This window comes from Pseudoalteromonas sp. KG3 (assembly GCF_030436385.1).
Lineage (GTDB): Bacteria > Pseudomonadota > Gammaproteobacteria > Enterobacterales > Alteromonadaceae > Pseudoalteromonas > Pseudoalteromonas prydzensis.
On sequence record NZ_CP098525.1, the window covers coordinates 115,343 to 173,013 of the forward strand.

The 57,671-nt window shown below is 39.3% G+C and carries 42 protein-coding genes and 6 pseudogenes (2 of these 48 running past the window's edge); 16 read left to right on the forward strand and 32 right to left on the reverse strand.

What is annotated here, in order from left to right; all coding sequences use genetic code 11:
* Positions 1–673, reverse strand: the beginning of a protein-coding gene (locus tag NDQ71_RS24025) for a TonB-dependent receptor (protein ID WP_301563118.1). 1,430 nt of this gene lie to the left of the window's left edge; 673 of the gene's 2,103 nt are visible here — the first part of the coding sequence; it begins with the start codon at positions 671–673; its stop codon lies beyond the left edge, outside the window.
* Positions 674–777: 104 nt separating this feature from the next.
* Positions 778–975 (reverse strand): annotated as a pseudogene (locus tag NDQ71_RS24030) (hypothetical protein); the annotation flags it as partial.
* Between the two features lie 467 nt (positions 976–1,442).
* On the opposite strand from NDQ71_RS24030, the pseudogene NDQ71_RS24035 reads away from it, so the two are divergent.
* Positions 1,443–1,682 (forward strand): annotated as a pseudogene (locus NDQ71_RS24035) (IS110 family transposase); the annotation flags it as partial.
* A gap of 21 nt (positions 1,683–1,703) precedes the next feature.
* On the opposite strand, the gene NDQ71_RS24040 reads toward NDQ71_RS24035, so the two are convergent.
* From NDQ71_RS24040 to NDQ71_RS24050, 3 genes are all read right to left on the reverse strand, one after another.
* Positions 1,704–3,247, reverse strand: a protein-coding gene (locus NDQ71_RS24040; RefSeq protein ID WP_225736794.1) for an IS3 family transposase whose coding sequence is annotated in 2 segments (ribosomal slippage) — positions 1,704–2,794 and positions 2,794–3,247 — 1,545 coding nt in all. Because the reading frame shifts where the segments join, the coding sequence is not laid out codon by codon here.
* Positions 3,248–3,700: 453 nt separating this feature from the next.
* Positions 3,701–4,192 (reverse strand): hypothetical protein, encoded by a 492-nt coding sequence (locus NDQ71_RS24045; RefSeq protein ID WP_010555478.1) that lies wholly within the window; start codon positions 4,190–4,192, stop codon positions 3,701–3,703.
* Between the two features lie 8 nt (positions 4,193–4,200).
* The gene (locus tag NDQ71_RS24050; protein WP_203985588.1) at positions 4,201–5,196 is read right to left on the reverse strand and encodes a tyrosine-type recombinase/integrase; all 996 of its coding nucleotides are present in this window, start codon (positions 5,194–5,196) and stop codon (positions 4,201–4,203) included.
* 557 nt (positions 5,197–5,753) lie between these two features.
* On the opposite strand from NDQ71_RS24050, the pseudogene NDQ71_RS24055 reads away from it, so the two are divergent.
* Positions 5,754–5,930: pseudogene (locus NDQ71_RS24055) on the forward strand (IS110 family transposase); the annotation flags it as partial.
* Here NDQ71_RS24055 and NDQ71_RS24060 read toward each other — a convergent pair.
* Positions 5,861–6,433, reverse strand: coding sequence for a transposase (locus tag NDQ71_RS24060; protein ID WP_367318026.1), 573 nt, complete (start codon positions 6,431–6,433; stop codon positions 5,861–5,863). The pseudogene NDQ71_RS24055 and the gene NDQ71_RS24060 overlap by 70 nt on opposite strands.
* 205 nt (positions 6,434–6,638) lie before the next feature.
* Between NDQ71_RS24060 and NDQ71_RS24065 the strand changes: the two are divergent.
* A pseudogene (locus NDQ71_RS24065) lies at positions 6,639–6,881 on the forward strand (Asd/ArgC dimerization domain-containing protein); the annotation flags it as partial.
* 64 nt (positions 6,882–6,945) lie between these two features.
* On the opposite strand, the gene fhuF reads toward NDQ71_RS24065, so the two are convergent.
* The 5 genes and pseudogenes from fhuF to NDQ71_RS24090 form a co-directional block, all read right to left on the reverse strand.
* Entirely contained in the window at positions 6,946–7,731 is a 786-nt protein-coding gene (gene fhuF / locus NDQ71_RS24070) for a siderophore-iron reductase FhuF (RefSeq protein ID WP_192532723.1), read from the reverse strand.
* Between the two features lie 123 nt (positions 7,732–7,854).
* On the reverse strand, positions 7,855–8,742 hold the full coding sequence (locus tag NDQ71_RS24075) for a TonB-dependent siderophore receptor (protein WP_301563165.1): 888 nt from the start codon (positions 8,740–8,742) through the stop codon (positions 7,855–7,857).
* A 63-nt stretch (positions 8,743–8,805) separates the two neighbouring features.
* Positions 8,806–9,965 (reverse strand): IS3 family transposase gene (locus NDQ71_RS24080; protein WP_086962489.1). Its coding sequence is split into 2 segments (ribosomal slippage): positions 8,806–9,692 and positions 9,692–9,965, totalling 1,161 coding nucleotides; the frame shifts between segments, so codons are not numbered across the junction.
* Positions 9,966–10,042: 77 nt separating this feature from the next.
* Positions 10,043–11,260: pseudogene (locus tag NDQ71_RS24085) on the reverse strand (TonB-dependent siderophore receptor); the annotation flags it as partial.
* A 45-nt stretch (positions 11,261–11,305) separates the two neighbouring features.
* The gene (locus tag NDQ71_RS24090) at positions 11,306–13,237 is read right to left on the reverse strand and encodes a pyridoxal-dependent decarboxylase (protein ID WP_301563120.1); all 1,932 of its coding nucleotides are present in this window, start codon (positions 13,235–13,237) and stop codon (positions 11,306–11,308) included.
* Positions 13,238–13,522: 285 nt separating this feature from the next.
* Here NDQ71_RS24090 and NDQ71_RS24095 point away from each other — a divergent pair, with 285 nt between their 5' ends.
* The 4 genes from NDQ71_RS24095 (at position 13,523) to NDQ71_RS24110 (ending at position 17,051) form a co-directional block, all read left to right on the forward strand.
* Entirely contained in the window at positions 13,523–13,684 is a 162-nt protein-coding gene (locus tag NDQ71_RS24095) for a transposase (protein ID WP_301563166.1), read from the forward strand.
* Positions 13,685–13,849: 165 nt separating this feature from the next.
* Positions 13,850–15,394, forward strand: a complete 1,545-nt coding sequence (istA, locus tag NDQ71_RS24100) for an IS21 family transposase (protein ID WP_086961189.1) — start codon at positions 13,850–13,852, stop codon at positions 15,392–15,394.
* A gap of 28 nt (positions 15,395–15,422) precedes the next feature.
* Positions 15,423–16,187 (forward strand): IS21-like element ISShfr5 family helper ATPase IstB, encoded by a 765-nt coding sequence (istB, locus tag NDQ71_RS24105; RefSeq protein ID WP_008111090.1) that lies wholly within the window; start codon positions 15,423–15,425, stop codon positions 16,185–16,187.
* Positions 16,188–16,388: 201 nt separating this feature from the next.
* The gene (locus NDQ71_RS24110) at positions 16,389–17,051 is read left to right on the forward strand and encodes a hypothetical protein (protein ID WP_192532323.1); all 663 of its coding nucleotides are present in this window, start codon (positions 16,389–16,391) and stop codon (positions 17,049–17,051) included.
* 245 nt (positions 17,052–17,296) lie between these two features.
* On the opposite strand, the gene NDQ71_RS24115 is transcribed toward NDQ71_RS24110, so the two are convergent.
* The 6 genes from NDQ71_RS24115 to NDQ71_RS24140 form a co-directional block, all read right to left on the reverse strand.
* The gene (locus NDQ71_RS24115) at positions 17,297–20,182 is read right to left on the reverse strand and encodes a type I restriction endonuclease subunit R (protein ID WP_301563121.1); all 2,886 of its coding nucleotides are present in this window, start codon (positions 20,180–20,182) and stop codon (positions 17,297–17,299) included.
* A gap of 53 nt (positions 20,183–20,235) precedes the next feature.
* Positions 20,236–22,221, reverse strand: coding sequence for an RNA-binding domain-containing protein (locus NDQ71_RS24120; protein ID WP_301563122.1), 1,986 nt, complete (start codon positions 22,219–22,221; stop codon positions 20,236–20,238).
* Between the two features lie 6 nt (positions 22,222–22,227).
* On the reverse strand, positions 22,228–23,442 hold the full coding sequence (locus NDQ71_RS24125; protein WP_301563123.1) for a restriction endonuclease subunit S: 1,215 nt from the start codon (positions 23,440–23,442) through the stop codon (positions 22,228–22,230).
* A complete protein-coding gene (locus tag NDQ71_RS24130) occupies positions 23,439–25,010 on the reverse strand; it encodes a type I restriction-modification system subunit M (protein ID WP_301563124.1) in 1,572 nt (523 codons plus the stop codon). The genes NDQ71_RS24125 and NDQ71_RS24130 overlap by 4 nt, the downstream gene beginning before the upstream one ends.
* 60 nt (positions 25,011–25,070) lie before the next feature.
* Entirely contained in the window at positions 25,071–25,994 is a 924-nt protein-coding gene (locus tag NDQ71_RS24135) for a restriction endonuclease (protein ID WP_301563125.1), read from the reverse strand.
* A 914-nt stretch (positions 25,995–26,908) separates the two neighbouring features.
* Entirely contained in the window at positions 26,909–28,135 is a 1,227-nt protein-coding gene (locus tag NDQ71_RS24140; RefSeq protein ID WP_301563126.1) for a transposase, read from the reverse strand.
* 609 nt (positions 28,136–28,744) lie between these two features.
* Between NDQ71_RS24140 and NDQ71_RS24145 the strand changes: the two are divergent.
* Positions 28,745–29,106: pseudogene (locus tag NDQ71_RS24145) on the forward strand (transposase); the annotation flags it as partial.
* Positions 29,107–29,236: 130 nt separating this feature from the next.
* Here the strand turns inward: NDQ71_RS24145 and NDQ71_RS24150 are convergent.
* From NDQ71_RS24150 to NDQ71_RS24165, 4 genes are all read right to left on the reverse strand, one after another.
* Positions 29,237–31,669: a hypothetical protein gene (locus NDQ71_RS24150; protein ID WP_301563127.1), complete on the reverse strand. Its 2,433-nt coding sequence runs from the start codon at positions 31,667–31,669 to the stop codon at positions 29,237–29,239.
* Positions 31,670–31,702: 33 nt separating this feature from the next.
* Positions 31,703–34,399 carry a TonB-dependent receptor gene (locus NDQ71_RS24155; protein ID WP_193039113.1) on the reverse strand — a complete coding sequence of 899 codons (2,697 nt, stop codon included), beginning with the start codon at positions 34,397–34,399 and terminating at the stop codon, positions 31,703–31,705.
* A 125-nt stretch (positions 34,400–34,524) separates the two neighbouring features.
* Positions 34,525–35,514, reverse strand: coding sequence for a FecR domain-containing protein (locus NDQ71_RS24160; RefSeq protein ID WP_192532256.1), 990 nt, complete (start codon positions 35,512–35,514; stop codon positions 34,525–34,527).
* A 9-nt stretch (positions 35,515–35,523) separates the two neighbouring features.
* Positions 35,524–36,042 carry a sigma-70 family RNA polymerase sigma factor gene (locus NDQ71_RS24165; RefSeq protein WP_086995602.1) on the reverse strand — a complete coding sequence of 173 codons (519 nt, stop codon included), beginning with the start codon at positions 36,040–36,042 and terminating at the stop codon, positions 35,524–35,526.
* 247 nt (positions 36,043–36,289) lie between these two features.
* On the opposite strand from NDQ71_RS24165, the gene exbB reads away from it, so the two are divergent.
* The 5 genes from exbB to NDQ71_RS24190 all read left to right on the forward strand — a co-directional run bounded on the left by exbB (position 36,290) and on the right by NDQ71_RS24190 (position 39,644).
* Positions 36,290–37,243, forward strand: coding sequence for a tonB-system energizer ExbB (gene exbB, locus NDQ71_RS24170; RefSeq protein WP_086995605.1), 954 nt, complete (start codon positions 36,290–36,292; stop codon positions 37,241–37,243).
* Positions 37,244–37,246: 3 nt separating this feature from the next.
* Positions 37,247–37,681: a biopolymer transporter ExbD gene (locus NDQ71_RS24175; protein ID WP_086995608.1), complete on the forward strand. Its 435-nt coding sequence runs from the start codon at positions 37,247–37,249 to the stop codon at positions 37,679–37,681.
* Positions 37,682–37,683: 2 nt separating this feature from the next.
* On the forward strand, positions 37,684–38,517 hold the full coding sequence (locus tag NDQ71_RS24180) for an energy transducer TonB (RefSeq protein WP_086995610.1): 834 nt from the start codon (positions 37,684–37,686) through the stop codon (positions 38,515–38,517).
* Positions 38,518–38,587: 70 nt separating this feature from the next.
* Positions 38,588–39,190: a biliverdin-producing heme oxygenase gene (locus NDQ71_RS24185; protein WP_193039111.1), complete on the forward strand. Its 603-nt coding sequence runs from the start codon at positions 38,588–38,590 to the stop codon at positions 39,188–39,190.
* A gap of 49 nt (positions 39,191–39,239) precedes the next feature.
* A complete protein-coding gene (locus NDQ71_RS24190) occupies positions 39,240–39,644 on the forward strand; it encodes a YbaN family protein (RefSeq protein ID WP_086995616.1) in 405 nt (134 codons plus the stop codon).
* 198 nt (positions 39,645–39,842) lie between these two features.
* Here NDQ71_RS24190 and NDQ71_RS24195 read toward each other — a convergent pair whose 3' ends face one another.
* From NDQ71_RS24195 to tnpA, 6 genes are all read right to left on the reverse strand, one after another.
* Complete coding sequence (locus NDQ71_RS24195; RefSeq protein WP_086995625.1) at positions 39,843–40,793, reverse strand: FecR domain-containing protein; 951 nt, start codon at positions 40,791–40,793, stop codon at positions 39,843–39,845.
* A 2-nt stretch (positions 40,794–40,795) separates the two neighbouring features.
* Positions 40,796–41,314, reverse strand: a complete 519-nt coding sequence (locus tag NDQ71_RS24200) for a sigma-70 family RNA polymerase sigma factor (protein ID WP_086995628.1) — start codon at positions 41,312–41,314, stop codon at positions 40,796–40,798.
* 192 nt (positions 41,315–41,506) lie between these two features.
* Positions 41,507–42,946, reverse strand: a complete 1,440-nt coding sequence (locus tag NDQ71_RS24205; protein WP_301563128.1) for a surface lipoprotein assembly modifier — start codon at positions 42,944–42,946, stop codon at positions 41,507–41,509.
* A gap of 118 nt (positions 42,947–43,064) precedes the next feature.
* The gene (locus NDQ71_RS24210) at positions 43,065–43,775 is read right to left on the reverse strand and encodes a Slam-dependent surface lipoprotein (RefSeq protein ID WP_193039110.1); all 711 of its coding nucleotides are present in this window, start codon (positions 43,773–43,775) and stop codon (positions 43,065–43,067) included.
* 158 nt (positions 43,776–43,933) lie between these two features.
* The gene (locus NDQ71_RS24215) at positions 43,934–46,939 is read right to left on the reverse strand and encodes a TonB-dependent receptor (RefSeq protein ID WP_301563129.1); all 3,006 of its coding nucleotides are present in this window, start codon (positions 46,937–46,939) and stop codon (positions 43,934–43,936) included.
* A 180-nt stretch (positions 46,940–47,119) separates the two neighbouring features.
* The gene (tnpA, locus tag NDQ71_RS24220; RefSeq protein ID WP_193051319.1) at positions 47,120–47,515 is read right to left on the reverse strand and encodes an IS200/IS605 family transposase; all 396 of its coding nucleotides are present in this window, start codon (positions 47,513–47,515) and stop codon (positions 47,120–47,122) included.
* Between the two features lie 38 nt (positions 47,516–47,553).
* On the opposite strand from tnpA, the gene NDQ71_RS24225 reads away from it, so the two are divergent.
* Positions 47,554–48,780 carry a transposase gene (locus NDQ71_RS24225; protein ID WP_301563130.1) on the forward strand — a complete coding sequence of 409 codons (1,227 nt, stop codon included), beginning with the start codon at positions 47,554–47,556 and terminating at the stop codon, positions 48,778–48,780.
* A gap of 904 nt (positions 48,781–49,684) precedes the next feature.
* On the opposite strand, the gene NDQ71_RS24230 is transcribed toward NDQ71_RS24225, so the two are convergent.
* Entirely contained in the window at positions 49,685–50,758 is a 1,074-nt protein-coding gene (locus NDQ71_RS24230) for a replication initiation protein (protein ID WP_179808317.1), read from the reverse strand.
* 351 nt (positions 50,759–51,109) lie between these two features.
* Between NDQ71_RS24230 and NDQ71_RS24235 the strand changes: the two genes are divergently transcribed.
* Entirely contained in the window at positions 51,110–52,315 is a 1,206-nt protein-coding gene (locus NDQ71_RS24235; RefSeq protein WP_086998901.1) for a ParA family protein, read from the forward strand.
* Between the two features lie 4 nt (positions 52,316–52,319).
* Positions 52,320–53,414, forward strand: coding sequence for a ParB family protein (locus NDQ71_RS24240; RefSeq protein ID WP_192532259.1), 1,095 nt, complete (start codon positions 52,320–52,322; stop codon positions 53,412–53,414).
* 358 nt (positions 53,415–53,772) lie between these two features.
* Here the strand turns inward: NDQ71_RS24240 and NDQ71_RS24245 are convergent, their stop codons facing one another.
* The 4 genes from NDQ71_RS24245 to NDQ71_RS24260 form a co-directional block, all read right to left on the reverse strand.
* Positions 53,773–55,227 carry a hypothetical protein gene (locus NDQ71_RS24245; RefSeq protein WP_192532260.1) on the reverse strand — a complete coding sequence of 485 codons (1,455 nt, stop codon included), beginning with the start codon at positions 55,225–55,227 and terminating at the stop codon, positions 53,773–53,775.
* Between the two features lie 107 nt (positions 55,228–55,334).
* A complete protein-coding gene (locus NDQ71_RS24250; RefSeq protein WP_192532261.1) occupies positions 55,335–55,739 on the reverse strand; it encodes a DUF1801 domain-containing protein in 405 nt (134 codons plus the stop codon).
* A gap of 219 nt (positions 55,740–55,958) precedes the next feature.
* A complete protein-coding gene (locus tag NDQ71_RS24255) occupies positions 55,959–56,798 on the reverse strand; it encodes an alpha/beta hydrolase (RefSeq protein ID WP_024605656.1) in 840 nt (279 codons plus the stop codon).
* 253 nt (positions 56,799–57,051) lie between these two features.
* A protein-coding gene (locus tag NDQ71_RS24260) for a hypothetical protein (RefSeq protein ID WP_192532263.1) crosses the window boundary here: on the reverse strand, positions 57,052–57,671 show its 3' portion. 94 nt of this gene lie beyond the right edge of the window; 620 of the gene's 714 nt are visible here — the last part of the coding sequence; its start codon lies beyond the right edge, outside the window; it ends in the stop codon at positions 57,052–57,054.

Sequence of the window (57,671 nt, forward strand, 5' to 3'; positions counted from 1 at the left end):
AGCTTATCGCGATATTATTTTGTTTTTTGTCATCAACCGATTTACCTAAATGAGTGTTTTTGACAAAGCCATCGCGTTCTAGATGATTCACTGCGACTTTCGCACTAAGTTGATCTTCAATGAGTGCACTCGATGCCAAAACCTGAGCGCTCTTTTCATTATAATTGGCAACGCCAAGCTTCACGCGAGCGGTGGGGTCATTATCTGGTTTTTTAGTCGTAATAACGATAATACCGTCTCGGGCATTACTACCATATATGTTCCCTTGAGGCCCTCTTAGGAACTCTATTGACTCCACATCGACCAGTGACAAATTCAGACCATATAAGCTAGTTTGTGGCACTCCATCAACGTAAATAGGTACATTGGCTTGCTCTAAATTTCGTGGTAATCCGCGTACTTGAACATTGTTGTAGTCCCCGGCGATATCAGACATCGACATGTTAGGAATCGACTTCATAGCATCGGCAACCGTCCGATATCGCTGCGTCTCCATATCTTCCGACGTCAGAAAATCCATACTCTGTGGAATATCTTTAATATCTTTATCTACTCGGGCTGCCTGCACAATCATCGTCTCCATCGTCTCATCAACATTTTCGATTGCAATAGCAGGTAAAGTACCCAAGAGCCCAGCAATTGCGGCGGCTCCTACTACTGTGAAGTTATTCATTAGATAAATCTCTATCGCTTAGTTCATAAAAATTAGCGATATATTAAATGAATATTATTCTCAATAGAATATCAAGAACATCACTGGACGGAGCAATTCAATCACTACAAGCAGAGCAGGAGCATACTTTGATGGAATCTTCCTCCAAAGAAGGTTCTTGCCCGATAATTATCGTTCCACCCTGCTTTTTTCAACTTAACCCTCAGACTTGGCGCACCACAGTTACATTGCTTGAGCATGTTCACCTCAAATCGTCTGAGCAACGCTATTTTATCCACTGCACCATCTAGAGTTATTTAGTTAAAAACAGCACCTAAGGCTTTAAAGAATGGGGACCTTACCAAGTAACCGCACATTAACTTGGGCGTATTTTTGTCACTTCGTGCTTTGATATAAACTGGGAAACCATTAGGGCGTGTATATGGTCTCCTCCATCATTACAAGAATAACTATCTGTTTTTGAAAGGAAATGGTTGCGTTCGTATATCCGGCTTCTGTTTGAAGTCATAGACTTCGAGCCTCGATGAACTTCGCACATATCGTCCTTATCGTTGACACGGATTCTACATCCACACGCCCTATCAGGTTTTCGATATGTAGGCTTTACCTTTCTGTCATCCCGAGTGATTAAGATCACCCTTCGTTATATTGTCCGAACCGCTGCTTTATTCAGGCTCGTAGGTTCATCTGGTGATACAGATGGTAATTAGATGGTACGCCCCACACCCAACCACCTAGACTTAGCTCTGTCTACTAAAGGGGTTTCATCATGGCTACCACAACAACTATCGGTATTGATCTAGGCAAATACTCATTTCATGCAATTGGACATGATTCATCTGGCAAAGAAACATTTCGTAAGAAGTTAAGTAGAACAAAACTACTCCAAATGTTATCTGTGCATGAACCAGTGAACGTAGCAATGGAGTCTTGTGGCGGTTCTCATTGGTTAGCAAGGAAGTGTAAATCTTATGGTCATACAGTTAAGTTGATTCCGGTGTTTGTCAAACTAGTTGTCGCGATCACTACGTTATGCACTCTCAGCCTTGACACTATTTTGTTCAGGGTTTAAGTACACTTCTTTTGGTAAATCCCAATTACGGATATTACCGCTCCAGCGCTCAGGGTGAGCATCTTTAGCACCTTGATAAACTTCTTTTCTATTAGCCAATATGTCACCCGCTAATCCTGAATGCCTTTGATGTGGGCTGACGTATTTGATGCCACTATGTTTGTGGTTAAAATTATACCAGTGGCTAAATTTCAACACCCAACTACGCGCCTCATCAATTGTTGAAAACCCTTTATACGGATAGTCAGGGCGATATTTACACGTTTTAAATATCGACTCAGCATAAGCATTATCATTGCTCACCCTAGGACGATTAAAAGACGACACGACACCTAAACTATAAAGTGTTTCAAGCATTGATGAGCCTTTCATTGGGCTTCCATTATCCGAATGCAGTACCAGAGGATTATCTTTAACTCCTTCTTTTAAATGAGCTTTCTTAATTAATATTGATGCATTTTCTGCTGATTCGTCATCATGAATTTCCCATCCAACAATCTTTCGACTAAATATATCGAGTATCAAATATAAATAAAAATGCAGCCCTTTAGCGGGGCCTGGTAACCAAGTAATATCCCAACACCACACTTGGTTTGGCCCTGTAGCACAGTGTGTCGTCGGTACTTTTCTCTCTTTTATCTGACTACGTCCGCGAGCGTTTTGCTGTTTTTCTTCATGAAGAACACGATAATATGTTGATTCAGAAGCAAGATAAATACCCTCATCTGCTAATGTAGGGACGATTTGGCTTGGTGGTAAGCTCTTAAAATCATCGCTATTAACGATGGCTAATATGTTATCTCTCTCTGCTTTTGATAGCTTATTTTTTGGCTCAGGGCGCTGAGATATTGGTCTACCATCTGTTTTTATGTTCCCGTCAACAGTCCAACGTTGATACGTCCGGACACTGATCCCAAGTTCACGGCAAGCTTTAAACTTTGGCGCACCAGAACTCACAGCTTCATTAACTAGTTTAACTGCTTGAATGCGAGCTGAGTCGAGGATCATTCGTCCTCGGCTTCCCCCCAGATCGCATTTGCTTTTTTTCTTAACACCAATAGTGCTGCGGTTTCAGCGAGTGCCTTATCTTTTCGACGTAGCTCCTTTTCTAATTGATTGATCTGTTTTTTATCTTTCTTTGTTTCGGTGGAGAAGGCTTTTTCTTGCTCTTTAACGTTAGCGTTTGCATCTATACACGCATTTCGCCAAGCCGATACTTGTTCCACATAAAGACCTTTGCCTCGGCAATATTCCGCTAACTCAGCTTGATTTAAAGAGGCTGTTTCCAACACGACTGAGAATTTATTTGCTGATGACCACTGCTCAGCATTCTTTCCATCACCTGGCACTAAATGCCCCTTATCAATTGCTTGTTTTCGCCAATTATACAAGGTTGATTCACCAATCCCCATCTCGATTGATAATTGGGCTATTGCTATATTATTTGGAGGCATCATCTTCTGAAGAGCCGACTCTTTGCTTTGCGCTGAATAATGTTTCATTGTTACTCCACGCCCTCTGTTTAATGGTTGAATATTAAGCGCGACAACTAGTCTGACAGAGAGGGATTTATACGCCCCATAAACAACGCCACATTTTCTAAACACTCACCTTCGATCTTACAAGCGTCAACTATTGATGTGCGGGGAAATTTTTCCAATGTAGCTGGGTGCGTTAAATATTGTTCAAACGTTTCGATTGAATGTTGGTTTTGGTATTTACCGATTGATTTTACAATTATAATTGGCAATAGTATTGTAAGTAGGAATACTGTCAGTGACGCTATCCCTATATACTTCCAACTTATTTTTATAGTCATTTTTGACTTATCTCCCTAATTATTATGCGGCCATTCCCGCCATAAAACCTAATGTGATTATCCATCATTTCTAAGGATAATAGGAGGTGTCTATTAGCTCATTTAGGGCAAATGTAGTGAATCACTCTAAAAAGCTTTACTGGCTTCTTCTTATCAACTCATTTTGACGTAATATTGCTAAGGTATCAGACGGTGTAACTTTCCATGCGTCCGACAATCTGCGTAAAGTAAAAACCCCTAATTCAAGTCTATCATCGGGTGATAAAAAGTGATGTAAGTGTCGGCCAGCGACTGAAATAGTGACAGCAGCCCCCTGTGCACCATTATTATAAACTGCCATCCCTTTGTTTTTATTCTCGCCATGAAATGAAGCTTTTACTTCGCTTTTCAAGCCAAATAACACGCCGCACAACCCGGTTAACTCGCTTTTAGTCAACTGAATTATCGTTTTACTTGCCCAGTCTGGTGATTCACCAGGGGAGTTAATAGTAGTCATTTCAATACTTAACGTCTGCAAGCCAAGCCGACTAGATGTGTACTGAACGTTCATAGCTGTGCGCTTTAATGGTTCTGGGTGCCTATCTGCATAAAATGTAAGTGCTTCACCAAAATTGTTCTGTTGTGACATTCTTCCCCCTAAATATCTAAGCGTTTACTCGCTGCTCTTAGGCGTTCATCACCCCTAAAGTCATATTTTTGCGTTGTTGCTAAGCTTGCATGGCCCATTGCATCTTTAACTGTAATTAGATCTTCGCCGTTCTCTAGCATTGACGAAGCGAATGTCCTTCTTAGGTCATGCGGGGCACACTTTTCTATACCGGCCTCGACAGATCTACTGTTTAAAATATGGTAAATTGCCTGGCTAGTCATGCGCTCTGAGGTAACATCATCGTATCTACGAACACGACTAAATAGTGGCCCTGGAATATCACTTCGCACTTCCTCAATCCAGCTTTCAAGCCTTTGAAATGCGCCATCTGGCAAGTACGCCATGCGCTCTTTATTACCTTTACCTAGCACTTTTAGCGAGCGGTTATGCCGGTTGTAATGAGCAAAATCAAGGGATACAACTTCAGCTCTTCGTAATCCGCACCCGACTAAAACAGATAAAATAGCGCTATCTCTAACCCCAATAGCAGACTTATCACTTTCACATGTGAAAAATAATTTCTTCACTTCAGCAGGGGCCAGGGCTCTACCTTTGGGTATCCTTGACCCTCTAACCGATTTAACTAACTTGATATGTTGGTAAGTATCGGTGCTAATAAGCTTAAGTGTCCACGCCTCTACGGCTACACCTTTTATTGCCGCCAAGTAATTATTTATAGTGGCCGGTGCTTTTCCCGCATCAGTGAGCATGGTCAAAACTGCCTGTACATGGTGCCGCTCAAGCATACCCCAAGGACAGGTTCTTAAATCATGATAGCCCATCATTTTAGCTATGTTGTTTAAAAACGACCTCATGGCTAGCCGGCTACTTTCAGCCCTTAAGCCCATTAAGTATGAAACAGCAGGGTTTTTTTCAATACCATTTACACCAGTGCCAGCAGCCTCCGCACTTAATACTTCAAAAGTACGCTCTGCAGGGAGAAATGTGACTTCGGTATTTTCATCTTTGTTTTGTTCGTGCATTTTTTGATGCCTCAAAGTAACTTTGTGCTTTTGCTCCATACTTAGTTTAAGTTTGTGTGTTTAGAACAACCCTACATAATGAAGTACGGACATATTATCTGTGTTTATTTTGCTCAGTATCACTACCTAAATTACAGCTTCTAATTTTAAATTCTGATGGTGTTGACTCGATATTTATTATATCACAGGCTCTACTTTCTAAAAGATACATTTTAATAAGTAGAGGTAAAGCTGAATTCGCATAAACATAGTAAAGAGTAGGCTTTTTAGTTTGGTAGATCAGATAGCTTAAAGTTGGAATTTAGAAGAAGAATGACAGCTTTGAGCGATATATAGTCATTCACACCTAAGAACTACACTTTAAAGTGGTTTATGGTATGTGCTTACTGGCTACGAATAATGAGCGAAAATCATTTGATGATCACCGCTTTTCTTTCGAGCCAGTAAGTGCTCCACGGCTCACTAACGAATACTCAGGGCACGCACATAAACTGCTGGCTATATTTCTTTCGAAGAGCGTGGAATACATACCAATCCTTTATAAATAGGAGTGGATGATGATGTCGATAGATCAATTTGCTGCACATGTTGGCTTAGATTGGGCAGATAAAAAACATGATGTTTGTATTCAATTTAAAAATGGCGAGCGTCGTTTTGAGGTAATTCAACATACACCAGAATCATTAGATACTTGGCTCAATACGTTGCACAAACAGGTAAATGGGAGAATCGCTACCACAACAATAACCCACATGTAATTGCTGCTATTATCGGCCTTAATCACCTTTAAGGGCGTTTCGTCGGCATGGAGCACCGCTTGACTAAGCAATGCTGCTTTTAGCTCGTTAACTAATGGCATCAGCAATTCACTACACCGTATTATCCAATCTGACATGGTTTTACGGCTCAGCTCAATACCATACTCATTGAATATTTTTTCTTGCCTATATAGCGGCAACCCATATTGATATTTGGCGCTGATGATTTGACTCAGCAAACTACTGGTGGCAATGCCTTTAGGAATGGGTGTTGTTGGAACAGGTACAACTTTTATAGAATTTTCTGTGCCAGTTTGCTCACACCTTTTACAGGCATATTTCGGTCGAACTGTCTCTATCACTTTGATGTACGCAGGAACAAACTCAAGTTTTTCACTACGAGCTTCACCAATTTTATGCAGCTTACCTTGGCAACAATCACACACTTGTTCATCAATGGACACATCAATTGTCACCACTTTTCGAGGTAATTCTTTTGGCAGTGGCTTGCGCGTCGGTTTGTTTTTAATTGTGACCTTACTGTGACTATCAGCCGCAGCTAATAACGTTTTATCGGCCTCATCAATGATTTCTTCCGCTTCATTGAAGGTTTCCCTCGCACCCGGGAGTTGCTCGGAGCTTTTACTATGCCATCAGGGCAATCGAAAGAGGAATGGAAAGCGCAAGTTGAAGCAAATCTTAGCGTCGCATAACGAATGGGTTAAAGTCGTACCCAATGAACGTGATATCACCGCGACAGACTTAACACCCGTTAAAGTTACAGGCACATTGAATATCCCAATTGGTCGAATTCGTAAATTATCTATGGGCCCTGAGTACATCAGTGCGTTTACCGTGGGTGACCAATTACTATGGGGTGCTGCAGAGCCACTTCGTCGTATGCTACGCATTATTGTTGAAGGCTAAATGAGATTATATTTGAGCAAAAAACTTTGCTCAAATATTCTATAAAGGCTCTTTTACAGAGCCTTTACATCATTGTTTTACAGACCTTGTGTTTATTTTTGTTCAATGGGCAAATATTACACATTGGTGTATTAGGTAATTTATGCCGTAAACAACACATAATACGTGGGTACTCACTATTTTTAAGTCTAATTTTGCGACATAAAGGGTGTGGCAAAGTAGCGTCTTTAGCGAGTAATAATGTGTCTTTACTAAATAACTGGGTTAGTAAATTAAATTTAAATTCTTGAGCTAACGGCATCTCTGACAAATACCAATAAAAACAGTACGCAACATGACTATAAAATAACTTTTCTGACACCGGCGACAGGGTACTTAGTTGTTTTACAATAGGGTTTATCAGCTTAACAAGTAACCGCTCTAGCAATGTGATGGGTAACTCAGTCGGTCTTTGAATTTGCTCTTCTCTAATTACTAAATAGAAACATTCTACTCGCCCCGTTTGATGATAAGTCCAATGCCAGTTTTTAAGGTTCATTGCAGCATGCAATACACTCGCTTGGCTTTTTAATGCGTATTCTAATAGTGGCGGAAGCAAAAAGCCGAAAAACCATTGGCCCCACATAGAATGTAATGCGCTAAAGTCGATTGATTCTTGTTGCTGTTGTTGATAGCTCTTAGAAAAAGTAACGAGTGCTTCTGTATAATGCGGTTTATTTAACCGTTGTGATAATGGTTGGCAGTTTTTGGGGAGAGGTTGATGTGGCTCAATAATTTTAAAATGCTGACTATAAAATGGAGCCTGTCGCTCCAGTAAAGAGTTTAGCTCAGTGGTATCGTGAAACGCCATGTATGTTTGTACTTTCATTATGCTGGGGTGGAAGTTTCTTCACAAAATTGCGTCTTTAATGTGTATTTTATGCCGCCTCACACAGAGGCGGCATAATAGCAATTCGCAATAATGTCGAGTTACTTAGAAACTATATTGAGCAGTGATGCTAAAGTTTCGTGGTGCGCCATATTGAAACTGGTTATAAGAGCCTAATTGGCTGTAATAACGTTTATCGAATGCGTTGTCTAAATTAGCGCGCAATGTTAGTTGATCGTTTACATTGTATCTTGCCATTAATCGAACAAGCCCATAACTTTGCTGGCTAACCTCCACTGAGCTTCTATCTGGCTTAGTAACATCTCTGTGGATCTCACTTTGCCAATTAACACCAGCACCCAGTTGTAAGCCATTTACCCAGTTATCTAATTCATAGGTAGTGAAGAGCTTTACTTGATGTTTTGGGCTGGTGGTTGTTATTTTTTCACCATCAGGGTCTTTTGTTTCAAATTGACTATAACCAAAATAGACGTTCCATTGTTCATTGATTGAACCATTGGCTTCAAATTCGAATCCTTGTGTTTTAGTGCCATCAATACCGCGGTATATAGGAACCGTTGTTCCTGGTAAGGTTTCTCCCGTTGCTTCACCAACGTTATCTTGACGGATCTCAAACACCGAGAGTGAGGTGTCTAACGCTTCTTCAAATAAGCTGGCTTTAATACCTGCTTCATAGTTTTTTCCTTTAACTGGGTCGAGGTAACTGCCATCAGCTTGCACTCTACTTTGTGGTGTAAAAATATCTGTGTAGTTGGCGTACAGTGATACATTTTGCCCAATAGCATAGGTGGCGCCGACATAGCTGGTAAATTCATTATCAACTTCGTAATCATGAATGGTGCCAAAATTATCTTGGTCAGTTTCCCAATTATCAATACGCCCACCTATTACCATAGAAAGTGAGTCGGTTAACTCAATATCAGAGGCAAGGTATATTGCTTGTTGTTTTGTTTCTCCCCATGAGCCATACAGAACTTCATCGCTCCATGTAGGGGTCGGATATGTATGTAATGGTCAACAAATTCTGTAGAGATTCTAAGCGGCATTTTTTAATTCATTATATTTCTGATGTGGCGTCATATAATTAAGCGTAGAATGCCTACGTTTGTAATTGTAAAACTGAATATAATTGTCCACCTCACTTATAACTGAATGATGATTTATAAATGACAGGCGATTCAGTCGCTCTGTTTTTAAACTTCTAAAAAATCGCTCCATTACTGCATTATCCCAACAATTACCTCGACGACTCATACTTTGCGTTATAGTTAGTTGTGATAACCGAGCTCTAAACGAGGCCGCAGAATACTGACACCCCTGATCGGAATGAAACATCAGTTGATTAAGAACCGGCTGTTGACGCTTAATAGCATTATTCAATGCTGCTATAGCCAATTCAGCATTTGGGCTTGTTGATAAGGCATACCCTACAACTTCCCTCGTTGATAAGTCTAACACACAGGCCAAGTAGCTCCACCCTTGATGGTTCCTGATATAGGTAATATCACCGACCCAATGCGTGTTATGTGAATCAGGGTTAAACTCTCGTTTTAAGAGGTTCTGTGCGTACTTATGTTCATCACCTGAGTTAGGGTAGTAATGTTTTTTCTTCGGCCTGATGGCTTTTATATTCAACTTTTTCATCAGTGCCGCTGTTTTATATATTCCAATCGTATGATTTAACGCATTCAGTTCAACGTTCACTCTGCGTCTACCATACGTATAACCAGAATCGTCAGCGATAGATTTAATTAACTCCAGCAGTGCCTGCTCTGACTTATTTGGCGCGACGGGCGCATAGTAATAACTACTTGTACTGACTTCTAAAGCACGACACAACTCAGATACCGTATAGCTTGGGGTCGCTTTCTTCAACGCTTTAATTACTTTAAATTTTGATTGTCGCGAATGAAGAAAGCGGTGGCTTTTTTTAATATATCATTATCCCTTAAAGCTCGCTGTAGCTGCTTCTCTAGCAATTGAATACGTTGCTGTTCTGGTGTGAGTGCTTGTACATTTCCCGGGCTCTTACCATCTAGCTCAGATAGATATTGTTGCTTCCAACGTGATACTGCTGACTTTCCTGCGCCAGACATCTCTTCAATTTGCTTATTGGTATAACCTTCTTCTACCATTAATTTGGCATATTCAAGTTTTTGTTGTGCACTGAGTGTTACTTTTGATTTTCTGGTCATAGTGATACCTTTTGGGTTTAGCTCATTTTACGCTATAAACCTGTCCAGTTTCATTAGACCATTACAGTAAAACCTTTATCTCTAAAGTCACCTAAAGGTAGAGCCTCATCTAAAGAGCCATAATATGGATTGGCAAACTCTTGCTTCTGTTGATTTGCGCCAATTAGAATTTGTTGTGAGCGGTCAAAGAGGGTAAAGTGACCCGTTAATTTTAAGTCGAATGTATGTTGGGTTCGATTACCGTCAATAAATGCCAATGAGCCAGGTATCATACCTTCGTTGGTTATTGGATCTGGGTTACCTGTAGCCCATAACATATCAAATTCTAAATCGTTATCGCCATAGATGTAGCTTGCTTTGAGTTGCCAGTCATCACTAAAATTATGTTCAATCGTAGCAAAGCTATTCAACGCTTTGGTTTTGGATGACGCCCAACGTGGGGCTGTTGATATATGATGGCTGTAGTTAGTTCTATTGCCTTGGTTGTCGAATAACGGTAATCCGCCTGACATTGTGCCTTCAGGTTTAGTGTCTTGGTAGTCAGCACCTAACGTCAGTAATGTATTACGACCTATATCTGCTTCGATAATACCGTATAGGGTTTGTCGTTGCTGCTCGTAACGATGCTGATAGCTTTCACGATCTTGATACGCTACGACGACTCGACCTCGTACGCTTGCGTCTTGATTTAAGCCTCCCGATAAATCAACAATACCGCGTAACTGTTGCCATGAACCTGTACTTAGGCTTACGCTTGCTTGAAACTCTTCTGTCGGACGCTTACGAACTAAATTAATCGCAGCCGACGGGCTACCCGACCCCAGCATCAAACCTGTTGCACCGCGAACAACTTCTATGCGCTGATAAATTGCGCTATCCATCAAGTTGTCACCATAGTTAAAGCGAGTATCGTAGGTTGTTGCCACTCCGTCATATAAAATACTGCTTACGCCAATACCACGGGCGCTGATTGAATAGCGGTCGTTGTCAGAAGGTCGGGTATTAATCCCTGTTACGCTGCTCATCACTTCAATAACTGAGTTTAGTTGTTGATCTTTCATCGCTTGCTCAGTTACGACTGTGGTTGATTGTGGTGTTTCTAGAAATGACAATTCTAAACCCGTTGCTGTACTCATTTGCTCAACTTTATAGCCTCGGGCATTGCTTTGTTCACCAACGACTGTGAGTACTTCCATATCGCTATGCTTTTTTTGCTCGGCCTGTAAAGATTGGCTAAATATCGCTAAACAAGAAAGTGCGACAGGCGTGAGTTTAAAGTAGTTAGTCTTTTTCATTTTTATTCGTAGTCCTATTACGTATATAAATAGTGAGGCCTATGCTTAGGCCATTGTTATGTCATGTTGAAAGTCATGACTAGTTGCAAAATCATGCAGTGGGTTTTTGATATCCCCAGCAAAACGGAGATTTTTCTCTCTATCTTCAAGGTCAATCATCTGCTGATTATTATTCAATTGAATGCGGTTTAAGCAGGTACGCGTAAAGCGAGCCTTAAATAAGTTGTAACGTGTATATTTTTCGGAAAATTGCGGGTTTTCATGCTGATACTGATAAACTTTATCAGCGACTAATTGCCAAAAACCATGTTCAGTTAAACAATTTTGTGCATCAAGCTGAGGTGCGATAAAGCGGAAAATACAGTCGAAAATATCCAGTAGTATATAGTTTAATTTCATGTCCTCTTCTAGGCACACCGCTAAGTTAGCAACATGACCAGGTAAAGGTGAATTGCCGTTTAGTATCGCGACTTCCTCACCGATATCTTTCATTAAAATGGTAACTGGTTGGTGTTCTTCTAAAACGAGGATCAGGTTTTCACCATGGGGCATAAACACTAAATCATACGCAAAGAACGCATGTAATAGAGGTTGTAAATAAAGATCCATTAATTTGCTTACCCACTCATTTGCAGTGAGTTGAGAGGTATTAATTAGTTCAACTAGTAAGCTATTTTGTTGGCTGTCTTGATGTAGTAAGGCAGCTAATGTCAGAAGTTGTTGGTTTTCTTTAACCAACCGTTGGTATACTTGCTGTGTTTTTTCAAGCAAGGTATCGAACATGGCACCAATCGCATCAGGCCCTTCTGTTCTTAAGCTTAACCAGAGCTTTAAAGCATCGAATCGGCGTGTGGTTTGTAAGCTTTTGTTTATTAGATCGGGTACGCCTGCTTGTGCTTGTGCCTTTGGATTGAGGTAATCGGCGTGGTAAGTTAGAAAGCTCAATAGCCGTTTGTCTTTAACCAATAGGGCAGAACAGCATACTGGCTGGAAAAATGTTTTGTGAAAATCAATACTTACAGAGTCAGCTAATTCAATGCCTGACAACCGTTCGTTATGATGTTGTGATACTAACAAAGCGCCGCCATAAGCAGCATCTACATGTAAATAGCAGTTATGCTTTTTACATAAATGAGCAATGCTTGCTATAGGGTCGATTGCGCCAAAATCTGTTGTACCAGCCGTGGCGATTACAGCAATAGGTAATAAATCTGCTCTTTGGAGTTCACTTAAAGTGTTTTCGAGGCTGTGGGTATCAATACAGCGATTTACATCAGACGCAACACTAATGACAGCATCATGACCAAGGCCCAATAGTGCGGCTGCTTTTTGAATACTAAAATGACTATATTCAGAGCAAAGAATTCGATAACGGTGTGCATTGCTGCTTAAGCCAGAGGTAATATTTGTATGGCTTTGTGGTTCTAACTTGCCTGCCAACTCACGTGCAAGTAATAATGCCATTAAATTTGACTGGGTTCCTCCAGTTGTAAACACGCCGTCTGCGCCCACATCGTAACCGATTCTTTGGCATGTCCAATCAATTACTTTTTGTTCTATAAGTGTTGCACCTGCGCTTTGATCCCATGTTTCAACAGCAGTGTTTATCGATGTGCTAAACAGCTCTGCCAATAAGGAGGTAAGCATCACAGGACAATTTAAGTGGGCAAGATAATCAGGATGATGAAAGTATATTGCGTGCTTCAAATAAAGCTGATCTAGCTCTTCAAGAACTTGATTTATATCATTCAAAGGTGTGTTTAGATCAATGGCTGCAAATTCTTTTTGTAACTGTGTAGGATGTACTCCACTGGTAGGAGAATTAACTTTTTTAATGCGCTCGCTTAGAGTGTTTATACCCAATTGCATTAATTGTGAGTAATCCTGCATTGGCGAAACACCAAAAAGTGGGGCATTGGTTTGTTTAGTTTTAGAATCATTAATCCATTGATATTGCGGGGGTTTAAAATTATCCATATGTATATCCTTTAACATTGATTTAGTAACCAAGAGACAAGAAGAGCTTTTCTCTTGTCTCCAATTAATTAAAATCCGCAACACCCTGTACCTATAATTTGGAAAGTATCACACAGCTAACCTTAATGCAAATAATTATTATTCAATGGAATGTTTTTTATTTAATAGAGCGTATCGAAAATATCGGGGCTTGCCCTGTGCTGGATAGTGTAGACTGGTCTTATTTCAGTCTGTACTATCGAACACATGGAACTTCAAAGAAATACGCATCACGTTTTTAGGATCATGTACCACTTAGTGTGGATCCCTAAATATCGACATAAAGTGTTCTCAGAGCCTTATAGGGCAGAGATGAAAGCAATTATTCAAAGATTGGTTACGACTATGACATTGATGCATATTCTCATGCATCGCGATCACCTAATACTATCTAAGCCGATCACCTAATACCATCCATCAAGATCACTCAATACCATCGATGCCGATCACTTTTCGGTCAAAATGGTATTGAGTGATCGGCTTGAATGGTATCGTTCAATTTGTACACGTTTTTGTCTAGCCAGTAGGTGTTTTTAACCGTTATTCTTTTCATTTTTGATGATGAGAATGACCATGCCAACGGCACCTATTTCAATGCGTAAACTTAAAGAGATTTTAAGACTAAAATACAGCTGTAAACTCAGTCATCGTCAGATAGCAACAAGCTTATCTGTTTCACCCTCAATCGTGTCTAAATATGCCTGTAAATCAGCAGAGTTAGATATTACTTACTGGCCGCTTGATGAGAAGTGGGATGATCACGCTCTGCAACAAGCGTTCTTCAAAACAAAGCCTCGATTAAAGGGCTTTACCATTCCTGACTGGTCGTTAGTTCAGCAAGAGCTTCGGCCTAAAACCATGACGTTGTTGCTGCTTTGGGAAGAATACAAAGAGCGGCACGCGGAAGGTTTTTACAGTTACACTCACTTCTGCCGTCAGTACAAGGCATGGCTTAAATGCCAAAAACCCTCCATGCGACAAAATCATAAAGCAGGTGAAAAACTGTTTGTGGATTACTGTGGCCCAACCATGAGTATTGTTGATACAAGTACAGGCGAATGTCGTACTGCACAAGTGTTCGTTGCGGTCATGGGTGCATCAAATTATACCTATGCCGAAGCGACTTACAGCCAGAAACTCGAAGATTGGGTGATGAGTCACGCCCGTTGTTTTGAGTTTCTTGGCGGTGTTCCTGAGCTAATAATTCCTGACAACCTTAAAAGTGCCGTCACCAAACCGTGTCGATATGAGCCTGACTTAAATCCAACCTACCAACAACTAGCGACACATTACGATACGGTCATTGTGCCCGCTAGACCCTATAAACCAAAGGATAAGGCTAAGGCTGAAGTGGGTGTGCAAATTGTTGAACGTTGGATAATGGCGCGCCTTCGCAATGAAACCTTCTTTAGCTTGCGTCAATTGAACCTGAAAATACAAGCATTACTGGTCGATTTAAATCAACGTAAAATGAAAAAGCATCCTGGCTCACGGCTCAGTCAGTTTGATGCTATCGACAGACCTGCACTCAAACCACTGCCTACACAGCCTTACAGCTATACCTTAGTAAAACAGGTGAGCGTGCATATTGATTATCATGTGGAAATTGAAAAGCACTACTACTCAGTGCCACATACCTTAATTAAACAAAAGCTTGAAGCCCATGCCTCCGGGAAGTTGGTGACACTCTACCATCAAGGCATACGAGTCGCTGTTCACCCCAGATCATACCGAGAAGGTGCGCACACCACGCTTGATCTGCATATGCCTATCGCTCATCAAAAGCAGCAACAATGGACACCACAGCGGTTCGAACGCTGGGCGAGTAAATTTGGCACATCAACTGAGCAGTTTGTTATGCAATTGATGCAAGCTAAAAAACATCCAGAGCAAAGCTACCGTGCTTGTATGGGGTTATTAAGCCTAGGTAAAAAGTTTAGTGATCAACGTCTTGAAGCCGCCTGTCATCGCGCATTAACCACAGGTGTTACTCGCGTTAAACAAGTAAAGACTATCTTAGAAAAAGGCTTGGATAAACAACCCTTGCCACAAGCTCAAGGTGATTTACTACAAGATATTGATCATAAAAATATCCGTGGCAACCACTATTACCATTAATAAAAATTAACAAACCATAGGAAGACTTATGCAAAATATCAATCAACAAGTTAATAATCAGTTAAGTAATTTAAAGCTAAGCGGCATACGTGATGCGCTATTGCAGCAATACGAGCAACCCAATTTATACGTTGAACAAAGCTTCGAAGAGCGGCTAAGTTTATTGCTTGAACATGAAATAACGCAGCGTGATCAGCGTAAAATAGATCGCCTAACGCGACAAGCAAAGTTCAGAGTTGGCGGCACACTTGCCCAACTCAACTATGGCGCAGCACGACAACTCGATAAAGCTCAGATCCGTTCATTAGCACAAGGTGAATGGCTTCGTCTTCACCAAAACATCTTGATCACAGGAGCAACAGGTTGTGGCAAAACTTACCTCGCTTGCGCGCTTGGTCAAAACCACTGCCAACAAGGGAGTAGCGTTTATTATTTTAGGCTCAAAGAGCTATTAGAAAAGATGTTTCTAGCGCAAGCCGATGGTAGTTATCGAAAACTGATCAACAAGCTTAGCTCTGCCAATTTACTGATCTTAGATGATTGGGGATTAGAGCCATTAACGGCTCAACAACGGAGTGATTTACTGGAATTAATTGATGCAAGATATGATACAAAATCGACCTTAATAGCGAGTCAATTACCGATAGAAAATTGGTATGAAATGATCGGAGAATCGACACACGCGGATGCGATTCTAGATAGGCTTGTGCACGGGGCGATAAAGTTGGAATTAAAAGGCGAGTCGATGCGAAAAAAACTAAATTTCTTGACTGATGCCGATCACTCAAGTTAGATTTTACAGAGGTCTACTGACAGACAAAAAAGTGATCGGCTTGAATGGTATTGAGCGATCGGCATCATGGTATTACGCAGCAATAACTTATAGTATTTGCTATTAATGTAAATCCACAAAATAAGGATGTTTTCGCACTAAAATATGGAAAGTGTCCTCCGATAAAGCTGTTATGGGGTTTAATCCAGTTGAGGTGTTAACTTGAATGTTCTTACAAAAGAATCAGTTAAATTAAAATCCAGTAGTTTTGAACTGAATAGGCGTAGATTAAACTGGAAATTAGTTACGCAAAATAAAATAAGAAGTAAGTTTCAAGATATAGCTGAGCTCTCAAGCAAAACAGAATACCCTTTTAGGTTATTTTGCCAAGTACATGACGAAACAATAAATGAAGTTACAGTTCAACTTTCTTCAGGAGCTAATAAAACAGGCGTAGTTGAAAGAATTAATACACCTGAAAAAAAAGGTACTTCATGCGAGGTTGAGAAAGGTTCTGCTTTAGTTGCATCATTTAGTAGTACAGGCTCAGTTGCTTTTATAATTTATCCTTATAAATCTGAACGTTACTCAAGAAATGAAGAGAATATTATACTTCATATATCACTTAACCCTGATAACGTAAGCGATAAGCTGATTGACAAATGTATTTCCAAATATCTATTTTATAACCGCAACTCAAGTGTTTATGGCGTGTATTCAAACTCTTTAATGGATATTATTAAAATCAACTGGATGACTTTGATTGACGTACGGAATAGAAAAAAGCTGCTTCAAAGTTTTTGGACTTTATTCGTTGAGTGGTCAAAAATAATTGGTGCTGGTATAGCTGGTTATATTGTTGCAGTGATGACACAGACCCCATAACAAGTGAACATGGTTACTACCGTCCGCTCTTGGCACGTAGCGGCCGAAAAAACTAGTCCAGAAAGTTATCAGCTTTACAGTCTCATTTTTATACTTTGTTGTGTAATTTCAATACACGTTGCCCTGCTACACTAAGATATAGCTTTCGTAAACTCACTCCAAATACGTTCGAAATTCATAAATACAACATTTTCTTATACGTCCCTAACAAACCGTTCACGGTTTACGAAAAACACCTCACTCCTTTAAAACCCTGCGATAAACGTATCAACAAAGTGTTTAAATTTATCCGTTATTACTGGCAGTATTCTTCTGCGTTGTAAAAGGCTGGGTTTGGTTTCTAGTACATCAGCAAAGTCATCCCTTAGTGGCATTTCGTCACTTAGCTCATAACGCGTTACTAGCTTTTCTAGGCGATCTTGGTTTAACTTTTGCTCGTGGGCAAACCTCTCAAGCTCTAGGCGCTTTTCTTTTTCCCAATAAAGCTCAAACTCTTCATCAACGTCAGCACTGGCAGGTATGCCTTGTAAGTGCTCGTCCATAAACTTATCTATAAGTGCTTTTTTACTTAATAAGGTTGGATCTGTGGCTATAAGGTTTGCTATTACTTGACGTTTACGGGCTTTTTCGTCGCCGCTTTCTTCGCCGTGTAACTCTCGCAATAACTGCAAAATATAGGTTACATTTACTATATCACTGTGTAGTAGCTCTAGTTCAAAATCAACGTCATCTAAAACCGATACTTTTTCTTTACTTGAGTTCTCACGTAGCTGCCTGCCAAGGTCGGCATACTTACTCGTATAATCCTGAAACTCTTGCTCGCCCATGGAGGTTGAGTCCATATCAAAGTCAGCAAAGTTGCTTAACATGTTCTTTAAGCGCATAAGCTCACGAAACTGCCTCACAAACAACGCCTGAGCCTCTTCGTCAGGTAAAGCATCAACTGAGTCAACGGTAGGCGTAATTTCCATTAGCGCTTCATAGGCGCTGTTAAAATCAGTAAGCAGCTCATTACACGAAGGTGTTTCTATATATTCTTTAGGCTGCTTGTTCGAAAACAGCGTAAAAGCCGTGTCGGCAGCTTTTTTAAGGTTTCTGAAGCACACTACATTGCCGTGCGATTTAGTCTCACCCAATAAACGATTAGTGCGCGAAAACGCTTGTACCAAACCATGATATTTAAGATTTTTATCAACGTACAAAGTATTGAGCTTAGGAGCATCAAAGCCTGTTAAAAACATATTCACCACCAGCAATATATCAATCTCTTTGGCTTTAACGCGCTTAGATATATTTTTGTAGTAGTCTTCAAATAACTTACTGTCTTTGGTGGAGTAGCTTGTACCAAACATTGCGTTGTAGTCGTTAATAAATGAGTCTAACTTATCGCGGCTATGCAGCTTAACGGTTTGCCCTTCGTTTAAATATTTGGCTGATACTTCTTTAATTTGCGCATCATCATTACCTAGTTCGTACTCTTCCTCTTCATTGGCCTCATAGCTAAATATGGTGGCAATTTTAAGGTTGTGTTTGCCTTGTGCTTTTTTGCTCGCAAACAACTCATAGTATTGAATAAGCTCTGCAACGCTTGATACACAAAACATAGCGTTATATTCGCGGCTATGCGTTTTACGGTTATGCTGGGCAATAATGTAATCAGTTATTTTATCTAAGCGCGCAGGAGAGGTTAAAAGCTCTTTGGTGTCGATGTCTTCAACTTCAATGTCTAGGTTGTTGTTAGAGCCATCTTTGTATTGGTAACGCCCAACGTACTCAATAGCAAACTTAAGCACGTTAGCGTCGCGTATTGCATCCACAATTACATAAGGATGTAAGCACTCACCAAACAAATCTTTTGTGGTGCGTTTAACTGAGTTTTTAGCAACGGCGTTGTCGGCAAATATAGGCGTACCCGTAAAACCAAACAACTGCGCGTTATTAAAAAATTCGGTAATATTTTTATGCGTATCGCCAAATTGACTGCGGTGGCACTCGTCAAATATAAACACAATGCGCTTATCCTGCAGGCTTTGCATTTCTTTTAAATAGCGCTGTTTAGTCACCACGTTATTGAGCTTTTGTAGGGTAGTTACCACCAGCTTAGTATTACGGCTTTGGTTGACCTTTCTACCCTTCATTGGCTTATCTAACAGCTGGTGGAACAACATACTGGTGTTGTCGGTACTGTCTACAGAGCCTTTTACAAACGCATTAAACTCAAGCGCGGTTTGGTAATCTAGGTCTTTACGGTCTACCACAAATACTACTTTATCAACCTCACTTAGCGAGGTCATAATTTGCGCCGCTTTAAACGAGGTTAAAGTTTTACCTGAGCCTGTAGTATGCCAAATGTAGCCGTTATCGGTTGTAGTTTTAACCTGCTCTACAATCGCTTCTACTGCATAAAACTGGTACGGCCTAAGCACCATTAAGTACTTACCTGTTTCATTAAGCACTATGTACTTGGTTAGCATATGCGTTAAGTGCGAAGGCGTTAAAAATGCTTCGGCAAAGTCATGTAACTGGCTTATTTTATTATTTTCATTATCAGTCCAGTCAAAGGTTTGCTTAGCCGACATTTCACTGTTGTTAGAAAAGTACTGGCTATTAACCCCATTCGACATTACAAACAGCTGCACATAGTTAAACAAACCATGGTTGGCATGAAACGAATGCTTTTGATAACGTTTAATTTGGTTAAACGCTTCTTTTAGTTCAATACCCCGGCGTTTTAGCTCTATTTGTACCAGCGGCAAGCCATTAACCAATAGCGTTACATCGTATCGGTTAGTATACGTGCCCTTTATCGTTATTTGTTGCGCTACCTGGAAGCTGTTTTGCTTCGGCTCATCAAACAACAAGGTTAAGTGCCTGCTATCGCCGTTATCAAGTGCTACATCAAGCTGGTCGCGCAATATTTTGGCTTTAGCAAATATATTCCCTTTACCAAGCTTACCTAGTATTTGTGTAAACTCAGTATCACTCAGCTTACAGTTATTCACTTTTTCTAGCTGGTGTTTAAGGTTAGCCTCAAGAGCGGCGTTGTCCTTTAAAACTACGCGCGTAAAGCCTTGCTCGCTAAGCTGTGCAATTAAGTTACCTTCTAATTGTTGTTCACTTTGGTAAGTCATTATATCTACAATTCCTTGGTACTAGCCTTATGCAATACATTCATAGCTTGTTGCTAATCTTTGTGTAACTTATAACCCTGCTCAGGGTGATTCGGTATTGTTGGGTAGGCCAAAAATAATACCTGCTCTTTAACCATCTCACGTAAGTAATGCTTTCTCAATGTATCAGTATTCATGTTAAGCAACTGCGCTATATCGCTAAGCCTTAAGCAATTAGGAGCCGACTTAGTACATAAATCAATTATCGCTTTTTGTACATCAGGCTTTTGTTTACGTCCTGAATTTTTGGCAATAGACGATGCTATTTCTTTGAGTTCAAGCCAAAGGTTAGAAGCACTTAAATCGAACTCCGGCACTGGCGGATTGAGCTCCGGCACTAACTCCGGCACTGGCGGGTTAAGCTCCGGCATTGGCTCTGTTAAGTCCGGCACTTCATTAATTGTTTTACTACCAATCAAGGGCAACGCTGCCTGAGTAGGTGATAATACAAAGCTAATGTTTCTACCAGCCTCATTGTCTGGCGTTGGCACTTCTATCCCTTTTAAATGATATATCTTGCCTCGGTGCTGGCCTGCCGACTCCAAGTACCCTGCATTAACTAACTGGCTTAACGCAAGTGTCACTTCTCTCGTATGCTCTGAAGTGAGCGAACAAATACGCTCGTGGTTAAACCATGACTCAGTGATAGCGGTCATTAAAATGGTGCGTTTTAGCTCGCTTAGTTTGTTATAACCTTCACCATACGTTTCAATTAGGCGTTGGTGTAACTCTGGCGATACCATGTTTACCATACGCAGCTCTAATAAGGTTTGGTTTAACTCGTCTTTTTCGTATAGATGTGGGGGCTGCCAGTTTTGCGCTTTACAATTACTGTATATTTTAGGAATACCCGAGCCTGCTTTTTCGCTCAAACCAATATTTAAAAATATTTGATGAATAGCGGGATTACGGCACTGGCTATTACCGCCTGCTTTAGCTTCATGTACAGGCACTCGCATAAGCCCTGCATTTCTAAAGCCGATAAAGTCAGGGTGTTTTTCAATTAAAATATTACTTTCGGTACTAAAGTCTGCATGTGCGAGTGTATTAACAAGTGCTTCACGAATAGCCTCATGCGCTGGGGTTGTATCTTGCCGTTGCCCGCCATCGGTTAGGTTAAAGCCTACTTTTAAATCTACCGTGAGCTTACGGTAAACCTTACGATAAAAGTCAAAAGCATTTCCCGACCAAGAACCATCGGTATAAATTCGGTCTATCCAGCGGTGTGTACTGTCGTCTTTTTCTTGATAATCGAGTGCAAAACTTGGTAGTGCGTCTTGAATTGCATCCCACTTACCAAACATTACCAGGCCTGCAAGGGTTAAGCCTGCTTTGCCTGTTACGCGGTCTTTTTGCCAGCCACGTATTGAGCGCAAAAACTCTTGGTCGCTCAATTCTAAAAAGGGGTGTTGCGGTTTAGCGTCAACAAACATTTGCCTGTAAATGCGCAAGCTTTCGGGGTCTATATCGTCTAGGGTAAAGTGCTCTAAAATGCGGTTATCACGCACTTCCTCTTGCTCTGCCAGCATTTTATTTACTGTCGGTGGCAAACACTTTTGGTCGGCCTCATAACGGCGCTGATAGGTCCCATTAAGTGGGTTTGCATTTATAAATACAGGGCGGCTTTGACGCGGAGCGCGTGGCACAGTAATCGCAATAACCGATTTGCCTTCAAGTGTTTCAACGCGCACATCGCTTTCGCTGAGCAAATTAATACTCACTTTATTGGGGTTATTAACAATATCCCAAATATTCTTAATTAGCGGCGCTGGGTTTGTTATACCCTCAACTGTAAACGTGCCTTTTTTTTCTTTAATGCCCAATAAAATTAAGCCACCACGAGTATTGGCAAACGCGCTATAAGTTTCCCACATATCATTAGGCACTGCACCATGGCCATCGCGGCCACTCGCCTGCTTACACTCAACCTCTACGCTTTCTTGCAAAGTTTGAATATCAATAATGTTCGCTATTGGGTCGTCGTTAATTTTATTAGTCATTATTTCTCACACAAACATTTGCTGTAGTAAGCCTTTTTTAAATAGCTTGGTTTGTTCAATTTGCTCGTTAACAGCGTTTGTTTTTTTATCGAGTGCTTCTAAAAATTGCGCTATTTTTTGTTGCTCTTTCAAGCAAGGTAACTGAACTTTGGTTTTGAGCCAGCTTTGGGTTTTAAACAGTAACTTCTCAATATGTACGCCATCACTATTAATAAAAAATGCACGTCGCATGTAGAGGGTTGTAGACAAGCGGTTAAAGTAATCAATATCTAACTTTGTTGATTGAGGTCTAAATACATTGTATTCATTAGAAACAATAGCCCCATCTAGCTCTTCAGGTACCAACCCGCAGGCTCCATGAACTATCTGTCGTTTTGATATTACAAACTCACCTTTGTGGATAGTGAATTGGTTTTTAACAAGTACATCCTTACCTTTAAAGTGTCCACGACTTTTAACCCCACCAAACCCCCTCTTTACAGTGATCAGCTCATAAGTAGCTTCATCATCCATTTTTAATGCGTCAGATTGTAAAATAAGAATATCCCTTAAAGCATATTCATTCCAATTAGGAAAATCGTTTCCATCATCATCTTTAAAGCGAATTTTTTGGCTGAAAACTTGTTGCATTACGCCTTTTTTGTAGTCTTTTAATAAGCGGTGCTTTTCAGTTAACTGGTTAACTTTAGTATCAATTGAAGTAAGGAAACTGGCAATTTTTTGCTGTTCTTTTAGACAAGGAAAATTTAGCTTTAACTCTTTTACATCGGAGCTATTGATGGCAGGGTAATTTGAACCAACAACAAGACTATCTAACTGATAAGTTAATCGAGGTGAAAATAAATAATAAAATAAGAAATCACTGGAAACACCATCTTTTGGGCTAAGTACTGCAAAGCCTGTACTTGCTATACAGTCTTTATGACTCTTACCAACTTTTGCAAACCCTTGAAGATTAGGCCGTACCGTAGATAGTAATATATCACCTTCTTTTAATTTTCTTCTTGCTCGTGAAGGTGCATTTTCTACTGTAAATAAACTCAACTCAGGCTTTATTACTTGATTCTTTATATCTGATAAAGATATGTAGTTAAATGCCCAATCAAGGGGAGTGCTTTTAGGTAAAGTTGATTTGTCGACCTCCGCCAGCTCACACATCGAGGAAGCACTCCAAGAGGAAGTATATTTGTTAAACCTCAACGTTGGTAATAAGTTGCTCATTTGTCAGCCTCAAACGGTGCATCAATTCCTAACTCTTTGCAAAAGTAGGCTATTTGATTATCTGCCTGTAGCATATTTCTATCATTCGCCTTAAGCTTCTGAGCTAATAGCATTAAATCTACAGCTTCGTCCTCTTCAAACATATCAACATATCGAGGAAGATTAAGGTTAAAATCATTTTCAACCAAATAATTGCGAGAAGCAATACACGCAAACTTATCAATGTTTTTTCGCTCTTTTACGGCATCTAAAATTCTGTTCAAGTCTTGTTCTGTCAAATAGTTATTATTAGTACCTTTCTCAAAATGATTGCTCGCATCTATAAACAATACGTTGTCGTCGGCTCTACGGTGTTTGTTTAGCACCAACACACAGGTAGGAATAGACGTGCCAAAAAATATGTTAGCAGGTAAGCCTATTACCATATCAAGGTAGTTTTTTTCTTTAATAAGGTGTTTGCGTATATGCCCTTCGGCAGCACCACGAAACAATACGCCATGGGGTAGCACCACTGCCATGGTACCGTTATCGTCAAGCTGGTGGATCATGTGTTGTACAAAAGCAAAGTCAGCCTTACTTTTAGGTGCTAGCTTACCGTAGTCGGCAAAGCGCTCGTTATTCATGTGTAGCGGGTTGGCAGACCAGCTTGCTGAAAATGGCGGGTTAGCTACTACGGCACTAAAGCGTTGCTCAAGGTGTGCAGGAACTTCTAGTGTGTCATCGTTTTGAATGTCGAACTTAGTATAATGCACGTCATGCATAATCATGTTCATGCGGGCTAGATTATACGTACTTGGGTTTTGCTCTTGTCCGTAAAATTTTAAATCAGGATTATTAGCCTCTTTAGCAACACGTAACAACAATGAGCCCGAGCCACAGGTCGGGTCGTAAACCGATTTAATATGCGGGTTATTTAAGGTTACTAATTTTGCCAGTAACTTAGACACCATTTGCGGCGTATAAAACTCGCCTGCTTTTTTACCAGCGCCGCTGGCAAACATGCCAATAAGGTATTCGTAAGCGTCGCCAAGTATGTCTATTTCGCTGTTTTCTAGGTGAAAGTCGATGTTATCAAGGTGCTCTAATACTTTGGCTATTAACTTGTTGCGCGCATCGGGTGTTTTCCCTAACTTATTAGAGGTTAGGTCTAGCTCGTCAAACAAGCCGTTAAAGTCATCGGCACTGTCTGCGCCCATCGTGCTTTGTTCAATATGGTTAAGTACGTTGGTTACATCGTCTAAAATAAACTTATCGTTAGCACCACGCTCAGCCAATACATGAAACAGCTCTGCTGGCTTTAAAAAGTAGCCTAACTTATCAAGCGCCTCTTCTTTTACAGCCTCTAAATACTCTTGGCCCTCTGCTGTTGTTTCGTCAATTTTAGCAAATACAATACCGTCCTCACTCAGTAGCTGATCGGCATAAGTGTTGAGCTTATCTGAAAGGTATTTATAAAAAATAAGCCCAAGTATATAATCACGAAAATCATCAGCCGACATGTTGCCACGTAAGCTGTTAGCAATATTCCAAAGCTGTTTTTTTAATTCTTGTTGGTGTTGTTGAACCATTGTTGTGTGTTCTCTTAATTGGTTGTGTAGAGGTTTCTACTAGCACGCCGAGCGTACTTATTAATCTTCAATAATGTAGTCGCTATCAAGCGCTTTTACTTCAAATACCTGTTTGGTGCTAACGCCTAAGTTATGAGTAAGCATTAGCTCTGTAAGTTGTTTACCATCTACAAGCACTATGCGCTTTTCTATTAAGCCTACATATTCCAGTGCATCTTTACTAAAGCCGCTGGTGGTGATGAATACGCCCTTTTTAGCGCGGTGCATATCAAGTGCGCCCGCAAAGGCTTGTATGTCTGCTCTACCCACTGTTTTATTGGTGTAGCGCTTAGCCTGTAAATATATCATTTCGAGGCCGAGTTTATCTTCTTTTATTACGCCATCAATGCCACCATCTTGAGTATACTGAGTAGCTTGCCCTGCATCTTTACGTGAGCCGCCATAGCCCATAGCTAGCATTAAATCGACTACAAGGTTTTCAAAAAACGCAGGGGAGGCCGAAAGCACGGCCTGTAGTATTTCGTCGCTTAAGTTAGTGTTGAGTGTATCTACCGCTGCTTCTATCAGCTCTTCGGGTGTTTTGTGTGAGTTGCTATTTACTAAGCTGGTGGTGTTTTCGTCTAGTGAGTCGCTAGTATCTTTAGTACGGGTTTTAAAATCTAAAAACTCAGGATATTGGCTTAAATACTGGTTATTGATTTGTTCACCTGTTGCTAACGCAGATAAACCTTTGCTCGTAATGGTACAAAAGGCTCTTTTAGGTTGCTCAATTAACCCTGCTTTAACTAAGTATGTTTTAGCCCATTGCAAGCGATGGTAGGCATAGGTTTGTTTACCATTAGGTATACGTAGCTTAAGCTGCTCTACTGATAAACCGAGGTTTTGATAAACGCTTGCTTCAATGTCTTTAAGCTTGACGGTTTTACCGTTAGCTAAGCACTGCAGTAATGGAGTCATGAATGATTGGTAATCTGGTAACGACATACTATTCCCTGCCAAGCCGTATTAGTTAATAACTAAACAGCTAATCCTTTTGTTTTATTAGTTGAGATAATATACACATTAAGATTAAGGGGCAAAGATTATGTAATGATCATGTGTCTCATATCAACACAGTTGATGTTGGGTAGTAAGAAGAACTAAGAACGCACAGTTACAAACGCCTCCTCGTGCGTTTATGATTGTAATATCGGAGTTTTCACTATTTTTCTTAAACCGATGCACTAAACCTATAGGGTTTTTCGGTCTATTTACCTCAGTTGCTCACAACTTATTTCATAAAATACAAAAATCGCCTGTGAGCAACTGAGGTAAATAGACTGTTTTTTATCCATTTGACGTATGTTCTGATGTATCAATCCTTGTTCACCATTGTCAATCACTCAAACCGATGCAGCAAACCTATATACCCTGCTTTAAACCGATGCAACAAACCTCTAATTATAAAACAATGGCTTAGGTTTATTTTGTGCTTTAAGCTCTGCTTCTCTTAGACTTGAAAGAGAGTTTATCTGGGGTTTCTTCGGAAAACCGATGCAGTAAACCTCTAGTTATAGATCAATGACTTAGGTTGATATCTGCTTTATTTCCCTGTATTTAGGCACTTTAAGGGCATTATTCGGGCACTACCTGGAGAAAACCGATGCAACTAACTATAGGGTTTAGGTGGTGGGTCGTAGGTAGCGCTTTTAAAAACAAGTTAAAGCGCTATCTATTTTGATATCACAAAGGCTGGCCAAAGAAGTCATCAGCCCGCAACTTACTTCTTCGTAATCTAAGTTTGATTGGGGTAAAGGTTTTTATCGCTAGTTTGTGCCAGCATTGAGCAACCCTCTTTTGACATCCTCCCCCACCTCGCTAAGCGCCTGAACAAGTTCAGGAAAGGAGGGGGATTCCGATTAGTTTAAAACCATCGGGGCCTTATGATCACTCATAAGGCAAGTTCCTGCTTCAACAAGCTGACTAATGTCAATCTCTCCACAGGCTAGAACGCGATGACCTCGCGCTAAAATATTTAATGCGCCAACATGATCCGCATTATCTTGATAACCGCACTTCGCACATTCAAACTTAGACTGCGTTAATCGGTTATCTTTTGATTGATGGCCACACGCTGGACACGTTTGACTGGTATGTTTCGGATCAACAAAAATAACCTGACCGCCGAGCCAATCCTGCTTATATTTCAGCATCTCTTTAAACATTCCCCATCCTTGATTGAGAATGACGCGGTTTAAGCCAGATTTTTGTTTCACCATTTTTCCATGCTGCTCACTGTTGCCTTTGCTGTTTTTCGTCATATTTCTAATTTTAAGATCTTCTAGTACGATGATTGCGTGGCTTTTGCTCAACTGTGTTGAGATCTTATGTAATTTGTCATGACGAATATTGGCAACTTTCGTATGAAATGTTGTGATCTTTGCTTTTAATTTTTTCCAGTTACTTGAAAATTTCACTTTTCTAGCAAGTTGCTTCTGTAATCGTTTGATCCTGATTGTCTGTTTACTGGTATCTATCGGCTCCATAAAACTGCCATCAGAAAAGGTAATTAGGCGTTTCACGCCTAAATCTCCGCCAATTATGGCGTTTGATGGGTGCTTAGGTGGTGCTACTTCTTGTTCAACTTGGATTGAAACAAACCAGTGCTTTCCTTTTTGTGAAACAGTGACGTTTTTAGCTTTTCCTAAAATAGCTTGGCTTTTTCTAACATTAACCCAACCGATTTTAGGTAAAAAAATACGTTTCCCATTCTTGTCGATTTTAAAGCCTTGTGGAAAACTAAAGCTATTCACCTCTCCTTTTTTCTTAAAAGTAGGCACCCGTTTGAGTGGTTGGTTTTTATCGAATGCGTCTTTAAAGGCGCGTTCAAGCTGTTTTAATGTTTGTTGGATAGTTTGTGCGGGCGATAGTGTTAAAAAGCCATACTCCTCGCTTTTTTTCCAAAGTTTGGAAAAGAAATCCAACTCTTGGTAGTAGCAAATTTTTTGTTCATTCTGTAACTTAAATAAGTTAATCGCTAAGGCTTTATTCCACAAGAATCGACAATTTCCCGCATATTGCGCCATTTTAGCGTTAATATCGGGTGTTGTTTTTAAACGAAATTTATAAGCTTTGCGAATAATCATACTGTTATTATATACAGTCAATCAAAAAGGAACAACCCACTTAGTCGCTTCGCGACTATTGCCTTATATCACCGACCTAAAGGAACGGTGTTTTACGGCAAAAAGTTGATAAAAAGTTTTCTTATTAGGGATTTCACATCCGTACCGATTTGATAATTGTACTATCGAAACGCCCTTCTTTGTTGACGACTTGCTTTCAAGTATTTCGTTAGTAAACAAAACCTCTCATCTGCAGAACTTCTATCATTAAATGGGGAAAATACTCTGCCTCATTACTTAGAATAAACCCCATGGAACTTTCCAATCACTTCCCAAATAACTATCTATCTGGGATTGTGATGCATATTTCCACGAAGGCAGCTTATACATAACTATTACAGGGGATTGATAAGAGAATTCCCTGTATTTCTGGGATTGTGATGCGTATTTCCACAAAAATAGCTCATACATAGCTATTACAGAGGATTGATAGGAGCATTCCCTATTTATCTGGGATTGTGATACATATCTCCACAAAAATAGCTTATACATAGCTATTGCAGGGATAAATTGGAGCATTCCCTATTTATCTGGGATTGTGATGCATATTTCCACAAAAATAACTTATACATAGATCATATGGTTCCCAACTCATTGAAATAGGTTTCATGGAAAAATTATAAAGCCATTACGACAGAAGAAGAGACATTGCTAGAGTTGGAACGGTTTGCAGAGAAATGGGACAATCAAAATACGTTATTTAATTACCCTGAGGCGATACGAAAAGCCATTTAAACAACGAATGCCATTGAATCACTCAAAAGCGTTATTCGCCGAGCGATTAAAAACCGTAAGCTATTTCCAAATGACGACTCTGCAAGAAAAATGATTTATTCAGGAATAAAAGAGGCATCAAAAAAATGGACGGATACCAATACGAGACTGGCGGTTTTATCATTGAATTTGAGGAAAACCTCAGTAAACATATTTAAAATCTAAAAACGGGCAGTTACACAGAATCCGTTACAGACTCATAACTTTCCAATAAAAAATACCACTTGCTCTAAGGTAAGTGGCATTAAAATCACTCTACACTTTTTAAATAGTATCGATTTATGCTAACTAGTCGCTCTCACATTCTCTCCACTCATCAAATAAGCTTGATTGGTTAGCTGTGCGCCATGTTTCATATACAAAAGTGATCTCAGGAATTTCTTTAATTCTGAATGAAAAATGAAATCCTTCTGATGCCTCTTTGTTTCCAACACACGTTACCGCAGGTAATACAGTTTTAAACTCAACTGACTCACCTTTGCCAATAACTTGCCCTTGCATTAAGTTTTCAAAGCGAGGTGTTAAGCTTTCTAAATCACCATTGATATGACTAACATGTAGATTTTCGATGGTGTAATCTGCATCTGTTGCAGTTAATGACCACCTTACATAACCTTCTTCAAGGAAAGGCTTAGAGCTTGCATAAAAGTCATTAGCAAATGGAGGGATATTTTCATATGGTAATGGCTGCCATAAGCTTTCATTATTGTCATTTAAACTGCGTAAACGAACACCTTTAGCCTCAGCTATTGGGTCAACTTTTACTACAAAATCGTACTGTGGAGCATCATCAATTAAGTCTGTTGCAGAGTATCTGAATGTGTACGTTCCTGGTTTAGTAAATACTTGACCTCGGGTGTTAGAGCAATCGGCCTCACTTGGGCTACTGGTAAACTCGCCGCCTTCAGGTGTACTGATCAGCTCTTCATGCGTGAATACTTCATCACCATCGGCATCAATTGTCACCGGGCGATGCGATAACGACATACATGTTAGAATTTGATAATAGTCTTCACCCGGCCTTAAACGCCCCCAGTTACGTGCCCATACTACTGAGCGTATTTCTGGTGTTGTGTTGGTTAATTTAGCTAAACCATCATCTTGCGCATATGTTTTGGCAAATAAGCCACGGTCATCTTCTACAATCAAACGTGCAGTGTAAGAACCTGGCACATCGGTGATCACTTTTGCACGGCGATACTCTTGACTCTCTGGCTCGATCACGGCTTCAATTGTCGCGTTACTGCCATCAGGTTTATCTGTTAGCTCCCAGTGAAAGGTAATTGGGTCATCATTAGGATCGCTACTTGAAGCATCAAATACTAACGCATCACCAACCAATACTGATTTTGATTGTGCATTAACGCCACTTGTTGAAGGTTGGCCGTTAACGTTACCTACTTTTGCTTCCATCGTGGCATCAAGTGACATTTGATTTTCACCGTCAGAAATCACCATTCGAACTAAATAAGTACCTGCTATATCTAACTTTTGGATTTTTTTACCCATCGGTTTCCAAGAGCCTATATCAACAAGCTCAGCTAAACTACCTTCAGGTTTTTCAACAAGTGTCGCGTCGATAATTTGCAGCGCTTCACCTTCTGGATCATAACCAGTAAAGTTAAACTCGGCGCGAAGACCAACTTCTTGTTCACCAATACTGTAAGACGGATAATAACCAGTTGCTGATAACTCACCAATAGGTGCCGCATTGGTTGTCGCTTCAGGGTTTTTATTGACTGTGACGGTTATTTCTTTTTCTTCACTTTTTCGCGTGCCATCAAATACAAATAGCATTATTTTATAATTTGCTACAGCTTGTGGAGTAAAACGCACTTTGGCGGTTGTTGCACCGTCAAGTTTTGGCAAGGGTACATTATCAGGCTCCGTTGGGCTATAACCCCATTGCCAGCGATATTGCAGTTGCTCACCTTCTGGATCAATACTCGATGAGGCATCAAGTACGGCTTCTTCACCTAAAATAATAGTAATGTCATCTGCTTTAGCAACTGGTGGTGCATTACCCTCTGCCACACTAACCGTAACATTAACGGGCTCACTGGCAATGCCATTATAAGTCACTATAAATTGCAGTTTGTAATCACCGGCTAAATCAACAAATAAAGTACTTTGACTTTGATCTGCATTGTTTAAATAGCCCGTACTATCTGTTGGCTTTTCAATAAGCTCCCATTGGTATTCTAATGAGCCGGTTTCACCAGTCGGTGTTACGCTTTGACTACCATCAAGACCAATGCTATCAGTGCCCAAATTTACACTATAAATTGACTCAGTAATTGCAATTGGATACGGGCTGGTTGCAGTGAGCGTAAAACGAACAGCTTCGCTGTTTTTGGTGCCATCGTTTACGATTAAGCTCACTACATATACACCGGGGAAATCAGCTGTAAATTCAGTTATTGCACTGTCTGCACTGGTAATATCTGAGTTACTTGCAGCTGGTCGCTCAATAAGCTGCCACGTGTAAGTTAAGCTAGTACCTTCGGCATGGGTACTTGTATCAGCATTGAGTGTTACTTGTACCGCGCCAGCTTCTAATGAAAATATTTGTTCCGTGGGCGATTGTAACTCAATGACAGCGATTGGCTTTTGCTGCGGGACTTGCACTTCGGTGTCGGCTTTTTTATCACTACTGCCGCCACAGGCCGACATAGTGAGCGAAAGCCCGATGATAGCGATTACGCCAAATATTTTTTTCATGCTTTTATTCTCCTGTCTGATAGGTGTTATCAGTTAAAATTGTAAGGTTAAGCTCAGTCGTGCTGTTCTTCCTGGTGCAGGTACTAAACCCAAGCTCAAGGCATCGAGGTAATAACGATCGGTGACATTGTCTACGGTGAAATCGAGTGTCGTATCATCGTTAAATTTATAACTGGCATAGATATCCAGCAGGTTATAACTGTGCCAAAGGACGGGTTCATTAAACCCTGTTGGAGCGTTGTAACGAGGGATTGAGTTACGTTGCCCCATGAAAGTGCCTCTTAGTCCCGCTTCTAACCGCTGTTCAAATAAACGCACACCAAGGTGAGCACTTGCATGCCAATTTGGCGGGATCATGTTGTTTATATAACTCTCAGGTAGGCCCCAATCATTACAGTAGTAACGTACGTAACTCCCTACATTGCACACTTCAATATGGGTGTAATGCGTACCGCTTAATTCTACAAGCCAGTATTTTGTGTCGTAGCTAAAATTAAGTTCCCAGCCATTTAGATCAAGACTGTCGATATTTCGCATTCGGAAGAAGTCGAGACCACCTTGCTTTTGCTCCCATGCATTTGGCTGGGTGCGAGTTAAGTAGTCATCAACGTGGTTTTGGAAATACGCGAGCTTGAAACCCACTTTATAATCATTGATCAGTAATGAGTCGTTTAAATAATTTAGGCCAACTTCTTGATTAGTTGCATGTTCAGGTTCTAAGGGGATATCTAATACAGGGCTTACAGACCAGCCTGAGGTGCTTTCAAATAAACTCGGCATGCGTAATGCTTCGCTATGGCGAAGGTAAAATTGTAATCCTTTAAATGCTTGCCATTTTATAGCGACTAACGGCGCAGTACCTGAATGACTATTTTCATATTGCACTTCTAAGCAACCACCTGCATCGTCAGATATGCAGGCGGGATCATTCGTGTTTATAGCAAGAGGATTGTTGTCTTTAGAAGAAAAATGAGTAAAACGTAAACCGGCTTCTAGTGACCATGCTGATGCAAATTGCCAATCTACTGCACTAAAAGCGCTGAACTCTTTACGCCACCCGCTGCGCGAACCCACATAAAAACCTTCAGTTTCAGGGGTGTTAGTGTCCATGTTTTCATACTGTCCAGCAAAGCCATAACTTAGTTCTAATTCGCCTGCTGAGTAAAACATCATGCTATTACTTATATCAGTTCCAAAGCGTTGATAGTCATCACTGCGAGCAACATTATCAGCAATATCTACTGAGCCAACACCTGGGGTATTTAACTGAGTAAGTGCATCGGTATGCCAAATATTGGCTTTAAAATCAGCCCAGTCATATTTAATTGGCTGCCAACGGTATCGCAATGTGTAAGTTTGATTGGTTACTTCGCTATCAAGCCATTGTCTTGCCTGACCAAAAGAACGTATTTGTGAAGGCATCATTTCGCCATACGCGCTGTTATAACGTATATAGCTCATTTCTAGACTTTGATCATCGGGCAGCAGTACATTACTTTTTAACAGCCAAGATTCACTCGAAAAGTTAGTATTGGGGATACGCTCATTAGCACGAAAACGTGACGCGCCTTGCATTGATACTTGCGTTTCAGTGTACCAAGCAAGTTTGTCTGGCTCGCCGTAAATGACCTCTGGTGCAGGGCCATTACTGCCTGCATAGTAGTTACCTTGCTCTCTTTTTGCATAGGCGCCAATAAGGTCGCCCCATTCAAAATGTTTCGCTGCTGCAAAACTACCGGCATAACTCCTAAATTTAAATAAGCTTGGTCTATCCATGCCTTCATCAGGTGCAAAGCGCTCTGGCATTAAATATTGATCGCTACAGTAGCTCGAAAACCGACATTCGGAGCGGTACGCATTACGTGCTAAATAATAACCCGCATAAGTCCCAGGATCGGGTGCATTTGAGCTATTTCCAATGGCGCTAACACGCAATCGATAGCCCGTTAACTCGCCTTCTTTTACAATATCATCGGCGCTTAATGTGCTTACACTCACTAAGCCACCCGTCGCGCCGGTGCCATCAGCACTCATTACCGGGCCTTTACTAATTTTAAGTGTTCCGATTAAGTCAGGGTCAATGTAGCTACGACTTGACACCCCAGAGTAACCGCGATAAACCGTGGTTTCTTGGCGGCTGCCGTCGATCACCACAGGTACTCTACCTTGTCCTTGCATACCTCTAATATTTATATCGAGACCACCAGAGTTGCGGTTTTCACTGATCAATACACCCGGCGTGCCCTGAAAAATATCGCCAACACTGGTTCCTCTAAAACGTTGAATATCTTGCTGAGTGATCAAGTTTACTGAGGCAGCTTCGGTGTAGGTTTGATCTTTTAGATCAACGTTACGGCTTTGCACATTAATAGTATTTAGGGTTATTAAATCTTGTTGGTTTTTTTCCTGTACTAACCATGCACGACTACTAATTGGTAAGGCCTGTAAGTCAGTATTTTGTAATAGCGTCAACAATGCTGATTCAGTGCTGTATTGACCTAACATTGCAGTAACTGAAAAACCACGTACAGTCCGCTCTTCAAATGACAGCGTTACACCGGCTTGGCGCGAAAATAATCTAAGTACATCCCCTAGTTCGCCCCCGGGTAGATCAAAATTGATCATTTTTATTTGTGATGTCGCTGTTGCTTGTTCAGCTAAACTTGCAGTGGGTGTGATAACCAACAAACAAGTTACAACGGATAATAAGTGTAGTGCAGCGCGGGGCATGAATGATTTCCTATTTCTTTAATGCATACTTATATGACGCATGAAAATAGAAACCCCGTAAGGTTAAATGATAATTATCTTATATTTTTATATAACTCTATTGAACTGGGTAACTAATTGAATAATTAAGGCCGTATTTCAGCCCACCAACGAGTCATGTAATGCACTTTAGCGCGAGCAGTGCGAGCAAGAGTTGTTAAAATGAGGTTAGTATCATTTAATTGAAACACCCCAGATACTAAGTAATCATCTAAATTTGGCGCACATTTTATAAACCCACGGTGATAACGTGATAACTCCGCTAAAAAATGCTTTATGGGCATGTTCCGCACAGAAAGAAGCCCTTCGGTCCAACTACTGTAATCAAATATATGATTATCTAACTGCTGCACTGAATTTGAGGTTATTTTATAAAGCGCTCCTGCATTCATTACTTGGTTAGTGAGGAAAGTATTTGGCTGCTGTACAACAATACTGCCCTGCATAACTTTAACTAGTGCATGGTCATCTTCATGACGCACAAAAAACTGTTTACTATCACTTATTAGCACTCCATGATTAAGTTTTATTTGGAGCGGCTGTGCGCTAACTGAGGCGGTGTATTGCATTTCTCCACGCGTTAAATGAATGTGTTTATTTTGGTTGTTAAAATTAAGCTCAACGGTACTGCCACTATTAAGCCAAAGCTGACTGTTATCGGCTAACGTAAAAAGTTCACGTTGATTAGTGGTTGCATAATCTGCGTTAAGGTATTGCCAAGCGCCTTGTTTATCAGCTAACCAACTAACACTTGCTAAAGTAAGAGTGGTACCTGCTATTTTCTTTAATGCTTGGCGGCGGCTCATGCTCTGTATGTCACGATCTGTTTTTTGTAACGTTGAATGAACGATGCTGGCGCTTTTTTTTGTCGCGCCTGAAAATGTTGATTCTAATAACTCAATCCGCTGCCATGCCAGTTCGTGCATAGGATCAGCTAAGCGCCAACGTTGGTACTCATCAAGATCTTTAGATTGTGCGTTGCCTGACTCGAAACAAATACACCAAGCAATCGCTTGTTGCACAATTTGATCAGGTAACGGCGTGTGTTTTGCTTTTTGCACAACAGTGGTATCCATCTATTACTTTTAATCCGAATAAGTGAGGGTATAACACTCAAACATGGCTTTCGCGATGTACTTTTCAATAGATGATAAGCTTACATCGAGTTGTTTTGCCACTTCTTTATAGCTGAGCCCATCTAGTCTAACCATTAAGAATGCTGTTTTTTCAATTGGCCTTAAACCACTTAATAACCGGTCTATTTGTTCTAATAGCCTCAATAACTGAAATTGCTCTTCCGGTGAGAAATAGGCTGTTTCTGGCATGCTTTCTAAAAAATCTACATAGTTCTTTTCTAAAATCTTGCGCCGTATGTCATCGGTTACTAAGTTACCAGCAACTTTTGTAAGCCATGCTCTTGGGCTACGTATTTCGCTGTATAAAGAAGTTTTATTTAATAAACGTATAAACGTATCTTGAGCAAGATCTTGTGCACTATCAGTGTCAGTGCTATAGGTACGACGCGCAATCCAGCGAACAAGCCACTCATGGTGTTCCTGATAAAGCGTATTAAACCCTGCTGAATTAGCGGTATTTCTGGTCAAAATTTTGGTCTTCCTGTAGCATATCAGCCAACATTATAAATGATTTTCATTCTCATTCAACAGTTAGTTATAATGTTCAGTAAAGTTTAATTAAAATAATTTTGTTATTAATTGATGAAAACCGATTCTCGTTCGGCATCTAGTTATATAACTAATAAAGTAACCCATCAGATGCATACTTTAATATTGCTTGTTGCTAATACACAGCTGAGTTTGTGGGCCATATTAAAAAAGATAAGGAATCAAAATGTTTACAAAAGCTATATTGTTATTATCCCTGCTAAGTATTGGAATTGTACAATTGTCTATGACAATACACGCCGCTGAGGTACCTCTGTCAATAGTAACAAGTGAGATAGTAGCTACTTCATCAGTCGTCGAACAACCATCTATTACACCATCTAGTGATGAGGCCATTAACGTAACTAATGTAGAGCATAAACTTGGTGAAGCCACTTTTGAAACACATGACCTATCTCCTTGGGGAATGTACAAAGCCGCTGATATTGTAGTGAAAAGTGTAATTATAGGGCTGCTTATTGCATCATTAATATCATGGGCTATCTGTATATTTAAATCTATACAGCTAAATATTGCCAAACGGCACAGTAAAAAATTACTTACACATTTACTCCAAAGCACAAGCTTTTCAGAGGCGAGCCATGATTTAACACAACAAAAAAGCGAAGCGCTAATATTTTTAACGGCAACTCAACATGAGTTACATCTTAGTGCTGCAGGGCCGACTACAGACGAAGCATTAAAAGAGCGCTTAGTAGCTCGTTTAGAACGCGTACAAGCATCCATATCTGCAAATGTGAATCTAGGCACTGGTGTACTGGCAACTATTGGGTCTGTAGCACCATTTGTTGGTTTGTTTGGTACTGTTTGGGGCATTATGAACAGCTTTATTGGCATTGCTAAAACACAAACAACGAACCTTGCCGTAGTCGCACCAGGTATTGCCGAAGCACTACTTGCAACCGCTTTGGGTTTAGTTGCAGCAATTCCAGCTGTTGTTATGTATAACCATTTTTCTCGTTCGATTGGCAGTTATAAAGCTATGTTGACTGACATTCTTACTGCCACCATGATACTAATTAGTCGTGATCTTGATAGAAAAAACCCTCAAGCAAAGCCTTTAGCTATCTTACTTAATGATGATAAAAGCCCTGTTAACATCGTATCTAAAGAGTCTTAAATAATGACATTTACTACTAAAAATACCGATAACGATAGTTTAGATGAACAGCATGAAATTAACGTTACCCCTTTTATTGATGTGATGTTGGTATTACTGATTATTTTTATGGTCGCAGCCCCCCTTGCTACAGTGAGCGTGCCCGTTAAACTTCCTGCAGTTGCAGCCCCAGCGCATCCAGAGAATGACGATCCTACCTATCTAACGTTACAAGAAGACTTAACCTTAATATTTGGTGAGGGCGATGTCATTCAACAACAAAATTTGGCTCAAGAACTAAAGCAGTATGGAATTGAAATTGAGCAACGTATTTTATTGCGTGCTGATAGCAAAGTTGAATATGGGCAGTTTATGGTATTAATGAATCAATTAACCAAAGCAGGCTACTCAAAAGTGGCGCTAGTGGGCTTAAAACACGAAACGGACGTTGCCCAGTGAGTATGTTTATAGGCACCACTGAGAAAGCTTCTCGCTTAGTATCATGGCAAGTAATTATCGCTATTTTAGGGGCTGTTATTTTACACTTTGCTATTGCAGGTTATTTTTTATTACCAAAAGAACATAATAACAATGTGCCTATCCAAGCATCCCCACAGGTCTTTGAGGTAAGCATTGTTGCTGCACCAAAGTCTGAACAATTAGCGCTACCTGTTGGGCCAAAGCAACAAGAATCAACGCCAATGAAACAGCAGCGCAGTGAACCTGAGGCTACAAAAATAGAGCCTTTAGTAAAGCCAATTATAGAAAGTAAGTCTGACTTTACCATTAAAGACAAACTAATTAAGCCTGCGCCAAGTAAACCATTAAAAAGAACCACTGAGAAAAAAATAGACGTTGTGCCGAAGTCACAACCTAATAGCACAACGGCAACGGGGGCGAGTGAACAATACGTAGATCAAACGAGTGCACCTGCTGCGTTACCAGTAAAAGAAGCCAAAGTGGCATCTGGCCCTGTAAAAGGTGCTTTGAGTGAACATGAAAGTTCGGCTAAACAACTTTGGCAAAGTGCGTTACAGCTACATTTAGAAAGGAAAAAACGTTACCCACGAATGGCTAAATTACGGGGTCAACAAGGTATTCCGTGGGTAAGCTTTACCATGGACAGAGAGGGGAATGTACTGGATGTCACCCTATTTAAGCCCAGTGGAATAGCTACATTAGATCAAGAGGTCATCGAATTAGTTAGACGTGCAGAGCCTTTGCCTGCACCTCCTAACACAGTAACAGGGGACCCAATTAGCATGGCCGTTCCTGTTGCGTTTTTTATTCATTAACAGCGATATCGCTGTGTTTATATAACCATTACTAATTACATGATAAGTAGTTAATACTAAAGGATAGACCATGATTGAAGAGTTACACGTTAACGAAGAAGCTAAAATACTCACTCTGGCCCAAAGGCTAAAGCTCGACACCACAACCACACATGACAGCTTAGATAAGATGATTATGACAAAACGACCTTTTACAGACTTAGGCCGTTACGCTTTATTTTTAGCGGTACAGTATCGTTTTCATTTAGCCATAGCGCCTCTCTATTGTGATCTTAAGCTGCTATGTTTATTTACGGATTTACCTGAACGAGCGCGTCTTAGTTATCTTAAAAAAGATTATTTAGATTTAAATGCCGATATTAATGATATGAAAGCCGAGAATAATTTGCCAAACATTGACTACCCAGCTTCTCTTGGTTGGCTTTATGTATCTGAAGGATCTAACTTAGGTGCCGAGTATTTATTAAAAGCAGCAAAACGTATTGGCCTATCAGAAGAGTTTGGTGCCACTCATTTGGCTCCAGCAGCGATTGGTCGCGGACAGTCATGGAAAGTATTTACAACCGCTTTAAATGCTATTGAGCTCACGTATGAACAGCAAAGCCTTGTCATTGATGGTGCCCGGGATGCTTTTAGCCTAGTACGTAGTACCGTTGATAGTGTATTTGAATAACGAGTAGTGTAACTATTTGTATGAGCTGGCAAAAACGAAATGGTAAATTATGAAATTCATAAATAAAACTAGCCCGCAAATAATTGCTGGTAACTTAAAAAAAATAACATACTTGGTAAGTGGATTTTTATTAACCGGAGTAGGCATAATAGGTTTATTTTTACCTATTATGCCTACAACTGTTTTTTTGATTGGTGCAGTTTTTTGTTTTAGCCGCTCATCAAAGCGTTTTGAGTACCTGCTACTTAATCATCCTCGTTTTGGGAAAACTCTCACCAATTGGCAAACGCATGGCACTATTTCTAAACCAGTAAAGATAATCGCAAGTCTCGGCATGTCCGTTGGCTATATTTTGTTTTATTTAGGGGGGCAACCCTCTTTATTGCTGGCTAGTGTTGTGGCACTATTTTTAATGATATGTGCATATTATGTAATTTCACGCCCTTTACCGTAATATAAAATATAATTTTTTTGGGAAGCATTAATGCCTATTAATTGAGTGACTGGAGGTACAACAGTAATCACTACAATAACAACTAATAATCATTAAATTAAAACCTAACTTCTGCATTAATATAAACACGACCTATGATAGTTGGATAGATAATTTTATGACCAGATACAATATTAACACTCAACTTAGACCAAGGTTTTAATGTAGATTTTTAGGCTTTTCCTTAATATATATCCAACGTTTAAAATAGTAAGTAATTTCTATCGGCAAAATTTCACTAAGATGATGTAGGGTTTTATCTATATTAGTTATTGAAAAAATACCTGTTACTTTATATTTAGCAAGCTCTGGCGCCACATTGATAACACCACGGTGGTATCTAGCGAGTTCGATTATAAAATCAGTTAATTTACTGTTGGTTGCTTGTATTTTATGCTCCAGCCATAATGCTCGACTAGTCGATAATTGCTGGATCGGCATAGTCCCCTTAGTATTAAAAGCAGCTTGCTGCATCGCTTTTAATTGCACAAACTGTATGCTTCTCATTGGCCGTAACTCCACAACTCCCTCATACACGCTCACTATGGTTTCTTGCTCACGTTGATTTACTATAAAATAAGTTCCAATTGGTACCACTTTGCCATCACGCGTCGTTACATAAAAAGGTTTTATGTCCTGTGCACTAGAAATCATAATTTCACCTTTCAACAAATACAACCTACGTTCTGATTGTTCAAAGTCAACATAGACACTTGTATCTGTATTCATTGACATTACTGTTCCATCGCTTAGAGTAACTGTTTTTATTTCACCTACGGCAGTAACATATTCACGCCTGCCAGGGTGCCCTGCCAAGCCAGAAAAAATTAAACTCAGATTCCCTAAAGTAAAAAGTCCTAATAAAAGTAGATGTCGACGCGACAATCCTTTTTCCTGACTTATTAATACTTTCCGACTAAGCTCAGATTGCGGGACTTTATGAAATTTTTCTTGTAATAACTCCAGTTGTTGCCATGCTAAAGCATGCTCAGGTTTTTCTTCATACCAAGTCTGAAAAGCAATTTCATCTTGTTGATTAACATCGTCAGCCCATAATCTTGCCATCCATATCGCAGCCTGTTGAATAGTATTTGAAGAAATTTTTTCCATAGTCAAGACTGCATCTCAATATTAACTATTAAACAACTTTGCAAAGCTTTAGCAATGTACTTTTCTACCGATGATACTGACACCTTTAATTTTGCTGCAATTTGTTTATAGCTCATATTTTCGAGTTGACGCATAAGTAATGCTTGGCGTACTTTTTCCGGAAGTTGCCGTAGAAGCATATCAATCTCATTTAATGCCTCAACCATAATAAGATGAGACTCTGGAGATTCAGACGAAGTAAGTGGATCATTCGCTATTAGTTCTAAGTAAGCCGCTTCAATATTGCGTCTTCGGTACAAATCGATGACTAACCCTTTTGCGATATGAGTTAAATAGCGACGGGAATCTTTTATATCTGGTAATGATGCTTTTGTTAGAATACGCAAATAAGTATCTTGTACTAAATCAGCAGTTACTTCTAAGCATCCTAATCGACGTTGAATATAAATGGACAGCCAATTATTGTGTTTTCTATACATATCATCAACGCACGCGATATTAGCAGGATTGATCACCATCACTTAGTATTACTCCAAACAACCTAATGGTAATGATAATACATTTCATTCGCAATTAATTCAAGAGTTGTACCTATTCATAATGATCATGATCATTATTATAGTTTATTAATATATAGGCATACTTGAATTAAAAGTAATGAAACCTTAAAGTAGCGCTTAATTAATTTTTCTGCTTGTGACAAGCGTTAAAGCTCAAAATATTTTTTCGAACTTTAAACTCACCGTATTTTTATCGTAACTGTATAACCAATCAACATTACTGTTTACTGTTATATGATTTAAGGTAAAAACTGGTGTCATGCTAAATACGGCTAGACTTGGCATGCTTACAATCAGTGTGTAATTTTGTTCAAGATCTTTACGCTTATGTGCCAATAAAGCACTATACTGCTCATATTTACGCGCCCTGAGTGATGCAAATAATGTTGCCTCTGCCCCGTTACCCCAGCGCTTATTGACACCAAATCTACTCGAAAATAATTGGTAAGCATGTACCTGTTCACTGTTATTCTTTTTACTGTAATCTAGACCACCAAATAGTAACCATTGTTCATTAAGCTGATACCAAAGGGTATTGTAATTTGCCAATTGTGTACCGGATTGATAACTATAGTGCTGAGGTTGATAAGATTGCTGCTCAATTTCAAGTTCAAGTTTTATATTTAGTTTTTTTGAAAGGTTTTTTAGCCAATCAAGCTTAATACCCGCAGCACTGTAAAGTGTGCTATTACCTAATGCATTGTATTTAAATTGCCCAGATGCTGAAAATTGTTCATAAGCCGTTTGATAGCTATAACCTAAGCTAGCAATCACAGTGTGCTCATTATATTCACTGTTATTTAAATAATTACTGCCATAAGCAAGGCCTCGAAAACTCAACCCGTGGTGACCAGAAAACGTAAATCGTTTACTAATATTTGCATCAAAGTCAACGCCCTCTCCCGATATTTCAGGCGGGGTTTTACGCTCGATTAAACACTCTTCAGTCGGTAGCCAAAGCAAACACGTATAACTTTGTGATGATTGATTTAAGTTATCACTAAGACTTGGCCCTAACGAAAAAGACCCTCGCCAAGCTTGACGATAGTTAAGCGCATCAATAAAACTGTTTACAGTGTGACGAACACCGTCAACCTTAGGGTTGTCATTTGGTAACTGCTCAGCAATATGCTCAAACAATATAAGCGCATCAGTATTTTTATTGTTATCAAACAACACCCGCGCCAACTCTAATTGACTAGGTAAAAAATCTTGTTGTTGAGCCAACACAACCAAATGTTGCTGCTCAGCTTCGTTTAAACGTCCAGCAGATCGAGCAATCGCACCTTGCGCATAATGAACTAGCATCACATCGTAATTTTCTAATGCCACATAACGAGATAACAAATTTTGTGCAGCTGGCCATTGCTTATGCTGAATTAAAAAATAGACTGCTTGGCCCAACTCATGAACATTGTTATTAACTTGGATTTGTTGCCCATTAATTGTAAAAGAGGAAGGTTTAGCTGAATCACGCGCCGCATCGGCAACGATTGAATGCTCATTTTGTTTTATATTTTGCTCTATACGTTGCTGTAAATGTAATCGCGTTTCAGTCGATGCAGATAAGAAAGGGGAGTTTAACACTAACATTAGTACCCATAATTGTATTACTGTTCGGTAGTAATGATTTTTATTTTGATGGCTCATAATAATACTCAAAAGCGTCAATTAAAGGGGCTAAATATTAGCCCCAACTAAATAATTGCGATTACTTTTTAGCTCCACCAAACGCAGTATCTAATTGACGGTTTGCAAAAGTGGCAATACCTGCAAGTGATGCTGCATCAGCACCAAAGAAATGGCCTTCGCTATTACCAAATACCACACCATTGGCAAGCGCCGTTCCTGAAAAAGCTGCCGTAGATGTCACGATATCTGCATCAATGCTCACTGAAAGCGCTGAATTAGCCAAGCTACCAGTTAACTTTTGTGTACCAAAATTAGCCGTAAAATCCCCGGTTAACTGATTACTACCGCTAAATTTATTAACCCCTTTAATGGCATAACTAGCCGTGCCGCTTACTGGTACTGTCGTGTTGGTACTATTGCCAACATAATATACTGCGCGGTCGTTGCCATTACCGTTAAAATCTTGTGACCATTCACCAAACCAAACATCACTAGTACCCACTTTTGCAAAATTAAATGCGCCAATACCACCATGACCCATGCTTAAAGAGTGAATACCGTTAGTTGGTTGAGCATAAGCTGATAATGCCTGAAAATCGACTTTCTGTTGAGTAGAGCCCATTGCTGCGATGCCAATACCAGCTCGCCCTGCTACATGAGGACCACCATTAACCGTAGACTCTCCTACTTCAATATTGGTATTGTCATTTTGAGTACCTACGTAGTTTGCATGAGCAGCAAAGCTAAAAGTGGTTGTGAGTACTGCGAGTGTTGCGAATAACTTGTTCATTTTTCAGTTCCTTTTAAATAAAAATCAATGAAATAAAAAGCACAACTAAGATGCTTTCATTAACTACACCGAACGAAAAACAAAAACCCACAAAAAATAATAACTATTTAGTTTGTGGGTTTATTTTTTAAGCTAATCAACTAAGTTAATTCAATAAATTAAAAGCTCATTTGTAGTTTTAACTTCACAGTTCTACCAGGAGCTGGAACACTCGAACGAACCAGTGGATCAATATAATAAAGATCGGTTAAATTCGTGGCTATCAACTCAACGTTGAGGCGCTCACTCCAGCTATACTTTGCATATGCGTCAAAAGTCAGCGCTTTATCTCGTTCAAGATCTTCTTCACTTTTACTTGCTGATAGATAAACACTTCGTAATCCGGTTTCCAGGGAATTTTCGAAATAACGACCACCAAGGCTCAAATTAACCGAGTCATTAGGAATAGCTTGATCGCTTAAGTAACCACCTGCAAAACCAGCATGTACACAATTCGGAACTGAGCCCTCGACAGGGTCCTGAGTAATTGCAAGGCTTTCATCACAGACTTCATTCTTAGTCATATGAGATAAACTTAAATCAGCAAAAAACGAACCATTGTCATAGCGACCTTGAAACTCAAACCCTTGCAATGTTTGCTTATCAATATTGTAAAAGCGTAGTAAATTACCTGAGCGTTCTATGACATCTTTTGTTTTATGATGAAAGTAGGTTAATTTAATATCCCCTTGCTCAAAGTTATGTACAAACGCAGTTTCATAATTATAGGTATGCTCTGGTTTAATACCTGTGTAAGGGTTGTTATTAGCCGAGAAGCCTAAGGTACTTTCGAACATACTCGGGAAGCGGATACCCTCGGTATAACGTATGTACACTCGACTATGTTCATTTAATAAGTAGGTTGCAGCAAGTGCTGGAGCCCAGTGGTTCCCCTTTTTTTTACCGCCATCAATTTGCTTATCGTACTCATTTACAGGCCCACCCGCTTGGCGACAACTGCCTTCTATATAATTAGCTACGTTATTCAATTCCCCGTTAACACATATATTATTCTCTCTGCGGTATTTACCCTCACCATTATGTAACCATGGATCTAAGACCGCTTTGTGTTTTTTTCTACGATCACTCTCTCTAAAATCAAGAAAACTCTCCAATCGTGCAGGATTATCAACAAAGAAGCTTGAATCACCAAACTGCTCTCTCTCTTGCTCTCTTATTTCTTGGTGTTCAGCTTCTGTGTAAGCTGTTTTATATTCTAAATATACACCTTCAGCGGCAGAGTGTTCTTTCGTAAAGCGCTCGTCTCCAGCCGAAATACGGCTTGATAAAAAGTCATCAATCGCCCAATAACTTTTATAACTTGCACCTGCTGAAAGTATCAGCGACTCACTAGGCATCCATTTAAAATTAAACTGTCCTTCAAGCTCTTCTCGTCTACCCTCGCGTGGCCAGTGCTTCCAACCATCGACTGTACCCCGGTATTCATCTTCTGAGCGAATTTTATGATATTGATAACGCGCTGACATAGTTAGCTCCAACTCATCGGATAACATCATTTGGTTACTTACATCAAAGCCAAAACGGTTCTCACGGTTACTGGCAACTGCTGTATTACGTATTATTGGACTTGCATCAGGATCCGCTAACTCCCATATTGCATTAGCGTAATTTGGGAACCCGCCAGCAGAATTAGTATTGCTAATAGTATGGGTGCTCCATAGGTTTGAAGTGACGTTAATAAACTTACTTTTCGGGTTCCACTGATATTTTATGTTATAGGCTTGTGCTTCAACTTTACTAAGAGGCCATTGCGCCATTTCACCATTTTCACCTATGTCACCAGCTCGACTTGCCATAATTTCACCATATTGCGCATTAGTGACACGTGCACCTAAGTTTAATTGCTGGTTTTCACTAATTTTAAATTCACCTTTGAGTAAGAAAGATTCCAACTCACTCGATGTATTTGGCACTTCATAACCTGGTCGTTGACGGTGCGCTAGAGAACGCGGATTCATTTTAGTAATATTGAACTCTTGATCATTAGGGTTATTGTAAAACTCTGATTTTTTGGTGCCACTAAAGTAGTTGCCCTTATTACGATATGCATAGGCGGCGAGTAATTCATAGTTATCTTGGCGCGTAGCTAGCGCTAAACGATAAGCGTAATCTTCACCTGACAAAGGGTTATTTTCTTTATTACCACTCATCTCTTGCCATAATGAAGGATCTCCATATGCAAAATTAGGTGACATTTGCGGGAAACCTTCTACATCCCTGTAATCCTGCCCTGTGAATAAAGTGGGCAGCTTAGGATCAACGGCATTATTACTGCTCTCTATGACAAGCCCCCCGCCGCTGCTTTCCCCTTCAAGCAGTACGTCGCTAGCACTAATAGTACTAACTTGCACCCCACCACCAACAGAAGTATGTGTATTCGGAGTTAAAGAGGGACCTTTTATTGCTTTAATACTGCCAATTAAATTTGAATCAACGTAATTTCGATTTGAAACCCCTCTATAACCACGCCACACAGTAATTGCTTGCTCAGTACCGTCTATTGATAATGGCACTCGCCCAGGTCCTTGCACTCCGCGAATACTGGGGTCAACACCACCACCATTTCGTGCATCACCGCTGTAAATATTGAGCATACCTTTGAATAAATCACCAGCATCTTTGCCCTTATATCGTTCTATTTCATCTATTGATGTATATACCGTAGATATATCGTCATCATAAATTGCATGCTTACCAGCTTCATCACGAGTGACACCATTGTTATCTCCTGTTGCTACATTAATTGTATTTAAAATTATTTTATTCTCATCTACTTTTGCTAAAATTCTATATGAACCATCTGCTTGTATTAAACTATAAAGTCCACTATTAGAGAGCAAAATACTCAAAGCTTGCTCAGCGCTATAATTACCTTTAAGTAAAGGGCTTTGTTTTTTATGTGTTAAACGAGCATCTAAATGGAACTCTATACCTGCAGTTATCGCGAGCTGATTTAAACTATTATTAAGTTTACCCGCGGGAATATTAAATGTATGTGTAATTGGACTAGCCGCATGTGACAATATCGGCATTGCTAAACTAGTAACCCCAAGATGAACACTGAGTAATAAGGTGAGTATTTTAGGGCTATGTAAGAATTGCATATCGATTTCCTTTCTTTTAGTTATCAGTTAAGCGATATACCGAATGAAATCGTATTTTCCTCAATAAATAATTTATTTAAAAAAGTCTATGTTAGAAGTTTTTAGTCAATTTTTATCGAATCCTTCCGAGAAAACCCATTGCTCGACGCGAAGAGGCGTCGATGGGATTAATCGGAATAACTAGCCCTGATTTTGAATGTATTTTCGAATTGTATCAGCAGAAGCATTTCCAACTGAGCAAACAAAATACCCGTCAGACCAAAAGGTTTTCTCAATCCAGAATTGCTTTTTCAACCACTTAAATCTCGACCATAGGCTTTGTGTCGTTGATTGTTTAATTCTACGAACATAACTCGCAACACAAATGGTCGGGGAAATCGTAAGCAATATGTGTATATGATCCTTGTCTACCTCGATCTCTTCAATATTAAATTCTGAGCGCTCTGTAATTTCAGAAATTTTTTGTTTTACGAATTCACCCAAGTTACCTTGTAGCAATTGCCTTCTATATTTCACAACTAAGATTAAATGTAACGCTATTAGATATTTGCAGTGTGATTTAGTTTCATATTCCATCTTGACAACCCTTTCATATACAGTAGTCTATACAGCATATGAAAAAGACGCTTAGATACAATTACAGACTGAATCCTACGCCAGAACAAGAAGCTAAACTCATAGAGTTTGGCGCGACTGCGCGTGGTATTTGGAACTTATTACTGTCTGAAAATATGCGTCGATATGAGTTCGATAAAACATTCTTGTTTTACAATGATATGGCCTCGCTTCTTAAGGAAATAAAGCCTTTTGAAGAGTTTACGTGGATTAAGTCTTTTGACTCGGCAGCAGCTCAGCAAGTTGCTCGCGACTTAGAAACTGCGTTAAAGAACGCAATCTCGAAAGGCCGTTTGCAGCGCTTTCCAAAGCATAAAATCTCATACAAAAAGAAAGAACTTCACAACGATTCATTTCGAGCGGTAAACAATTCTAATTGCATCCGTATTGAAGATGGCACTATCAGTATTCCAAAAGTTGGTAAAGTGCCTATCATTTTACATCGCGAACTGGCTAGCAAAATCAAAACGGTAACTGTTCAGTTTCGCCACGGTAAATGGGAATGCAGTATTACTCAAGAAGTGGAGTGCAAAACAGCGCTTCGCGTTTTAAAAACAATCACAGGTTTTGACATTAACTCAAAGCAAACGGTAGTTGGCTCGAACGGCTACGTGGCCGAGAATCCAAAGTTTTTAAAGCAATCAAAAGCAAAATTAAATCAATTGCAACGTCAGCTTGCCCGCCGAAATAAAGGCTCAAATCGCTGGCACAAAACAAAACAACGCATCAATAAATTACACGGTAAGATCTCAAGACAAAGGCTCGACTTTGCACACGAAATCTCACGACAGATAACCAATGAAAATGACATTTTAGTGTTTGAAGATTTAAACGTAAAAGCGATGCAAAAATTCAATGGCAGCATGGTAGCTGACAATGTGATGGCTCTGATAACTCAGCTTTCAAAATACAAGGCTGAGCTTGAAGGCAAGCTCTATCATGAAATTGGTCGATTTGAAAAGTCGACTGGGATTTGCGCAGAATGCGGCCAGCACCATGTTTTAACATTGAACGATAGACATTTCATTTGTGTGGCTTGCGGAGCGCATAAAAATCGCGACCTTTCAGCGGCTAAAAGCATAGCGAACACAGGTGAGTTAGACTTAATAGCGGCTGGAATCGTCGCAAGGGTTAATCCCACTTCTCAGCGGAAAGCAGCTAATAAAATGAAAGTCTTCGAGCTATCGAAGTTTGCTGTTGGATCTGAGAAAAAAGAAGCAGCCTAGCATTCATAAGCTAGACTGTAGAAGCCCATTGATCGACACGTGGTGGCGTCTGTGGGTAGTTCACAATGTATATCCGTCTATAGGTAACGTTCTGACTTAATGAAATCAACTGTCCAAGTTAATTGATGCTAGATAATAAAGATAATTTAGAGATCATGTATTTACCTACTCCACAGTGTTTTTAAAGCTTAATCCCTTTTAATAGTAGCTTAATAGGGTAATTAGTCTTAATTGTTAACTATTTCACTAATGAGTTAGTAAAATATTGATCTAATTAACTCGTTAGATTCGACATTAACTTATTCACATATCCACAGTACCTATTAATTCTATTAAATCTATTAAAACTATAAGATCTATAAGAACTATAGGCGCATGTAAGTCATTGTTATTAAAAGATAAAAACATGATGGCAGATCATATATTTGGTGTTTCGGATCATATATTTGGTGTTTCGGATCATATATTTGGTGTTTAGATTACATATATTTGGTGTTTAGATTACATATATTTGGTGTTCTTTTTTAGAATAAGGTTCTGACGACATACACTATTTTTATAGTATATGTCTCATTGCTAGCATGCAAAATGATAGATTAAGCTCTTTTTTAATATATTTAATACAATTCTGAGGTTGAAAGTTTGTATTTGTGTATATGCGTAACATATTTTTGGTGTTGAGAGCTTGTATCTTTGTATGTACGTAACATATTTTTGGTGTTGAGGGTTATATCTTTGCATGTACGTAACATATTATTGGTGTTTTATTTATTTGTAGGGCTATATTCGTCGTATTTTATGGGAAGTTATTAAAAATAGGTCTATGTGAGCATATTTTATATGAGCTACATTACATATTTTTGGTGTTATTAAGAGTACATACCAAAAATATGTAATATGCTTTTTAATATGGAATATCTAAATTATCTATAGTCAGTTTATTCGCAATATCAATTTCTTCTTTGCTGGATGCTTGTTCTGCGCGGTTATTACGCCTTTCAATCAAGGTTGTAGCTATTTTATTAGATAGATCCTCATTACCAGTGTAATTGTATGCAGAAAGTAACAGTTTAAGTTCTGCAGTTGATAATTTTTTACCATTGCCTTCAGACTTTAATTGCTGCCTTTTAAGCTCTAGCTTTTTAATAGTAGAAATAGCATCGCGTTCATTAAATTCCTCAATATTGCCTTTTGTTATCCAACTCATAAGGAATTTGATAGCTATGATTTTGTTGCCTTGTTTTTTTAATTCGTAGCCAACTTCACCATTAGCACTTTCATAAAATAATAGCTCTTTATTTGTTGTCGGATTGGCCTTGAGAATATCAATGCTGCTTCTAATGCATCTCTGCATAAAAACCCCATTATTTTTAAAAGATAATTTATCTGATTTTAAATTCCCTTTTTCATCATATAGACCAAATAAACCTTTTAGTTCATCAAGCTTAATCAAGTGCATTTCGTAGCCGGGCTCTTTAAACCTACTAAGTATTTCATAGAGTCGCTTTGCGTATTCCTGTTTTATGCATAAAAAGCTTGTGGTATTGATCAGCGCAAATCCTTGCTTATACTCTATAAACTCAGACTTCAGAAGATCATTAGGTATCATTGTAAATGTGCGGTTTTTATAGCTTATATTTTTAAATATTGGTTTATAGTCAAATTCAATTTCACCATTACCATCTTCAGTTTTTATACCAACGCTATATCGTGATAGCCGCATAGCTACAGGGTTAAGGTATGTCGCTATATGTTTTGGCGCTATATTGAGCCAATTGGAGAGCTGAGATGCTGAAAACTCGTATTTAGGGGTTGTTCCAACCCAATCACTTTCTTTCATAGTTGCAATCATGAGTGCAAATATATCTGCTTCACGGGCAGATAAATCTTGGCGACTAAATACTATCTGATGGCTCTTTTTTATGTGTTTAGGAAGAGAATCCCTTGAAACTACTTTCTTTTTCTCATCGATGCTCATTTCTTCTTCCAATGTCGAGACTGTATTTGCTAGTTGATGACATATTCTTGGTGTTTTTACTAGATTACACATATTAGACATTAAAATATACTCTCTAATTAGCTTATATTTCGATGATGAGGGGAGCTTGTATTTCAATAGTCATTTTTTAAAATAACGATAAAAATATTCCTCAAGTTGTATTTTACCTACAATCCCTATTTGCCAACACCTACGGCTTCTTTTTTGGTAATTATTCAATGTGAATAACTCAAATTATAAAACTAAAACAAAAAATCAAATACCTCTAAAATACATGGACAACTCAAAAAACAAGGGATACACTTGTTTTAAACAAAAAGGGATTCATCTATGACCATTGAAAAGACTACTCACATTTTTCAAGATTTAAAGGAAGGCGCTGATCGCTATATAAAAAGACGCAATCAGAGGCTTTTAGTAAATCATCGTAAGGAGCTTAGAAGTTTTACGCGAGCTGAAGCATCTATATATTTAGATATTGATGTAAAAACTTTAGATAGGTATTGCGCTTCACTGGGTATTGACCCACGTAGACACGAAGATGCACAGTGGTCAATTGACATCGAAGAAATTTATAAAGTAAGAGATTCGCTCTCTGTTGAATTACGTAAAGAACCTAAGTTCAAACGTAGTGATAAGCAGAAAGCACAGATTATAGTGATTCAGAATCAAAAAGGTGGTGTTGGTAAAACAGTGTCAAGTGCAACAATAGGTTCAGGACTAGCTACTGAGTTTCATCAAGAGTATCGCGTAGGCCTTATTGATATGGATGGACAAGCTACACTATCAATGTATTACGCCCCTGAATCAGCACAAGAAGGTTGTTTATCTGTAGGCGATCTGATCATGGGAAACTATGAATTAGACGAAAATGAAACTAAAAAAGAAGCTATTTCAAGTGCCTTTTTACCTACTACAATTCCAAACCTCCGTATTTTACCTGCCTCACAATCAGATCGTGGTATTGAGGGGTGGTTTCATGAAGGCGTATTTAATAAGTCTCTAAGTTCGCCCTACTCTATTTTGAGTAAGATTTTAAATGAAGTTGAAGATGAATTCGATATTATCATAATAGATACCCCTCCATCATTAGGCTATGCAACGTATAACGCTTACTACGCCGCAACCAGTGTACTTTTCCCACTATCAATTACAGAAAATGACATAGATGCAACGTGTTCTTATTTTTCATATATACCGCAAGTCTGGGGATTATTGAATAATGCGAAGCATCAGGGGTATGACTTCATGAAAATACTTATTACAAATCATAAAGACAGTTCAACAACAACGGAGTTACTCAATAGCCTTAATGATAGCTTTTCACCTTATTTATACTCTAAAGAATTTAAAAATGGTGAAGCTGTAAGGCAGGCATCATCTTTATTATCAACGGTGTTTGATATGTCTAAAAGTGAGTACCCAAAAAGTAAAATGTCATACCAAGTGGCACAGCAAAATGCTTATGAAGTAACAAGTCAACTACAGCGCGATATTGTAAATGTATGGCGTAAGCAAGAGCAGGAGCAGGAGTAAAATCATGGCTAGAAAACGTGGAATAAGATCACCACTTGGCAATGCAGTCGGAGCGCAAGATGCAATCGAGTCAGGACAGAAAAGTAATATAGAGTCGCTTGCAAAGCAATTAAAAGCAGAGATCACTGGTTCTAAATTATCACTAATGGATGTATTACAAACCCATCTAGGGATAAGTAATGTTGGAGAGAGTGTATCCTGGAAGTTAAAATCAGGAAAAATAGCGCAATTTGTTCCTATTACATTAAGTTATCAGCAAGTTAAAGAGCTTACTTCGGTCACATTTGAAGTGAATGGTCGAGATCAATCTGGTCTAACCAAAGAATCTCTTCAAGATCTAGACTCATTATGTATACAACAATATTACCCAGCTATAGGCCGAAGAGTTAATGGCGTAGTTAATGGCGTAATTGATCTGCTAGATGGCTCCAGGCGTAGAGCTAGGTTTTTGCTTGAAGCAGGTAAAATTAACTCATTTAAAATATTAGTCACAGATGACGATATTAGCTCTGGTGACGCTAAAGCATTAGCTAAGCAGCTGCAAGTTAGTAAAGAGCACAACTTACGTGAAATTGGTATGCGTTGTCAGTTAGAAAGTCAGCTTTATGAAAAAAAATATAATAAAAAACTCACGCAATCTGAATTAGCTGAAGAAATGGGCTTAAGCCAAGCCAAGGTAAGTAAGGCGCTAACTGCTGCCTCTATCGATAGTGCTATTATTGAGCTGTTTCCGGATATTTCTTTATTGTCACACTCAGACTACAAAGTATTAAATACAGTACAAAAAACGTTAGGTGAAAACGTAAATGAATTTATAAAGGATATAGAAAGCAATATAATTAATATCAATAGTGAATTAGTTCAAGACGATTATAAAGAAGCTATATTAAAAATAGTTACAGACGCTATTAAAACATACAAACCTAAGCCAACCGAGCAGGCTATCGTTACTCCACTTGCAAATTTTAGCAAAAAGAATACCTATGCACGTAAGCGCGTTAAAGGTAGAAAATTCGCTTATGAGTTTTCACAGCTAACAAAAGAAGTACAAGATACTTTAGACCAGGCTATTGCTAAAGTGTTGCAAGACTCGCTTTAATAATAAAGGTATTCAGTCATAGCTAATTTATGAGTGAATACCTTTTAGGTTCCTCAACGGAGGTTTTGTTTTAAGTTATTGTTTTTAAAGTCTTTAGTGTTTTTTATTTGTAGTTATTCAGGCTGAATAAATCAACAGTATCTAGCCTGACTCACGCTCATATATCTGCTGGGTTGATATTAAAAAGTTAAAATTAAACTAAAGTATGAAACCAAGATAATAAAGTTTAGAGTTTTCTGGGCTAGTTTTTCGGCAGCTATGTGCCATAACCGGACATTGGTAACGCTTCGCTTAACCGGCGTAAAATAGCAGGCTAAAATTAGCGACGAAGGAGCGCAAGCCTGCTATAAAGCGTTTGTTATATTTTTGCTAACTCAGGAATCGGTTCCTTTGTAGAAATAACGAATGAGGTTGAATTCAACACATCGTATGGCTGATAGAAACCTTGTTCCCCATTTTCATCGCACGAAAATATATGTGAAATGTCTGGAAAGTTATTAGGGTCAACAGGATGCAAGGCATTTGGATTATGGTATATTACCAAACTCTCTGACCATGATTCCGTATACTCAGGCGAATCTACATCTTCATGGAAAGGTATGCCAGCAAAAGCCTCTGGATCAGGATTAAACCGAGTGCCATCCCTCAAGATTTTAATATCTTCCCCCCCCATACCAGCGAGCTTACCCATACGATTAAACTTTGTAATAGTTGCTGCATTGCTAAATAAGATAGCACTAACATGCTCAGAATCAGGCTGATTGAAAAAGGCAGAAGGAATTGATTTACCTTTCCATTCATGAGTCTCTATGCGGGTAATTTTTGGCTTTCCATCTACAATCGATGCCCTAAAACCGTATAAGTATTCCATTAAGGCAGTTCTAGACCAAGTCATAGAGCCTGTAATATGAAAGTCATGTATTGCGAATACTAATGGCTTGTCTTGAACATGAGATCTTTCCCAATATCTCTTCTTGAGCTTAGAATATAAAGGGCTACCAAACTTAATTGGCATATAGCCGTTGAGAAGCTCTCGTAACTTTTCGGGATCTTCCGGCGCCTCTTCATCTGGACGCGCTTGATTTTCACTCGGATTCACTGTCACAGCTTCAACTAAATACTCATGCACCCCATTAGTAATGTGGAAGTCAGGTGCAGCATTCCCTTTAATTTGAGTGAATTTATCGTGGAAATAGATATATAGATACAACTCCCAAAGACGAGCGTCAAAGCCATGTGTTTGAAATTCTTTTATATAATGACCATCAGGGTCATCAAAAGTATACACAATTTCTTTTATCAAATTTCGAGCTGCTTCCATCCTAGGTTCTTCAGCTAAAGCTATATAGATGGGATTCAACTTTCCTCGCTCAACTAAAGGCTCAAAGAGTTCATTGGTTAATTTAATTTCATCCCCTTGAGGGTAAAAAGATTTACCATCATTTTTATATTTTTTAATAGCTTTGATTAGTTCATTTCGAGCACCTAGTTCACTCGGTTTAAATGTTTTGCTTACTTCTAGCACCCTAAATATTTTTCTAGTATCACGCCCCATAATGACAAAGCCATAATCATTATCGATTGCATTTCTAAAAACAGTTGCTAGAATTTTTTTATCGTATGCAATAAACCACTGTTTTTCATCTGCTGTACTTCTTGCCATAGGATGACGTGAAAAACAAAAAGCGTCAAATTGACGTCTAGAAATACTCCTCACTCCTGATGGCAACTTAACTGCCACATCAGTTTTTTTACGTCTCTTTTCAAGCCTCTTCTTTCTTTTCTGATCTCGAGACAACTTAGCTTTTGCCATCAAATACCTCTGAACTCAATTAAAAATATAACTCCACCTTAAGCGGCAAAATATTGTTGGCTAAAATATTGAACGGAGTGAAAATAGCCAACTGTATTTTGTGATCTTCACGCGCCTAAAAGAGGTAAATGTTTACGCTGCTGATAGGTTAAAGCTAACTCTAAACAGGACTTGATTGCTGTTTCTGGTAACACTTGCGATAAGGACAGAACTATTGATCTGTTTCCCTGAAACACCAGTTCTTCACCATACAATTCTCTAAATGTATCGACTAACTTAGTTTGGCAATTAAAGAATAGGTAATAATTATTAGGATATTTCAGCTTCCAGTCCATTCTTAGCGGGCTGCCTGTTTTTACACTATAGCTAGGTTCACCCCATTTTAGAGTTTCATCGACTTCACCCAGCTCCAAATCAGATGCGATTTGAAAGACTAGATTTCTTAGCTCCTCTAGCCTAATACGAGCATTTTCCGGATATTCATCGAAGCGTTCTTTGACTACCTTGTTCACTGGAACCTCCTATTCACATAACGAGCCTGTAGAATAACTCCAACAGCCAAAATCAATTAAAAAACTAGCTCCTGCAATTAGTTCTAAGCGTTTTTAGAGCATTAGGTAATGCATTTGGGACCCATAAAACAGGATGTTTTTCTTAAAAAAGAGTAATTCTACAGCCTCAACTTTGAAATAAGGGACGCAGCAGGCGGCTTAATTGTTTTGTTATACACATCACTGCTTGGTGGTTGACATAAGTGTCTTAAGCCCATTGTACCAAGCTAAAAAAGCAACGGTACCATGAGTCTCATTTTTAAAATATTGTTGCTCCGAAATAGCATCATTATTATCAATTACAGATGAAGCAAAAGTAGCACCCCATCTATAATTGGTCAGCCCGATATCTCCCAAATGAGAATTGTTTGCGAAAGCAAAGTAAACTCGAGAATTGAAATTTATATCTCTATTGCCGGCGTTCAATGCCCGATTTAAGTAATCATTATCCCATAGCGATGTGGGATCTATGATTAAATAATCTGTAAATACAGATGGTGACTCTATAAGAGTGTTTGCTGCGAACAAACCGCCAAACGACTCACCAACTAACAATCGCTTGTTGGACGTCCTATATGCAGTGTCAACGGCGGGTATCAACTCTTTTTCAAGAAATTTAGCGAACTGATTAGCGTTTCCTGTTTGCTCGAATGTTTCCAAAACGCGGTCTTTAAACTTCCACTCTATAATCGATGACGGAGTTAAGTCACGAGATCTATTTGTATTCGGAATGGCAATTACGATAGCTTCTTGAACCTGATTCTCCAGCGTTTCTGTACTTAAGGATTCAAGTACACCGACAAACCCTTTAAATCTATGGATATCGCCGTCAAGAAGATAAATGACAGGGTAGGTATTTTCGCTTTTTTCGTAAGATGGGGGTAAATAAACCATATAAGGTCTATTCTCAGCCATGATCTTCGATTCTAACGATGTGGATGTGCCTAATAAAATTGAGTCATCCGCGAATACTGGCAAGGTAAATAACAAGATTGAGAACGCCGATACCAAATTTTTCATACTAACTTCCCTGATGTGTATAACAATTTTATAGTGCGCTCATCGCGCATATTTCTTCCGACTGAACGCTCATTTATCTACTTTATATAGTTTTAACAAATAACCTAAAGCATTACTACCACTAAGTTTTCTAAAAACTTTAAAGAAAAATTAAATAGAATAATATGCGCTCAGCGCTCATTTTCATGAATATATGCGCAAAGAGCAGTTTAACCAATCAATTAACAACAATATTTAGCCTCTTTCAATTGCTCTATCTTAGCTCAACAGAAAAATTATCTTTAGTGAATAAATACATTCTATTATCATGGACTACATACGGTGCGGATACAGTATGTTTAACAGCTCCACCCCAGTTGCCAAAAGTCTTTGGAACAACAGCGAAGCCAGAAGTTGCCACAGCAATATCGGTTAACCGATCATACGCAGTCAAAAACGTAATGGTAATTACATCTTGAATTTTGCCATTAAAACTAACCTTACCAGCAACCTCAACTTTCACTGCAGCAGCACATGAACCATTGTAAGAAGGTTTAAAATCTAAAAGGCCGGGATGAGGCTCAGGTGAAGACCATACGTACAGGTTATGCTCTTCAGCGTTGCATAGAGAACCCCCTTTAAAGAAAAACATAAAATTTTCTAGGTAGGAATCAGATTTAGCTCTGGCAATACCTACATACTCAGTGCCCTCTATATTATCAAAAGTTTTCGCTAGCTGCTCTTCAACAACTTTAACGACAGAGCTATCAAGGTTGTCGTGATCTAAATCAGCTAGATACACTAGCATTGGCTTCCAGTTAAAAGCCCTATCCGCTTCTGATTGAGCCCCCATGCTTCCTGCTAAATCAAGCAACCCATCAGTAACAAACGCTA

Bases quoted from the DNA above. Each gene is read 5' to 3' on its own strand.
- NDQ71_RS24045 (WP_010555478.1), bottom strand. From the start codon at position 4,192: ATGTCACAACAGAACAATTTTGGTGAAGCACTTACATTTTATGCAGAT.
- NDQ71_RS24050 (WP_203985588.1), bottom strand. From the start codon at position 5,196: ATGCACGAACAAAACAAAGATGAAAATACCGAAGTCACATTTCTCCCT.
- fhuF (WP_192532723.1), bottom strand. From the start codon at position 7,731: ATGGCGTTTCACGATACCACTGAGCTAAACTCTTTACTGGAGCGACAG.
- NDQ71_RS24090 (WP_301563120.1), bottom strand. From the start codon at position 13,237: ATGGATAATTTTAAACCCCCGCAATATCAATGGATTAATGATTCTAAA.
- NDQ71_RS24095 (WP_301563166.1), top strand. From the start codon at position 13,523: ATGTACCACTTAGTGTGGATCCCTAAATATCGACATAAAGTGTTCTCA.
- istA (WP_086961189.1), top strand. From the start codon at position 13,850: ATGCCAACGGCACCTATTTCAATGCGTAAACTTAAAGAGATTTTAAGA.
- istB (WP_008111090.1), top strand. From the start codon at position 15,423: ATGCAAAATATCAATCAACAAGTTAATAATCAGTTAAGTAATTTAAAG.
- NDQ71_RS24115 (WP_301563121.1), bottom strand. From the start codon at position 20,182: ATGACTTACCAAAGTGAACAACAATTAGAAGGTAACTTAATTGCACAG.
- NDQ71_RS24120 (WP_301563122.1), bottom strand. From the start codon at position 22,221: ATGACTAATAAAATTAACGACGACCCAATAGCGAACATTATTGATATT.
- NDQ71_RS24125 (WP_301563123.1), bottom strand. From the start codon at position 23,442: ATGAGCAACTTATTACCAACGTTGAGGTTTAACAAATATACTTCCTCT.
- NDQ71_RS24130 (WP_301563124.1), bottom strand. From the start codon at position 25,010: ATGGTTCAACAACACCAACAAGAATTAAAAAAACAGCTTTGGAATATT.
- NDQ71_RS24135 (WP_301563125.1), bottom strand. From the start codon at position 25,994: ATGTCGTTACCAGATTACCAATCATTCATGACTCCATTACTGCAGTGC.
- NDQ71_RS24140 (WP_301563126.1), bottom strand. From the start codon at position 28,135: ATGATTATTCGCAAAGCTTATAAATTTCGTTTAAAAACAACACCCGAT.
- NDQ71_RS24150 (WP_301563127.1), bottom strand. From the start codon at position 31,669: ATGAAAAAAATATTTGGCGTAATCGCTATCATCGGGCTTTCGCTCACT.
- NDQ71_RS24155 (WP_193039113.1), bottom strand. From the start codon at position 34,399: ATGCCCCGCGCTGCACTACACTTATTATCCGTTGTAACTTGTTTGTTG.
- NDQ71_RS24160 (WP_192532256.1), bottom strand. From the start codon at position 35,514: ATGGATACCACTGTTGTGCAAAAAGCAAAACACACGCCGTTACCTGAT.
- exbB (WP_086995605.1), top strand. From the start codon at position 36,290: ATGTTTACAAAAGCTATATTGTTATTATCCCTGCTAAGTATTGGAATT.
- NDQ71_RS24175 (WP_086995608.1), top strand. From the start codon at position 37,247: ATGACATTTACTACTAAAAATACCGATAACGATAGTTTAGATGAACAG.
- NDQ71_RS24180 (WP_086995610.1), top strand. From the start codon at position 37,684: ATGTTTATAGGCACCACTGAGAAAGCTTCTCGCTTAGTATCATGGCAA.
- NDQ71_RS24185 (WP_193039111.1), top strand. From the start codon at position 38,588: ATGATTGAAGAGTTACACGTTAACGAAGAAGCTAAAATACTCACTCTG.
- NDQ71_RS24190 (WP_086995616.1), top strand. From the start codon at position 39,240: ATGAAATTCATAAATAAAACTAGCCCGCAAATAATTGCTGGTAACTTA.
- NDQ71_RS24195 (WP_086995625.1), bottom strand. From the start codon at position 40,793: ATGGAAAAAATTTCTTCAAATACTATTCAACAGGCTGCGATATGGATG.
- NDQ71_RS24205 (WP_301563128.1), bottom strand. From the start codon at position 42,946: ATGTTAGTGTTAAACTCCCCTTTCTTATCTGCATCGACTGAAACGCGA.
- NDQ71_RS24210 (WP_193039110.1), bottom strand. From the start codon at position 43,775: ATGAACAAGTTATTCGCAACACTCGCAGTACTCACAACCACTTTTAGC.
- NDQ71_RS24215 (WP_301563129.1), bottom strand. From the start codon at position 46,939: ATGCAATTCTTACATAGCCCTAAAATACTCACCTTATTACTCAGTGTT.
- tnpA (WP_193051319.1), bottom strand. From the start codon at position 47,515: ATGGAATATGAAACTAAATCACACTGCAAATATCTAATAGCGTTACAT.
- NDQ71_RS24225 (WP_301563130.1), top strand. From the start codon at position 47,554: ATGAAAAAGACGCTTAGATACAATTACAGACTGAATCCTACGCCAGAA.
- NDQ71_RS24230 (WP_179808317.1), bottom strand. From the start codon at position 50,758: ATGAGCATCGATGAGAAAAAGAAAGTAGTTTCAAGGGATTCTCTTCCT.
- NDQ71_RS24235 (WP_086998901.1), top strand. From the start codon at position 51,110: ATGACCATTGAAAAGACTACTCACATTTTTCAAGATTTAAAGGAAGGC.
- NDQ71_RS24240 (WP_192532259.1), top strand. From the start codon at position 52,320: ATGGCTAGAAAACGTGGAATAAGATCACCACTTGGCAATGCAGTCGGA.
- NDQ71_RS24245 (WP_192532260.1), bottom strand. From the start codon at position 55,227: ATGGCAAAAGCTAAGTTGTCTCGAGATCAGAAAAGAAAGAAGAGGCTT.
- NDQ71_RS24255 (WP_024605656.1), bottom strand. From the start codon at position 56,798: ATGAAAAATTTGGTATCGGCGTTCTCAATCTTGTTATTTACCTTGCCA.